Origin of the sequence: Halobellus inordinatus, from assembly GCF_024464655.1 — an archaeon.
Taxonomy (GTDB): Archaea; Halobacteriota; Halobacteria; order Halobacteriales; family Haloferacaceae; genus Haloquadratum; species Haloquadratum inordinatus.
Genome location: NZ_JANHAV010000009.1, coordinates 1 through 56,035, shown reverse-complemented (window position 1 = coordinate 56,035; position 56,035 = coordinate 1). Strand labels below are relative to the sequence as shown.

Annotated in this window: 52 protein-coding genes (1 of these 52 cut by a window edge); 23 read left to right on the top strand and 29 right to left on the bottom strand. The window is 65.0% G+C overall.

Annotation, left to right across the window (positions count from 1 at the left end):
* Both NO347_RS14655 and NO347_RS14650 read right to left on the bottom strand, forming a co-directional pair.
* Positions 1–82, bottom strand: partial view of an RtcB family protein gene (locus NO347_RS14655; RefSeq protein WP_256290388.1) — the beginning only. Its footprint begins 1,439 nt before the window's first position; only the first 82 of its 1,521 coding nucleotides appear in the window; its start codon is at positions 80–82; its stop codon lies beyond the left edge, outside the window.
* Positions 83–167: 85 nt separating this feature from the next.
* Entirely contained in the window at positions 168–614 is a 447-nt protein-coding gene (locus NO347_RS14650; RefSeq protein WP_256290387.1) for a DUF5799 family protein, read from the bottom strand.
* 137 nt (positions 615–751) lie between these two features.
* On the opposite strand from NO347_RS14650, the gene NO347_RS14645 reads away from it, so the two are divergent.
* From NO347_RS14645 to NO347_RS14635, 3 genes are all read left to right on the top strand, one after another.
* A complete protein-coding gene (locus NO347_RS14645) occupies positions 752–2,035 on the top strand; it encodes an HAD hydrolase family protein (RefSeq protein WP_256290386.1) in 1,284 nt (427 codons plus the stop codon).
* Entirely contained in the window at positions 2,035–2,418 is a 384-nt protein-coding gene (locus NO347_RS14640) for a DUF5658 family protein (RefSeq protein WP_256290385.1), read from the top strand. The genes NO347_RS14645 and NO347_RS14640 overlap by 1 nt, the downstream gene beginning before the upstream one ends.
* A gap of 202 nt (positions 2,419–2,620) precedes the next feature.
* Positions 2,621–3,151, top strand: a complete 531-nt coding sequence (locus NO347_RS14635) for a DUF7344 domain-containing protein (RefSeq protein ID WP_256290384.1) — start codon at positions 2,621–2,623, stop codon at positions 3,149–3,151.
* A 118-nt stretch (positions 3,152–3,269) separates the two neighbouring features.
* Here NO347_RS14635 and NO347_RS14630 read toward each other — a convergent pair whose 3' ends face one another.
* From NO347_RS14630 to NO347_RS14590, 9 genes are all read right to left on the bottom strand, one after another.
* Positions 3,270–4,094 (bottom strand): DUF8054 domain-containing protein, encoded by an 825-nt coding sequence (locus tag NO347_RS14630; RefSeq protein WP_484494534.1) that lies wholly within the window; start codon positions 4,092–4,094, stop codon positions 3,270–3,272.
* A gap of 63 nt (positions 4,095–4,157) precedes the next feature.
* Positions 4,158–5,360 carry a hypothetical protein gene (locus NO347_RS14625; RefSeq protein ID WP_256290381.1) on the bottom strand — a complete coding sequence of 401 codons (1,203 nt, stop codon included), beginning with the start codon at positions 5,358–5,360 and terminating at the stop codon, positions 4,158–4,160.
* Positions 5,360–6,682, bottom strand: coding sequence for a hypothetical protein (locus NO347_RS14620; RefSeq protein ID WP_256290379.1), 1,323 nt, complete (start codon positions 6,680–6,682; stop codon positions 5,360–5,362). The genes NO347_RS14625 and NO347_RS14620 overlap by 1 nt, the downstream gene beginning before the upstream one ends.
* Complete coding sequence (locus NO347_RS14615) at positions 6,672–7,754, bottom strand: twin-arginine translocation signal domain-containing protein (RefSeq protein ID WP_256290378.1); 1,083 nt, start codon at positions 7,752–7,754, stop codon at positions 6,672–6,674. Before NO347_RS14615 ends, NO347_RS14620 begins: the two co-directional genes overlap by 11 nt.
* 112 nt (positions 7,755–7,866) lie before the next feature.
* A complete protein-coding gene (locus NO347_RS14610; protein WP_256290377.1) occupies positions 7,867–8,991 on the bottom strand; it encodes a signal peptidase I in 1,125 nt (374 codons plus the stop codon).
* A 235-nt stretch (positions 8,992–9,226) separates the two neighbouring features.
* Positions 9,227–9,982 carry a hypothetical protein gene (locus tag NO347_RS14605; protein WP_256290375.1) on the bottom strand — a complete coding sequence of 252 codons (756 nt, stop codon included), beginning with the start codon at positions 9,980–9,982 and terminating at the stop codon, positions 9,227–9,229.
* A 105-nt stretch (positions 9,983–10,087) separates the two neighbouring features.
* Entirely contained in the window at positions 10,088–11,668 is a 1,581-nt protein-coding gene (locus NO347_RS14600) for a vWA domain-containing protein (protein ID WP_256290374.1), read from the bottom strand.
* A 118-nt stretch (positions 11,669–11,786) separates the two neighbouring features.
* Positions 11,787–13,241 carry a vWA domain-containing protein gene (locus NO347_RS14595; RefSeq protein WP_256290373.1) on the bottom strand — a complete coding sequence of 485 codons (1,455 nt, stop codon included), beginning with the start codon at positions 13,239–13,241 and terminating at the stop codon, positions 11,787–11,789.
* Between the two features lie 131 nt (positions 13,242–13,372).
* Complete coding sequence (locus NO347_RS14590; protein ID WP_256290372.1) at positions 13,373–14,620, bottom strand: SipW-dependent-type signal peptide-containing protein; 1,248 nt, start codon at positions 14,618–14,620, stop codon at positions 13,373–13,375.
* A 511-nt stretch (positions 14,621–15,131) separates the two neighbouring features.
* Here NO347_RS14590 and NO347_RS14585 point away from each other — a divergent pair.
* Positions 15,132–15,668 (top strand): DUF7344 domain-containing protein, encoded by a 537-nt coding sequence (locus NO347_RS14585; RefSeq protein WP_121570260.1) that lies wholly within the window; start codon positions 15,132–15,134, stop codon positions 15,666–15,668.
* Positions 15,669–15,890: 222 nt separating this feature from the next.
* Here NO347_RS14585 and NO347_RS14580 read toward each other — a convergent pair whose 3' ends face one another.
* Positions 15,891–16,022: a DUF8054 domain-containing protein gene (locus tag NO347_RS14580; RefSeq protein WP_256290371.1), complete on the bottom strand. Its 132-nt coding sequence runs from the start codon at positions 16,020–16,022 to the stop codon at positions 15,891–15,893.
* On the bottom strand, positions 16,019–16,714 hold the full coding sequence (locus NO347_RS14575; protein ID WP_256290369.1) for a DUF8054 domain-containing protein: 696 nt from the start codon (positions 16,712–16,714) through the stop codon (positions 16,019–16,021). The genes NO347_RS14580 and NO347_RS14575 overlap by 4 nt, the downstream gene beginning before the upstream one ends.
* Before the next feature lie 674 nt (positions 16,715–17,388).
* On the opposite strand from NO347_RS14575, the gene NO347_RS14570 reads away from it, so the two are divergent.
* Positions 17,389–17,958 carry a DUF7344 domain-containing protein gene (locus NO347_RS14570; RefSeq protein WP_256290367.1) on the top strand — a complete coding sequence of 190 codons (570 nt, stop codon included), beginning with the start codon at positions 17,389–17,391 and terminating at the stop codon, positions 17,956–17,958.
* A 56-nt stretch (positions 17,959–18,014) separates the two neighbouring features.
* Complete coding sequence (locus NO347_RS14565) at positions 18,015–19,253, top strand: mandelate racemase/muconate lactonizing enzyme family protein (RefSeq protein ID WP_256290366.1); 1,239 nt, start codon at positions 18,015–18,017, stop codon at positions 19,251–19,253.
* A 184-nt stretch (positions 19,254–19,437) separates the two neighbouring features.
* On the opposite strand, the gene NO347_RS14560 is transcribed toward NO347_RS14565, so the two are convergent.
* Positions 19,438–20,064 (bottom strand): rubrerythrin family protein, encoded by a 627-nt coding sequence (locus NO347_RS14560; RefSeq protein WP_256290365.1) that lies wholly within the window; start codon positions 20,062–20,064, stop codon positions 19,438–19,440.
* A 146-nt stretch (positions 20,065–20,210) separates the two neighbouring features.
* On the opposite strand from NO347_RS14560, the gene NO347_RS14555 reads away from it, so the two are divergent.
* Positions 20,211–22,097, top strand: a complete 1,887-nt coding sequence (locus NO347_RS14555; protein ID WP_256290364.1) for a globin-coupled sensor protein — start codon at positions 20,211–20,213, stop codon at positions 22,095–22,097.
* 36 nt (positions 22,098–22,133) lie between these two features.
* Here the strand turns inward: NO347_RS14555 and NO347_RS14550 are convergent, their stop codons facing one another.
* From NO347_RS14550 to NO347_RS14540, 3 genes are all read right to left on the bottom strand, one after another.
* Positions 22,134–22,460 carry a 2Fe-2S iron-sulfur cluster-binding protein gene (locus NO347_RS14550; RefSeq protein ID WP_256290362.1) on the bottom strand — a complete coding sequence of 109 codons (327 nt, stop codon included), beginning with the start codon at positions 22,458–22,460 and terminating at the stop codon, positions 22,134–22,136.
* A gap of 77 nt (positions 22,461–22,537) precedes the next feature.
* Positions 22,538–23,008: a universal stress protein gene (locus NO347_RS14545; RefSeq protein ID WP_256290361.1), complete on the bottom strand. Its 471-nt coding sequence runs from the start codon at positions 23,006–23,008 to the stop codon at positions 22,538–22,540.
* A 91-nt stretch (positions 23,009–23,099) separates the two neighbouring features.
* Complete coding sequence (locus NO347_RS14540; RefSeq protein WP_256290359.1) at positions 23,100–23,477, bottom strand: DUF7964 domain-containing protein; 378 nt, start codon at positions 23,475–23,477, stop codon at positions 23,100–23,102.
* A gap of 136 nt (positions 23,478–23,613) precedes the next feature.
* Here NO347_RS14540 and NO347_RS14535 point away from each other — a divergent pair, with 136 nt between their 5' ends.
* Together NO347_RS14535 and NO347_RS14530 are read left to right on the top strand one after the other, a co-directional pair.
* The gene (locus NO347_RS14535) at positions 23,614–25,338 is read left to right on the top strand and encodes a flippase activity-associated protein Agl23 (protein WP_256290358.1); all 1,725 of its coding nucleotides are present in this window, start codon (positions 23,614–23,616) and stop codon (positions 25,336–25,338) included.
* A 59-nt stretch (positions 25,339–25,397) separates the two neighbouring features.
* On the top strand, positions 25,398–28,076 hold the full coding sequence (locus NO347_RS14530) for a PAS domain S-box protein (RefSeq protein WP_256290357.1): 2,679 nt from the start codon (positions 25,398–25,400) through the stop codon (positions 28,074–28,076).
* A 33-nt stretch (positions 28,077–28,109) separates the two neighbouring features.
* Here NO347_RS14530 and NO347_RS14525 read toward each other — a convergent pair whose 3' ends face one another.
* Positions 28,110–29,063 carry a transcription initiation factor IIB gene (locus NO347_RS14525; RefSeq protein WP_121570251.1) on the bottom strand — a complete coding sequence of 318 codons (954 nt, stop codon included), beginning with the start codon at positions 29,061–29,063 and terminating at the stop codon, positions 28,110–28,112.
* A 100-nt stretch (positions 29,064–29,163) separates the two neighbouring features.
* Here NO347_RS14525 and NO347_RS14520 point away from each other — a divergent pair, with 100 nt between their 5' ends.
* Both NO347_RS14520 and NO347_RS14515 read left to right on the top strand, forming a co-directional pair.
* Positions 29,164–30,159 (top strand): lamin tail domain-containing protein, encoded by a 996-nt coding sequence (locus tag NO347_RS14520; RefSeq protein ID WP_425492396.1) that lies wholly within the window; start codon positions 29,164–29,166, stop codon positions 30,157–30,159.
* Positions 30,160–30,322: 163 nt separating this feature from the next.
* Complete coding sequence (locus NO347_RS14515; RefSeq protein WP_256290355.1) at positions 30,323–30,958, top strand: METTL5 family protein; 636 nt, start codon at positions 30,323–30,325, stop codon at positions 30,956–30,958.
* 10 nt (positions 30,959–30,968) lie between these two features.
* On the opposite strand, the gene NO347_RS14510 is transcribed toward NO347_RS14515, so the two are convergent.
* The 3 genes from NO347_RS14510 to NO347_RS14500 all read right to left on the bottom strand — a co-directional run bounded on the left by NO347_RS14510 (position 30,969) and on the right by NO347_RS14500 (position 33,503).
* The gene (locus NO347_RS14510) at positions 30,969–32,621 is read right to left on the bottom strand and encodes a rhomboid family intramembrane serine protease (protein ID WP_256290354.1); all 1,653 of its coding nucleotides are present in this window, start codon (positions 32,619–32,621) and stop codon (positions 30,969–30,971) included.
* 183 nt (positions 32,622–32,804) lie between these two features.
* A complete protein-coding gene (locus tag NO347_RS14505) occupies positions 32,805–33,083 on the bottom strand; it encodes a UPF0058 family protein (RefSeq protein ID WP_256290353.1) in 279 nt (92 codons plus the stop codon).
* Positions 33,084–33,293: 210 nt separating this feature from the next.
* Positions 33,294–33,503, bottom strand: coding sequence for a ribbon-helix-helix domain-containing protein (locus NO347_RS14500; RefSeq protein WP_121570246.1), 210 nt, complete (start codon positions 33,501–33,503; stop codon positions 33,294–33,296).
* Between the two features lie 201 nt (positions 33,504–33,704).
* Between NO347_RS14500 and NO347_RS14495 the strand changes: the two genes are divergently transcribed.
* The 6 genes from NO347_RS14495 to NO347_RS14470 all read left to right on the top strand — a co-directional run bounded on the left by NO347_RS14495 (position 33,705) and on the right by NO347_RS14470 (position 41,013).
* Positions 33,705–34,298: a sulfite oxidase-like oxidoreductase gene (locus NO347_RS14495; RefSeq protein WP_256290352.1), complete on the top strand. Its 594-nt coding sequence runs from the start codon at positions 33,705–33,707 to the stop codon at positions 34,296–34,298.
* A gap of 84 nt (positions 34,299–34,382) precedes the next feature.
* Positions 34,383–35,756 (top strand): isochorismate synthase, encoded by a 1,374-nt coding sequence (locus NO347_RS14490; RefSeq protein WP_256290351.1) that lies wholly within the window; start codon positions 34,383–34,385, stop codon positions 35,754–35,756.
* 22 nt (positions 35,757–35,778) lie between these two features.
* Complete coding sequence (gene menD / locus NO347_RS14485) at positions 35,779–37,563, top strand: 2-succinyl-5-enolpyruvyl-6-hydroxy-3-cyclohexene-1-carboxylic-acid synthase (RefSeq protein ID WP_256290350.1); 1,785 nt, start codon at positions 35,779–35,781, stop codon at positions 37,561–37,563.
* A 98-nt stretch (positions 37,564–37,661) separates the two neighbouring features.
* A complete protein-coding gene (locus tag NO347_RS14480; RefSeq protein ID WP_256290349.1) occupies positions 37,662–38,579 on the top strand; it encodes a 1,4-dihydroxy-2-naphthoyl-CoA synthase in 918 nt (305 codons plus the stop codon).
* Positions 38,580–39,019: 440 nt separating this feature from the next.
* A complete protein-coding gene (locus tag NO347_RS14475; protein ID WP_256290348.1) occupies positions 39,020–39,970 on the top strand; it encodes a 1,4-dihydroxy-2-naphthoate polyprenyltransferase in 951 nt (316 codons plus the stop codon).
* The gene (locus NO347_RS14470; protein WP_256290480.1) at positions 39,970–41,013 is read left to right on the top strand and encodes a mandelate racemase/muconate lactonizing enzyme family protein; all 1,044 of its coding nucleotides are present in this window, start codon (positions 39,970–39,972) and stop codon (positions 41,011–41,013) included. Before NO347_RS14475 ends, NO347_RS14470 begins: the two co-directional genes overlap by 1 nt.
* Before the next feature lie 255 nt (positions 41,014–41,268).
* Here NO347_RS14470 and NO347_RS14465 read toward each other — a convergent pair whose 3' ends face one another.
* The 4 genes from NO347_RS14465 to NO347_RS14450 all read right to left on the bottom strand — a co-directional run bounded on the left by NO347_RS14465 (position 41,269) and on the right by NO347_RS14450 (position 45,338).
* Positions 41,269–42,111 carry an alpha-amylase family protein gene (locus NO347_RS14465; RefSeq protein WP_256290347.1) on the bottom strand — a complete coding sequence of 281 codons (843 nt, stop codon included), beginning with the start codon at positions 42,109–42,111 and terminating at the stop codon, positions 41,269–41,271.
* Positions 42,112–42,513: 402 nt separating this feature from the next.
* Positions 42,514–42,984 (bottom strand): aspartate carbamoyltransferase regulatory subunit, encoded by a 471-nt coding sequence (pyrI, locus tag NO347_RS14460; protein WP_256290346.1) that lies wholly within the window; start codon positions 42,982–42,984, stop codon positions 42,514–42,516.
* A complete protein-coding gene (pyrB, locus tag NO347_RS14455; RefSeq protein ID WP_256290345.1) occupies positions 42,981–43,910 on the bottom strand; it encodes an aspartate carbamoyltransferase in 930 nt (309 codons plus the stop codon). Before pyrB ends, pyrI begins: the two co-directional genes overlap by 4 nt.
* A 177-nt stretch (positions 43,911–44,087) precedes the next feature.
* Positions 44,088–45,338: a Glu/Leu/Phe/Val family dehydrogenase gene (locus NO347_RS14450; protein ID WP_256290344.1), complete on the bottom strand. Its 1,251-nt coding sequence runs from the start codon at positions 45,336–45,338 to the stop codon at positions 44,088–44,090.
* Between the two features lie 362 nt (positions 45,339–45,700).
* Here NO347_RS14450 and NO347_RS14445 point away from each other — a divergent pair, with 362 nt between their 5' ends.
* Both NO347_RS14445 and NO347_RS14440 read left to right on the top strand, forming a co-directional pair.
* Positions 45,701–46,468, top strand: a complete 768-nt coding sequence (locus NO347_RS14445) for an IclR family transcriptional regulator (RefSeq protein ID WP_256290343.1) — start codon at positions 45,701–45,703, stop codon at positions 46,466–46,468.
* A 98-nt stretch (positions 46,469–46,566) separates the two neighbouring features.
* Positions 46,567–47,544, top strand: coding sequence for an amidohydrolase family protein (locus NO347_RS14440; protein WP_256290341.1), 978 nt, complete (start codon positions 46,567–46,569; stop codon positions 47,542–47,544).
* Between the two features lie 198 nt (positions 47,545–47,742).
* Here the strand turns inward: NO347_RS14440 and NO347_RS14435 are convergent, their stop codons facing one another.
* Positions 47,743–48,528 (bottom strand): 2-keto-4-pentenoate hydratase, encoded by a 786-nt coding sequence (locus tag NO347_RS14435; RefSeq protein WP_256290340.1) that lies wholly within the window; start codon positions 48,526–48,528, stop codon positions 47,743–47,745.
* A 242-nt stretch (positions 48,529–48,770) separates the two neighbouring features.
* Between NO347_RS14435 and NO347_RS14430 the strand changes: the two genes are divergently transcribed.
* Positions 48,771–50,255, top strand: a complete 1,485-nt coding sequence (locus tag NO347_RS14430; RefSeq protein ID WP_256290339.1) for an aldehyde dehydrogenase family protein — start codon at positions 48,771–48,773, stop codon at positions 50,253–50,255.
* Positions 50,256–50,341: 86 nt separating this feature from the next.
* On the opposite strand, the gene NO347_RS14425 is transcribed toward NO347_RS14430, so the two are convergent.
* Positions 50,342–51,130: an HpcH/HpaI aldolase family protein gene (locus NO347_RS14425; protein WP_256290338.1), complete on the bottom strand. Its 789-nt coding sequence runs from the start codon at positions 51,128–51,130 to the stop codon at positions 50,342–50,344.
* 190 nt (positions 51,131–51,320) lie between these two features.
* Between NO347_RS14425 and NO347_RS14420 the strand changes: the two genes are divergently transcribed.
* Positions 51,321–52,262, top strand: coding sequence for an acetaldehyde dehydrogenase (acetylating) (locus tag NO347_RS14420; protein WP_256290337.1), 942 nt, complete (start codon positions 51,321–51,323; stop codon positions 52,260–52,262).
* A complete protein-coding gene (gene dmpG / locus NO347_RS14415) occupies positions 52,255–53,298 on the top strand; it encodes a 4-hydroxy-2-oxovalerate aldolase (RefSeq protein ID WP_256290335.1) in 1,044 nt (347 codons plus the stop codon). Before NO347_RS14420 ends, dmpG begins: the two co-directional genes overlap by 8 nt.
* Positions 53,299–53,428: 130 nt before the next feature.
* Here the strand turns inward: dmpG and NO347_RS14410 are convergent, their stop codons facing one another.
* On the bottom strand, positions 53,429–53,815 hold the full coding sequence (locus NO347_RS14410) for a VOC family protein (RefSeq protein WP_256290334.1): 387 nt from the start codon (positions 53,813–53,815) through the stop codon (positions 53,429–53,431).
* A 108-nt stretch (positions 53,816–53,923) separates the two neighbouring features.
* On the opposite strand from NO347_RS14410, the gene NO347_RS14405 reads away from it, so the two are divergent.
* On the top strand, positions 53,924–54,706 hold the full coding sequence (locus NO347_RS14405) for a 2-keto-4-pentenoate hydratase (RefSeq protein WP_256290333.1): 783 nt from the start codon (positions 53,924–53,926) through the stop codon (positions 54,704–54,706).
* 29 nt (positions 54,707–54,735) lie between these two features.
* Here NO347_RS14405 and NO347_RS14400 read toward each other — a convergent pair whose 3' ends face one another.
* On the bottom strand, positions 54,736–55,677 hold the full coding sequence (locus NO347_RS14400; protein ID WP_256290332.1) for a VOC family protein: 942 nt from the start codon (positions 55,675–55,677) through the stop codon (positions 54,736–54,738).
* Positions 55,678–56,035 lie beyond the last annotated feature (358 nt).

The following is a 56,035-nucleotide window of genomic DNA, read 5'->3' as shown; positions in this document are numbered from 1 at the left end:
GCGGAATCTCCCATACGTGTTCGCGGACGCGTTCGAGACGAATCCCGTCGAACTCGCGAACGTCGTCGCTATCGTCGGTCATACTCCAACCAACGATAGCCTGTGAGGAAAGCGTTCTCCTCGATGCCCGCTTCGACTACCGACGACCGCACCGACCGCTTGACCGCCTACTCCAGGTACGCGTTTCGCACCTGCTCCCACTTGTTCTTCGACTCCAAGTGCTTCTGGAGCGCGTCGGCGTAGGCCTGCGTCAACCGCTCGGCGGCATCGACTCGTTCTTGGTCGGTCCCGCTACTGCCGTTGCCGAGACCGAGCGCGCCCTTGAGAGAGTCCATCAGGCCGCCGCTGCTCGACTTCTCCTCGCTCGGGGCGCCACCCATTTGCGCCATCTGGGAACGGACGTTCTCCAGTTCGGGCATAATCTGCGGAAGCTTCTCCGTGTCGGCGACGATCCGTGCCCGGTCGGGATCGTCGGCGTGCTCGATGTCGAACTCGGTCGCCGTCATAATGAGGCCCCACTCCTGGCTCGTAAACCGCGAACTCTCGACCCGATCGTTGAACTCCCTGTCGACAGTCATCCGATCGCCGACGATGCTGTCGGTCCAGTCTGCCATACCCCGGTGTACGGCGGTCGCTGGTTTGAGCGTTTCCCTCACCGGAACGACTGGTTGTGGACCCGCCTCGAACTCGGTTTGGCTCCGGTTACCGCCTCGGCAGGTGTGCTTTTACCATCGGAGGACGGGGACTACGTATGGACCGGTACGATCTCCTCTATCGACTCTACCAGGAGTACGAGACGGATACGCTCCGCGATCTCCAGAACTTCGTCGATCTCTTTCCACCCGTCGACTCCCGCGTCGCCCTCGAATACTGGCAGGATGCGAGCGACGACCTGGAGGCGCGCAAACGCGAGATTGCCGAGTCGTTCGCCGCCGGTGAGACGCTCGCCGACATCGCGGCGCGAGCCACGCGCGAACAGACGTTCACGGCGCTGGACCTCTACTCGAAGTACGGTCGCCCGGTCAACGCGCTCGTACTCGACGTCGACGAGACGCTCCGTTCGGCCGGCCGCACGGACAACGAGATCCCCCGCGAGACGCTGCATCTCCTCACCGAACTCCACGAGACGGGACTCCCGATAATCATCTGCACGGGGCAGACGCTCGAGAACGTCAAGGGATTTATGATTCAGGGGCTCGGAACCGAGTTGGTTCACTCGGGGTCGTTCAGCATCGTCTACGAGGCGGGCACCGGCGTGTTCACGCCCGGTCACGGCTCGGACACGAAGCGACTCCTCTACGAGACGCTCGAAGAAGAGGTGCGTGAGGTCTTCTCGCTCGTGCGCTCGCGCGTGTTGACGGCCGCCCCGGAAGAACTCCGCCGCTCGGTCCACCTCCAGGGCAACGAGTTCAACGTGACGCTGAAGCCGAACTTCGACGTCGGCAGCGACGCCGCCGAAGCCGTCATCGACGAAGGCCTCGTCTATCTTGTCGACCTGCTCGGACGGGCAGTCGTCGAGGCCGTCGAGGGCATCAGCGACGTCGGTATCGAGTCGCGGACGGGCGACAGCGAGGGGCCGGGGCGCTCTGCGGACTGGGCACGGGCGTACTACGCCGCCTCCGACCCCGAGATCGCCGACGTGCTCGACAGCGAGGACGCGACGTCGACACGCGAGGTCGACGACATCCCCGCGGACGTGCAGGCTCGCTTCGATCGGATCGACGTCGCCTACTACCACGCCGACGCGGCCGAGATCGGCTCGCTCGACCTCGACAAACCGACCGGCGTTCGCGGTGCGCTGGACGTCCTCGGCATCGACGACCCGTTCGTGTTGATGATGGGCGACAGCAAGTCCGACCTGCGGGTGATGGAGTGGGCCGCAGACGCCGACGCCGGGATCGCAGCGGCCCCGAAACACGCCTCCGAGTCGGTGCTCGATCACGTCCGCTCGACGGACGAACTGGTCTACGACCCGGGCGATGCCGGGTCCGTGTTGCGAATCGTCTCGGTACTGAACCGCCTGGACGAGTGGTGATGGCGTCCGACGCGATGAAGCGCTTACGCGGTGCGCAAAAGTACCTCGCGCCCGACGGCGGCCTGGCCGAGTCGTCCAACTTCGTTCGCCTGTGGGTGCTCGCGCTCGCGACCTACGGTGTCGGCGACATCGTCACCACGATCGCGATCATCGAACACAGCCCGGATCTTCGCGAGGCCAACGCGTTGGTCAGGCTCAGCGTCGACGCGTTCGGCATCTACGGACTCGCGCTGTTGAAGTACGCCGTGTTCGGCATCATACTCGCCATCTCGCTGGTCGCGGCGGCCGACGGCGACGAGTTCTTCGCGTACCTCCCACCGGTGGTTCTCTCGCTCGTCGGCACGTTCACGATGGTCTACAACGTCCGACTGTTGATCGGGTGAGTGGAGCACTCACTAACTCACGACAGCCGCGAAAAATAGCGTCTTATCGACGCGGAGTGGGGTCGCAATAGTGATTCAACTCTCTGCGGTGTCGTGTAACCCGTGAACCCCCCGATTAACGACTCATTGAGCATTCCTGCACGATGTTAATCGGGTTGATTACTATATGATTACCTCGTTGACACGTAGTTAGACCTGTCATATGAGTATCCGATCGATGCAGACGGGGCTTTCGGAGACGGACATCCACGACCTCCTCCGGAACGACCGACGGCGACACACGATCAAGTGCTTGCAGGAACACGGGCGCGAGGTGATGCTTCGTGATCTCGCCGAAGACATCGCCGAACTGGAGACTGAGGAGTCGCCGCCGCCGCGGAACATCCGCGACAGCGTCTACATCTCGCTGCACCAGAATCACCTCCCGAAGCTCGACGACGCCGGCGTCGTCGACTACGACCGGGACCGAAAGACGATCCGACTCAAAGACAGCGCCCGCGCAGTCGACGTGTATATGGAGGTCGTCACGAAGTACGGCGTGACGTGGGCGACGTACTATCGGGCGCTCGGCACGGTCTCGCTCTTTCTCGTCGTCCTGTCGCTCACCGAGGTACCGCTCGTCTCCGCGGTCGACCCGCTCATTTTCGCCAGCGTGTTTCTCGCGATCATCGCCGGCTCGACGCTCTATCAACTGTGGTCGCGTCGCTGGCTGTATCTGAATCAGCTCTCGTGAGCGCTCCTTGCGGATCGACGATCACGAGAAGATACGAGACGTTCCGATAGTCGCCTCCTCGGAATCGAAGTGCGCCGGAGAAGCGTCCCGTTCTCGTGTCGGTGCCGAGCCCGTCAGTTCAGAGAGCGTTCGGTGACAGTTGCGCCTCGAACAGGCGCGTCCCGCAGTCGTCACACGTCGCGGCGACGACCTCGAAGGAGCGACAACACGACTCGACCGTCTCCTCGTCCAGGGTGACTGCGCCATCGCAGTCGGGACACTGATCGAGCCACAGTCGGAGCGCGCCGAGCACTTCCAGTCGGGTTTCGTAGTCGAGTTCTTCCCACGCTGCCGACCGCGCGTGGAGCACGGCGTCGGCCGCGACGTCCGCGCAGTAGGCGGATTCGGACTCCCACCGCCCGATCGTCACCGAATCGGCGACCGCGACGAACGCGTTCGGCTGCCGCTTCGTCTCTATCGCGTCCCGGTCGACGCCGAGGCCCTCGAACAGCAACTGATCGCCGAGTGCGTTATCGTCAGCCAGCCGGCGTTCTATCTGCGTGTCCCACGACCTCCGGAACTCCGGCGTCAGGCACAGATCTTCGCCCCCCTGGCACCGTTCGAGGACGTCGAGGTCGACCAGAAACCGCTCGATGTCGGCCGGGTCCTGTTCCCCTGCGCCGAGCGGAACCGGAGCCTCGTGGGCGTCGAACAGCCCCAGCACCGAATCTGGGAGATAGCGCTTGGTCAGCGTCGGCGTTCCGGGGATCAGATACCCGCGGAAGTAGATCGCTGCGACCCCGACGACGAGCAGCGCGATCCCGAGCGAGAGGCGGACCGAGGCGAGTCCGGTCGCCAGAATACCCGTGATTGCTACATTGACCACTGTGCACGGGAGACACCGGTTCGCCCCGGTGTACTCCGGCTGCCGCCACCTGAACTGAGTCTCTCCGATCGCTTTCATCGGTCGTCTGGTGACCTCCTGTCACCATAGCTAATCGTCGCTTAACCGACGCAGTGCGTCTGTTCAAGACGGCTCCGACGTGAAGCGGTAGTGGACCGAGGCCGTCGTGCTGTCTGATTGAATCTCGTTCCCGACAGTGGCGTCGATCCGCCACTCGACGACCAGCGAGACGCGCTCGTTCGACTCGATCGCCAGCGACTCTGTCGCGCCGGCAGCCGTCGCCAGTGGGACGAATGCGTCTGCACTGCCGACGACGTACTGTCGATCACCGGACTCTCGAACGAGGACGATCCTGACGTCCACCTTCGACGAGAGTTCGCCATCTTCGGGCGTCTCGTCGACCACCGATTCGGGCTCTGTCACGCCGTTTTCGGCGTCGATCGCGGCCCCGACAGTGACCTCTAGCGTAGTCATCTCCGCCGACGTCGGCTCCAGGACCGCCGCCGACTTGCCGGCACTCCCCGGGACCACGTCCCCGGTCCCGAAGAACGCCGTCGTCGGCGTGGTGCTGTCTGTCGTCTCGTCCGCGTCGCTTGCGTCGGCTCCACTACTTGATTCGGGACCGGCGTCCGATCCCGACCCGATCTGAGTGATCGTGCGCCTGGTCGTGTCGGTCGGATCGCTGGCTCCGGTGGAACCGCTGTTTTCCTCCGTCGCCGACTCGTCCACCGGCGCGAACGACACCGTCGCCGGTGCTGGCCGATCGACGGTGAGCTCGTAGCCGTCGACGTCCGTGACTGTCGCAATTACTTCGTCGCCGACGAACAGTCGCGCCGTGACCGCGATCGCGCCGCGGCGGACCGCGACGGTCCCAGGTTCTTGGACGTCGAAGCCCGCAGACTGAGCGGCATCCAGGTAGATCGTGTCTGGCCCGCCGATGCCCGGTTCCAGGTTCAACTGACCGGCCGGAACCCCCGTCGCGGTCCCGGACGCTGCGACCGCCCACGTTCCGTTCGGCAGTCGCGTCTGGACGACGAACTCCACTCGATCGACTCCCTCGGCGAGCGTGAGCGTCCCGCCGAGCGTCCCGCTGACGACGCCTACATCACCGGCGTCGTTCCGGACGTCGGCGGGATCGGACGCTGTGACCTCGATCGTCGCGAGGGACGCCGCAGCGTCACCGGCCTCGGCCGGGGCGGGGCCTCGCGAAAGCGTGAAGCCGTCCGAGAGAACACCGACGCCCGCTCCCGTGAGTGCCATCGCGATCACCACGACCGCCAGGAGGTGTTTCCGCGAGAGCGTCGCCGGGACGCCCGATGGGGTCATCACTCCGCGCCCGTACCCGAGTCAGCCCCGCTCGCTGCGTCGCCCGTGTCAGAGCTGTTAGACGCCGACTCGCTGTCTTCGTTCTCGGCCTTCTCGTCGTCTCCGCTGCTGCTCTCGCCGGTAGCCGTATCGGACGTACTCTCTGGTTCGTCGCCGGGTTCACTCTCGCCCGGGTTCTCGGACGAGGAACCGTCGACTGGCGCCTCGGTGGACTCGTCGGCGCCCGGATCGCCGTCGCTCGATTGCTCGACGCTGGCGTCACCCTCTGTCTCGTCGTTTCCATCGCCACCCGCCGCGGCGTCACCGTCGCCGCTCTCTGTCTCATCGCCAGCGGCGTCGTCGCCGCTCGCTCCGTCAGTGTCGGCTATGTCGTCACCAGATCCGTCCGCGTCGGTTTCGGTGTCGTTCGGCTCCGACGGCGATTCGTCGGGCGAGTCGCTCGCCGCGGGCGTGTCGTCGCCTGACGGCTCGGACCCTTCGACAGTCTCACCCGACTCCGAAGTCGACGCGTCCGTGGTCGCGTTCGCTTCCGCCTCTGGCGCTGCGCCCGGCTCGCCGGACTCGTCGTTCGCGCCGTTCCCGGACTGCGTTGCGTTTCCGACGATCCCGCCTCCGGCCGTCGCGTTCCCGGTGGTCTCGTCTTTGACCGGGTCTGCGGCCACTTCACCGACGGTTTCGTTGCCTGGGTCGCTCCCCGTCACATTGTCCGAGACGTTCAGGTCACCGCGGTCACCGGGCACGCCGGGAGCGGCGGCTTCGTCCGGTCCGCTCGCTCCGTTGGCTGCCGCGCCTGCGGCGGTGTCCACGAACGTTTCGTTGGGCACGAACAGGCCGAAGGGGCTGAATCCGTCCGTGACTGCGGCCAGTTCGTACCAGCCGGCCTGCTCGCGCACGACCGTCGTCTCGAAGTACGCCCATCCGCTCGCGTTCTCGTGACCGATGACGACGTCGCCGACGTCCGTGCCGACGCGGTCGAGCCAGGACTCCGAGACCCAAACCGAGATCTGGGCGCAGCCGTCGCCCTCGACGTCGAACCGCTCTGTGAGTTGCAGCGTCGCGGCGTCGTGCTCGACCGTTTCGACCGGACAGGTCGCGATCGACTCGACGTGGAACTGGGCGACGCCGCCGTGATCGTCGACGGTCAAGCCGACGTCGATCGACTCGCGGTCCGACAGCAGTGCCGTCGTCGCACTTCCTGATACGGAGGCGACGACGACGAGCGCCAAGGCGACTGCGAGCAGCCGTCTGCCTCCGTCGCACCGCCAGCTATCGAACGTCATCGCGCCACCGCCAGTGTCGTCTGATTTCTCATTACTTGTCACCGCCGCTCGAATCGCCCTGTCCGTGATCGATTTGGTCGTCGCCGTTCGAGGCTCCGAACTCGTGTTTAAGCGAGTACGTGCCCGGGCACGGGTCGCTGTTGCTCCGCGGCGGCGTCCCGCTCCCGGGGTACTCGTTGCCGTCCTGCTCGTAGGTCGCCACCATCACGAGATCGGACTGGCCACCGCCGGTGGTGATGCGGAACGGCATCGCCTCGCCGTCGTAGGCGAAGACGTCCAAGTTCGTCCCGTGTTTGAGCAGGACGCGGTCGACGTGCGCCGGCAGCGCGGTGAGTTCGAGCGTCGCGTATCGATCGGTATCACCGCACGGATGGCGCGCGAAGGCGACGCCCGCGGGGTCGATCGGCTCGTCGCTACAGAACGCGACGTAGCTGATGTCCTTCCCGCAGTCGCCGGTGTCCTCGCACGGTGCACACGCCGGGAGGCCGAGATCGTACGCGCGCGGGTCGCCGAGGTGTCGCTGCTGGACGGCCCGGAACTCGAATCCGAACGCTACGTCCGTGTCTGCGACCGGCTCGGTCAGCGACCAGGTGAACGAGACGGTCCACGTCTCGCCGTCGCTTGCGAGCGCCTGCGTCGAGAGCAACGCCCCCGATCCGTACGCCGCACGGAACGCACCGAGCGTTCCGTCGAAGAGCGTCACCGTGCCCGCTCCCGGAATCGTCAGATCGAGCCGCACGTCGAGTTTCGATTCGATCGGCTCACACGACGGGCAGGGGGTGACGAGCCAGACGTACGCCGGGTTGCTGTCGACCGACAGCTCGAAAACGGCCGTTTCCGACTCGTTGATCCCGAGCGAGCCGGTGTAGGCGCCGTGCTGCCAACTCGACGGCGAGCGCACGTCGACGTCGAGGTCGAGCGTGCCGACCGTGAACTGTGAGCCGACGCGTTCCGTGTCGGTGAGCATCGCCGCGACGCCGCTGCCCGAGCCGGCCGCCGCGCCGGTCGCAGCGACCGCGTACAGGAGCTGTCGCCGCGACAACCCGAAGCCGATCCGGCCCTGCCCCCGATCACTTTCACCTCGCTGTTCGTCGGTTCCGCGCTCTCGTGTCACATCTATCGTCTCCGCTGTGTTCGAAGGTCGTTCCGGGAGGGATTGCCCCTCCGCGCCGCTGTGCGCAGCTGTTTCGGTGGACAGCTCGCTCCCGTTCTGTTCTGTCTCGAAGTCACGCATCGTCGTCTCGCCCCCTGACTTCGCTGCCGCCGTCGGCAGCGGTCGATCGGTCGGGATAGACGGCGTCGGCGCCGTCTTCACCGGCCGGCGGCATCGGAACTTCACTCGGCACGTCGCTGTCGTCCTCCTCGGTGGAACTCTCCACGCTGCCGTCCGCGTCGCTGTCGGCCTCCTCGGTGGAACTCTCCACGCTGCCGTCCGCGTCGCTGTTGGCCTCCCCGTTTGCGTTCTCGTCGCCGCGGGTACCGACGTACAGGCCGACGACGAACAGGAGCCCGATCGCGGTCGCGATCGCGACCGCGATCGTCCACGCTGCGATCGTGGTGTAGGCGACGTAGGCGCTGTACGGGAGGTAGAACGCGAACACCAGGCCCAGGAGTTGGAGGCTCGACCGCGTCAGGGTGAACGACGCAGTCGCCGACGTCGACCCCGATTCGGCTGGCGTCGAGTCGGTCGACGCTGGCTCGGCCGACGCCGGCGTGTCGTCTCTCTCCTCGGCTTCTGCTCCCTGCGGCGACGTACCGCCGCTCGCCGCCGCATCTGTCTCGCTGTCTACTGATTCGCTGTCTGCCGATTCGCTGTCGGTCGACTCGCTGTCGACCCCCTCGCCGTCGACCGATCGGACGAGCGTCCAGACCTCCGAGATGACGAAGGCGACCAACGGCCCGACGACGACCACGGCGAAGCCGACGGGGGTGTTGACGAATCGGACGACGTAGCCGAGCAGCGGGAGCGTCACCAGCACCTCGCCGAGCACCTGCTCGTGAGAGACGGTTCCGCTGTCTGGGTCCTCGTTGGCGTCGCCTTTCGTCACGTAGGCGACGGTCCCGTCCCGTTCGATGACGTCGATGACGCGGTGGGTCGTCGGCGTCTCGCTGTCGGTCCGGAAGGTGATGACGTCCCGTTCTGTGACCTCACCCGGCGCGGCCTCACGGACGACGATCGCGTCGCCGGGGCTCATCGCGGGTTCCATACTGCCGGAGAGGACGACGAAACTGTAGTCTGCGCCGGCCACCTGCGGGACGCCGTAGACGACGAACGGCGCGACGAGACCGACGAGCAAGAGCACGCCGAGTACGTTCGCTACCGTTCGCAGCGCGCTGCGCTCACTCGTCATCGTCGCGCCCCTCCAGTCTCGCCTGCACGTGAATCATCACTGGGAGAGAGATGGACGCTAGCGGGCATAGCTATCGCCGCGTTAGGCGAGCCCCCTGTTCCGGCATCGTCGTCTTGAACGCCTCGAACGGTCGTCGATCCGGTGGCGCAGAAAGGCATTTCAGCACGTAATGAGGCGTTAAACGCGATGAAACGCGACCGAATGGCGGTGGTGCGCGATACCGCTCGGACAGCGGTCATTCACGACACCTCCGAGCGGCGAACCCGACGGTGAACCGCGCACTGTCGCTCTGAACGACGTTGCCTACGTCGATGGGAATCGCCCAGCGGAACGAGACGTAGACCGCCTCGCCGACCGTGAGACACGACTCACCGTCTCGGGTGAGTCCGTATCCGCCATCGGCGAACGCAGGGTCGTCGGCGACCGCCGCGAGCGTACCCGACGCGATCACGTCGTCGCCGTCGGTCAGAAACGGGATGTCCTCGTTGCTGCCGTTCCCGGTCCCGATGCCCATATCGTTCCAGATCTCGATCGTCGCGGCGTCCTGTAGTTCGCCGATGGCGGGCGTCGTGTCGTTCGCCTCTCGCTCGGGCTCTGTGAGGCCATTCTCAGCAGTTTCCGTCAGCGAAAAGTGGAGCGATAGCTCGGCGGATTCGACCGCCTCGCCCTCCACGCCGTCGACGAGCGTCGCCCGGAGCGTCACAGCACCAGTATCGCCCGGCAGGACCGCTTCGTCGACGACGAGGCCGACGTCGCCCGTACGATCGGTCGCGACGGCTGCCAGACTCGTGTCCTCCGTGACGACGCTGTTGACGGTCTCACGCCAGTCGAGCGCGACAGCCGGTAACGAGTCGCCGGCCTGGATCTGCGCCGATTGATTCAGTTCGACCGGCGCGAGTCCGCTAGCCGCTCGCACCGGCCCCGCGCCGACCGCAACGAGGCCCGTGCCAGCGACCGCCGCGAGTATCTGCCGTCGTGTGGGTGTCTTCATTTTGAATCCGTTTCGAGGAATTACGCGCCAGACAGCGAGCGAGTCGACTGCCGCATCCGTGCGGCAGCGATCCGGCGTCCCAGCCGTACGGTCCGTCTCGTGGGCCTATGCCGTCTGCTCGACGCCGTCGTTGTGGCGGCACTGCTCGGTGTAGAACGACAGGTCGAACGCGACCGAGTCGCCCTGGAGTTCGTTCCCGGCTTCGAGGGGCAGGGACCACGCAAATCCGATGCAGTGGCCGACCTCGGGCTCGAAGCACTCGGTCGTCTCGGGCTTCGTGCGGTCGCCGTCGAGGTGGATGCCGTCGCCGTCGAGCGCACCCAGCGCTTCTGCGAGCGTCCCCTCGAAGAAGACGACTTCGCTGGTGAACAGGTCCGCCAGCGTCTGGAACGTCGACACGAGGTTCGTTGGGTCCGGGACGTCCCGGAAGTATGCGGGGTCATCGCCGGCGCTACCCGCTGCACCGGCCATCTCGGTGAGGATGGTGTCGTTCGTGTCGGCACCGACACCGATGGTGTAGACGTTCGTCGCGGGTGCGGGCGAGGACGCGCGAGCGTCGTCTGCGGCACTCGTCGGGGAGGCGTACGGCGTGCCGTCGCCACCCTGGAAGGAGTTGCCGTCCGAGAGAACGACGTTGATCGGCGTCGTGTCGACTCTGCCGTTGTTTGCGAGTTCCGCCTGGGCTTCGAGGACGCCCTCGCCGATGTACGTCCCCGTGCTGATGCCGGCGCCGCCCGAGGGGTCCGTCGTGCTCGCGCCGACGATGTCGGCGAGGACCTGACGGAGGCCGTTGAGCGCGCCGCTGGGCGCGATGAGACCCGCGATATCTGACGTCAGCGGCGACCCGAGTTCGATGTGGGGGTCGCCGCCGGAGGAGCCGTTGAAGTAGACGACGCCGACACGCGCGTCCGCGTCGGTGTCGATGAGCTCCTGCACGAGAGCCGCCGCACCGACCTCGACGAGGTCGATCTTGGTCGTCTCGTCGTAGCCGAGAATCGGGTCGTCGTTGACGACGCCGCCGTACTGGCTGTACAGCATCGACCCGGAGACGTCGATCGTGAGCATAATGTCCGCACTGTTGAGGCGGTTGTCGCAGTTCTGATCGTACCACATCCGCACGTCGACGTTCTCCGCGAGGTTCGCCTCGTTCGCGTCGCCGCCTTCAGCGACCCGTTCGGGCTCGGTGTTCACGCCGCCGCTCTCGACGATGTCCGCAGCACGCATCCAGATGTACCCCGGGTTGTCACAGAGGTGCAGGCTGAACGTGACCTCGCCTTTGTCGCCGGGCTTCACGTCGTCGAGTTCGATCAGGTGCTCCTGGCCGTTGTAGCTCGCCGCGTAGTTCTGATCGAAGTTCGAACAGGTGAGGTAATCGACGAGATTACGGCTCTCGTCGCCGTAGGCGTACGTTTCGCCGCCGATCTCGATCGACTGCTCGCCGTCGCCGTCGTGGTCCGGGTGCGCGTTGACGTACTCCCAGGACTCCGTCGGCCCGTAGTAGGACTGCTGCCAGTCGATCTTGAGATCAAGCGTCCCGGCAGTCAGCGTGTTGTTCTCGAACGATTCGGTGTCGTTGAAGTACGCGGTGGTGCCGAGGCCGGCGCCCGCCGAAGCGATGCCGACCGCACCGAGGGCTCCGAGCACTTTGCGTCGCGAGAGTGCGTACGTCTGATCGTTGTCTGTCATAGGTGAGTTCCCCTGCGGGGGACACCCCGTCGCGGAGTCGAACCGCGTCGCGGCCGTGGCCGCTCGCAACCGAGGTTGCGAAGCACCGGCACGAGGTTGAACGTCGCCAGCACCCGTGCTACGGCGACGTGTTGTTCGTCTCGTTTATCCCGCCAGCGACCCCGGGGCTGTCGCCCATCTCGTTGTGGCGCGACTGGACGGCGTTGAAGCCGACGTCGAAGGAGACGCTGTCCGTCTGGACGTCGTTGCCGACCTCGATGGGGAGCTCCCACTCGAAGCCGACGCACTGGGTGGTCTGGCCGGGGTACGGCTGTCGACCCTCGGCGGAGCGGTCGCCGTCGAGCTCGACGCCCTCTTCGAGGAGCGCCATCACGTCCGCGAGTGATCCTTCGGCGATCAGCAGTTCGCCCGCGAGGACGACCTGCGCGATCTCCGCGTAGACGGTGTCGAGATCGGCGGGGTTGGGCGCGATGAACGCGTCGTCGGGCGAGGTCGCGATGTCTTCGAGGAGGCTCGTGTCTGCGTTGCCGAGCGCGATCGTGAAGATGCGGATGCCCGCGACCTTGGCGTCGTCGGCCTCACTGAGTGCAGCCGATGCGTTGGACTGACCGTCGCTCAGCAGGATCATCACTTTCGACGCGCTAGCGGTGGCGTTCGTGCCGTTGAGCAGTTCGTCAGCTCCCTCGGCGATACCTGCGGCGATCGAGGTCCCGCCGCCCGCGGAGTAGCTGTTGATGGCGTTCTTGACCGCCTGGTAGTTCGTCGTCAGTTCCTGGTCGGTCGTCGCAGTGGTCGAAAACGAGATGGCGGCGGCCTCGTCCGGGCTGGAGAGGTTGTCGACGAACCCGTTCGCGGCGGTCTTCAGAGCCGAGAGCGGCGAGCCGCCCATCGACCCGGAGACGTCGCTGACGAGCGCGACCTCCAGTTCCTGCTGTTCACCGGTGCCGGTCGGCTCGTAGACGTTGTCGCAGTCTTCGTCGTACCAGACTCGCACCTGCATTCGGTCGGCGAGTTCGCCGATCTCGCCCGCGTTGAGGTCGTCGACGCCCATCTCGGGCTCGGTCATACCCATCTCTGCGTTCGAGCGGAGGCCGCCGACCATCTCTAGCCAGCCGGGGTTGTCACAGATGTGAATGCTGATCGTCACCTCGCCGTAGTCGCCCGGCTTGACGTCTTCGAGGGTGAACACTGGGATGCCGTCGCCGTTGACGAGGAACTCGTCGGCCTCCGGCGAACAGAACTGGAACTCCTCGCCCGTCACGAGGTCTTCCCACGCCTGCATATCCGCCGGCGAGGGGGCCTGATCGAGGAGGTAGACGCCGTCGCCGAGGTCCTCGGCGTCCGGGTAGCCCATCGCTTTGATCGCGTCGAGCCGACCGGGGCCGCCCCTGTACGTCGACTTGTAGTCGAGCTTGAGGTCGAGACTCCCCGCCGTCAGCTGATTATTTTCGAACGTTTCGTCGTCCGTGAACAGCGCGCTCGTGCCGAGGCCGGCGCCGGCCGAGGCCACGCCGACCGCACCGAGTGCACCGAGGACTTTCCGCCGCGAGATGTCGAATTCGTGTTCTGTCATTGGTCTGTGTTCGTCGTCCGGCCGCGGACGCTCCCCGTTCGGGGAAGACCCACCGACGGAGTCGAACCGTCACGACCCGCCGTCGGGCCGGTCCACCGGGGTGGGGGAAGCGCAGTGCAGGAATCGCCGGCTCAGATGACGTAGAGCGGGCCCTGCCACGGCCTGTCGTCGCCGGGTGTCGCGACCGCCTGCGTGGTGCTCGCGTTGCCGTCGACGATGTTCGCGATGACGCCGACGGAGCCGAATCCGGCCGTGTCCATCCGGATTATGTCGCCGTCGAGAACCGGGCTGAAGTCACCGACCGATGCCCCAGCGTTGTTGTTCGCGAGGACGAACGTGCCGTCGGACTGGAGCTTCACCTCGACCTGGTAGTTCCCGCCTGCATCGCCGAGGAACACGCCGACGTTGTCCATACCGGCGGTGTCAGCGGGGAAGGACTCCGCGAGGCCGGAGAGGTCGACTTCGACGACGTTCTCGTTCGCGCGGAGGGTGAAGGAGCCGGGGTAGCCGGCCTGTGCGTCAGCGGGCTGGGTGACGACCGTGCTCGACGCGTCGACGTCGACGAAGGGGCTCATCGGCGAGTCGTTGTGCCGCGACTGCTCGGCGACGAAGGTGAAGTCGAAGTCGAGGGCGTCGGTCTGGATCTCGTTGCCGACCTCGATCGGGAGCTCCCACTCGATGCAGAGACACGGGCCGGTCTGCGTCTCGACGTCGGGCGAGCCGGGGTACGGCTGCGGGCCTTCTTCGCCCCGCGCGACGTCCATCAGGAAGCCGAAGAGGAGTTCATCGCTGAGGTCCGCGAGGGTGTAGTCCTCGGGATTGTTCAGCGCCACCGGGTCGACGCACTCGAAGCCGACGAGGTCTCCGTCCTCTTCGATGGGGGTGATGCCTTCCGCGTACGAGATCGTGACCTGGATAGACTCGCTCAGTTCGCCGGACCCCGCGCCGTCGTTTGGTGAGCCGATCGAGCCGCCGCCACTCGCGTCGGCGTCCATCTCGGGTTCCGTCTGGCCGTTCTCGTAGTCGACGAGGCCGCCCGAACCCAGCCAGAGCCAGGCGGGGTTGTCGACGATCTTCGGGCAGAACGCCAGCGCACCGCTGTCGCCCGGCTTGACGTCGGAGAGTTCGTACGCGTACATCGCGTCTCCGTCGCCGTCCACCCGTCCACTGTCGACACTGCTTCCGTAGCTGCCCTGATCCGACGACGTCCAGTAGTCGACGAACAGGTCGAGGGAACCAGCCACGAGGTTGTTATTCTCGAACGACTCCTCGTCCGTGAACAGCGCGCTCGTACCGAGTCCTGCGCCCGCAGACGCGACGCCGATCGTTCCAAGAGCCGCCAGTGCCTTCCGTCGTGAGATTTCGAACCGTTCTGTCATGGTTTGTGTTCCCCCGTTGGGGGATGCCCACCGGCGGAGTCGAACCGCCGTCGCGAGGACCGATCGTCGCTGGTCCGCCGCGGCGCCCTGAGTGGGTGTTTCCACACTCTACCCCCACCCCTCATACCCCCATAGCTAATTGCGAGTTTTCCTGGCTAACGGGGCTCACGGGCGCTTAACGCCACGTTTCGGAGGCTCGTGGACTGCAGAAACAACGGAATCGACTTCGGAGATCGACGGATCCGAGGCGAGCGGGGAATGACGACATTGAACGGCAAATCAGAGTGGAAAGACGATCCTGCTGCCGCCGAGTGATACTGTCGGACAGAACGATGTGAAGCGTATCGGCACCCCGTGGGTGCCAACATAGTTCACGAACTGCTGTCCGACAGTATGAGATACCAAGAGGATCGATCCGCGGTTAACGACACGTTCAGCGCTTCTGCTTTGTTTTCTTGAAGATGATTACTATATACTTGTGTGAACAATGAATAATTACCCGAGGGCAGGTATGAGCTATAGATCACAATCCACGAGACAAAGAATCTCAGAAACGGATATTCACGACTTACTTCGCAACGATCGACGTCGGTACGCGATCAAGTACCTCCAGGATCGCGGGCGCGAGGTGATGCTCCGGGACCTCGCCGAGGAGATCGCCGAAATCGAGACGGGGGAATCACCGGCGCCGCGGAACATCCGCGATAGTGTCTACATCTCGCTGCACCAGAGTCATCTGCCTCGACTGGATTCGGCCGGCGTCGTCGACTACGATCGTAATCGAAAGACGATCAGACTCCGCAAGGAGGCACGCACGGTCGACGTGTATATGGAGGTCGTGACGAAGTACGGCGTCACCTGGGCGACGTACTACCGGACGCTAGGAACGCTCGCGCTGTTTCTCGTCGTGCTCTCGCTCACCGGCGTGCCGTTGTTCGCTGCGGTCGACCCGCTCGTCTTCGCGAGCGCGTTCCTCGCGATCATCGCAGGCTCGGCGCTCTATCAGATCTGGTCACATCGGTGGTTCTACCTCTCCCGATTGTCCTGATACTGTCGGACAGAACTATGTGAAAATCATCGGCATCCCGTGGGTGCCAACATCATTCACGAACTGCTGTCCGACAGTATGAACGCTCGCTCACTGCCCGCGCTATTGTCCCACTGCCCGAACCGCCGACCAAACGGTCTCTCCGTCGGTAGCCGGAACCGATTTGACAGAGAAATACGATCGATTGCTGCTTTGACCGAGTCACATTACTGTCTCGTAACGTCACTCTACCTGGACTTCACCCGGCGGGAGCCGCGCCTCGAACACCCGCGTCCCACACTCGTTACACGTCGCGGCGACGACCTCGAAGGACCGACAACACGACTCGACCGTCTCCCCGTCGAGCGAAATCACTCCACCGCAGGCGGGGCAGCGATCGAGCCACAGTCGAAGCGCGCCGAGCACCTCCAAACGTGCCTCTCGCTGAACCTCCGTCTGGCCGCAGTGCGGTCACGAAGCACTGCGTCCGCGGCGCAGTCAGCGAGGAACGCGGCTTCTGACTCCCACTTGCCGACCGTCACCGAATCGGCCATCGCGACGAACGCGTGCGATCGCCGCGCTGTCGAAACGGGCTGGTCGCCGACGGTGCCCTCGAAGAGCAATTCGACCGCGTCATCCGGATTTACCCGGTCGATCTGCTCGAACCACGCATCTCGAAATCTCGGCGAGAGACACAGGTCCCCGCCACCTCGGCACGGTTCGAGAGCGCCGACGTCGCCCAGAAACCGCTCGATATCGACGACCGCGGACGGTCCCGCGCCGAACGTGACCTCCGGAGTGTCGTGCCCGTCGAACAGTTGGAGCACCGAAACGGGGAGGTGCCGCTTGGTCAGCGTCGGCGTCCCCGGCACGAGGTACCCGCGGAAATAGATCGCCGCGAGTCCGACCACGCCGACAGCGACGCCGACCGGAACGCTGACGAAACTGATGCCGACAGCCAGAACTCCGGTTAGTGCGACGCTGACGGCAGTACACGCGAGGCATCTGTTCGGCCCGGTGTACTCCGGCCGCCGCCACTGTATCTTCCGCTCGCCGGCGATCCTCATCACGCGAATGCTTCGTAGAGTGGCGGCATAGCTAATCACTACTTGACATCCTCCTCCGCGTAAACGCGGAGGAATCCCGAGCGGTGGGAGTTTCAGGTTCGCAGCCCAATCACCGGACTACCAGCCCTTTCGGGCGCGGGTAGTCCCACAGTATCGGACTGGTAGACTGCTGGCGGTGCCAAGCCGCCGGTACCCCTATCCTCGACCGTGTTCGGCGTCCCGGTGTTGTTTTGGCCACGGGGACGCCAGCAGGCGTCAGCAGACTCGGGGGTATCGTCTGACTCGCTTTGGGCAGTCGGCACATGGGCACACCCTTCGAGGATGTGACGTTCACCGTCTGCTCTTTCGGATACTGTCTCATTAGATGGGTGGACAGGCCACCTCCGAAGGACGGTTCGGAATCCGCTCCGTTCCGACCGATTCCTATCCATTAACACGGTTGCCTGTCACTTAAACGCCAGTATTCCGAAACTCAGAGTGCTGTCGAACGTGGGTGCTCTCCCAAGTGACGGCGCGTATCCACGGCGTGAACGCCGTGGTATTGCGCCTGTTCAGCGTATAAGTGACGGATCCGGTATTCTCGTGCTACTTGACGTGATGCTTCCGTAACACGAAGGGAGATACTTATGCTGTCGAAAGATAATGTCCGTTACGTGAAACCTTCTGGCGTTAGTGTGCGGCCCGCGACACTCGACCCAGAACCCGACGGGTCGGTAGAGTCCCTCTCCGAGGAGGAACTCTTCGAGGTGCTCGCGAATCACCGGCGGCGGTACGTGTTGCGGGTTCTTTCGGGGTCGGACGCCCACGACATCGGGTCGCTGGCGGAGACAGTCGCCGCCTGGGAGAAGGGAACGACCGTCGAGCGAGTCGCTCGTGAGGATCGAAAGTCGGTCTATACGGCACTCCAACAGCTTCACCTGCCGAAACTTCACAACGCCGGGCTCGTCGTCTACGACAAAGACCGCGGAACGGTTCGGCCGACAGCCGCCAAAGAGGAGGTCAATATTTATCTGGATGTCGTGCGGGGCAACGACCTCCCCTGGCACGAGTACTATCTGGCGCTGTCAGCCGTCAGCGCCGCCCTCCTGCTCGTCGCGTGGCTCGATTTCTTCCCGTTCGGGCTGCTCCCCGACGCCGGCTGGGCGGGACTCGTCGTACTCAGTTTCTCCGTCTCCGCCGTGTTTCACTACCGGTCGCACGAGCAGGCGCGGATCGGCGTTCACAACCGTCCGCCGCCGGAGTGAGATCGACTGCCGGCCGACGACCAAAGACTTTCACTGTACCGAGTAAATCGACTGCTATGGGAACGGATTACTCCGAGCTGCACGACCCGAACGCGGAGTACACGATGCGAGAGCTCTCCGCGGAGACGATGGGCGTGACGGCGAAACGCGGTGGCGGCCGCGACGTCGAGATCACCGACGTGCAGACGACGATGGTCGACGGGAACTTCCCGTGGACGCTCGTGCGGGTCTACACCGACGCCGGCATCGTCGGGACTGGCGAGGCCTACTGGGGGGCCGGCGTGCCGGAACTCATCCAGCGGATGAAGCCGATGATCGTCGGCGAGAACCCCCTCGACATCGACCGATTGTACGAACACCTGATCCAGAAGATGTCCGGCGAGGGCTCAGTCGAGGGCGTCACTGTCACGGCCATCTCGGGCATCGAAGTCGCCCTGCACGACCTCGCAGGGAAGATTCTCGAACTCCCGGCGTACCAACTGCTCGGCGGCAAGTACCGCGACGAGATGCGTGTCTACTGTGACTGCCACACCGAAGACGAGGCCGACCCGGAGGCCTGCGCCGACGAGGCCGAGCGCGTCGTCGAGGAACTCGGCTACGACGCGCTGAAGTTCGACCTCGACGTGCCCTCGGGGCTGGAGAAAGACCGCGCGAACCGGCATCTCCGTCCCGGTGAGATCCGACACAAAGCCGAGATCGTCGAGCAGGTCACAGAGCGTGTGAAGGACCGCGCCGACGTCGCCTTCGATTGCCACTGGACGTTCTCGGGTGGGTCCGCAAAGCGCCTCGCGGCCGCGATCGAAGACTTCGACGTCTGGTGGCTCGAAGACCCCGTCCCGCCGGAGAACCTCGACGTCCAAGAGGAAGTCACGAAGTCGACGACGACGCCAATCACCGTCGGCGAGAATCGCTATCGCGTCACGGAGGTGCGCCGGCTGATCGAAAATCAGGCGGTCGACATCGTCGCCCCCGATCTGCCGAAAGTCGGCGGGATGCGCGAGACGCGGAAGATCGCCGACGTCGCGAACCAGTATTACGTTCCCGTCGCGATGCACAACGTCGCCTCGCCCGTCGCCACGATGGCGGCTGCCCACGTCGGCGCGGCGATTCCGAACGCGCTGGCCGTCGAGTATCACTCCTACGAACTCGGCTGGTGGGACGAACTCGTCGAGGAGACGGTTATCGAGAACGGCTCGATCGAGGTCCCCGAAACGCCCGGTCTCGGCGTGACGCTCGATATGGACGCCGTCGCGGAGCGAATGGTCGACGGCGAGGAACTATTCGACGAGGCGTAGGGGCGGCCGGTTCGCACTGCCCGCTCTCACCGGAATGTCGGCCGGCCGACCCCGACCACAGGACGACCGCTCTCACCCGCTGTTCGACACTGCCGGGTCGGTACCTATAGTAACGTTTGCAAGTCTTCACTCACTCGATCGCACGACTGCGTGCGATCGGATGAGCAATCAGTTGCAAACGCTACTATAGCCCTCGAAGCGTGTCGGCCGTGTCGTCGCCGGCCAACCGGACCGTGTACGTCGCGACGAGCCTGGCGGTCTCCCACGCCGAATCGCTCGCACACCGCGTTTCGAGCAGTGAGATGCCGTCGTCGAGGGCGGCCGCCGTCTCCGCGCGGAGGTCTCGAAAGAGACCCGCGCGCCGGTCGTCGCCGCGGGCGGTGAAGAAGGATACGAGCCGCTCGTGGGTCCGGAGCGTGACCAGTGGACGGCCGACCATCCCGCCGGCGATGCGCTCGACAGTCGCGTCACGGGCGCGGAGATACGCGTGCATCGGCCCTGGGGGCCCGCTCTCGGGGCTCCAGCCGTCCAGTTCGCTCACGACCCGGCTGCGGTGTCCCGTCTCCTGTTCGACGACCGACTCGAAAGCAGCGCGGGCGTCGTCGTCTCCCTCGTCTTCGGTCCACTGTCGGAACGTCTCCCGCGCCGCGTGTTCGCTCGCTGCGGCGGCAACGAGCAGCGCCTCGGGAATCGGATCGCCCCCGGCGGCCGCGTAGAGAAACTGTTCGGACCCGAGCAGCGCCAGCGACGAAGCTTCCGCCGATTCGACTTTCTCACGGAGCCAGTCTCCGTCGCGAGCTTCGCGGCTCATATCGAAAACGAGCGGTCGCAGCACCTAACCGTTTCCGCCGCCGTTGCGACAGTGCGTCGCACTCGCCGCACCGTCGTCGGCGGAGGAGTATCAGACCTGATACCGGGGAGCGAACAATCTTATGTCGAGATGTTGGTCCCCTACATATGAACGACCGAGGCGTCGTAGTAACCGACGACACGAGGGGCCTCGTCGACGGCGACGAGCTAATCGACGCATTGGGAATCGACGAATCAGAACGGGAGTGGCGCAAGTCCTTCGTTCGCCTCACGGAGGCGGACAAAGAGCGGATGCGTGCGCTCGAACCGACGTTCGACGAAATAGCCGATGAGATCGTCGACGATTTTTACGACCACCTGACGAGCGACCCTCGGGCCACTGAGGTCCTCGGTCGGTCGAGCAAGGGCGTCGATCAACTGAAAAAGACCCAATCGCAGTATCTGCGCTCGCTCGCCAGCGGCGAGTACGGTCGGGACTACTTCGCCCAGCGCGCTCGCATCGGCAAGATCCACAATATGTTGGATATGGGGCCGAAGTTCTATCTCGGCGCGTACAGCATCTACTACGACGGTCTGATGTCGGCTATCGGGGATGCGGTCAAAGAGGAGTTCGGTGGCTCCGCTCAGAGCGACACGGCTCAATCTGCTTCCACGACGCAGTCCGGCGGGGACGACCCCGACGACGCAAACGACGGTCTGTTCTCACGGATTGTCGGCGGCGCGAACGAACGCGACGACGATGACGGAGCGGGCGGTGCCGACGCTGCTGCCGACGCCGACACGAACGACGTCGACGCCGCAGTCGACGCCGTGGTCGACCGGGCCAGTTCTCTCCTCAAAGTGCTCGCGATCGACCAGCAGATCGCGATGGACACCTACATTCACGCCTACAGCGAGGAGGCGCGCCGCGAGGCGGAACACCGCGAGGAGTTGGCCCGCGAGGTCAAACAGGACCTCAAAGACCCGATCGAAGACGTCTCCTCGGCCTCGTCGGTCGTCGCCGAACGCTCTGCGACGATCCGCGACATCGCAAACGACCAGGCGGACGATATGGAGGAGGTCGCCGCGGAGGTCTCACAGATGAGTGCGACCGTCGAGGAGATCGCTGCGACCGCCGAGGACGTCGAAAACACGAGCGACGAGGCGGTCTCGCGTGCGCGATCCGGCGAGACCGCCGCCGACGAGGCGATCGACGTGATGGAGGAAGTCGCAGACGCCGCGAACCAGGCCTCAGCCGATCTCGAACGACTCCAGGCGCAGATCGACGAAGTCGACGAAGTCATCGAAGCGATCGACGAGATCGCAGAGCAGACGAATCTGCTCGCACTGAACGCCTCGATCGAGGCGGCGCGGGCGGGCGAGGCCGGCGACGGATTCGCCGTCGTCGCCGACGAGGTGAAACAACTCGCCGAGGAGTCCCGACAGCGCGCAAGCGACGTCGAGGAGACTGTCGGTCGCGTCCAGACCGACGCCGCCGAGACGATCGAGAGCCTCTCGGAGACGACCGACAAACTCCACGAGGGTATCGACCGCGGTGAGGACGCGATGGACAGCCTCGATGAGATCGTCGACGCAGTCGAGCGAACGACCGAAGGAATCGCCGAGGTCGCGACCGCGACCGACGAGCAGGCGGTCAGCGCCGAGGAGGTGACGGCGATGGTCGAGACGACGCGCGAGCGCTCCGAGGAGATCGCAGACCGCGTCGACGACGTCGCGGAAGCCAGCCGCGAACAGACCCAGCGGATGGACACGATCCAGGACGCCGCGGATCGCCTCGTTACGGCCGACGACGACGCCGAGTCGATGGGCTCCGGAGGGAGTGAGATGCCCTCCGACCTCGATTTCGACGCCGAACCGCCGGCTGGAATCGACACGACGAACGCGGACGGCCCACCGCGTGACGTGCTCTCGAACGGGAGTTCAATGGAGAACGGCGAGGACTCTGAATCCGACGAGTCGTTCGCGTTCGTGGGAACCGATGGCGGCGTCTCTGTTAGCGGGCCCGGAGACGACACGGACCGATCCGACAAATAGCGTTCTCTCGCTCTTCTACCCGCCAGGGAACCGACCTCAGTCGTCGTCCGCTGCAGCAGCGGCGTCGGCTGCGTCCTGCTCGATGCTCGGTGGGTAGACGCCGCGCTTCAGCTTCAGGTCGCTCTGCGGGCGGGCCATACACGTCAGCGCGTAGTCTTCGCGCTCCTCGTCGGTGAGCCCACGTGCGGCGGGTTGGGTGACCTCGCCCTCGACGATCTCCGCCGAACAGGCGAGACACATCCCGACGCGGCAGGAGTACTCCTGAGCGATGCCCGCTTCGAGACAGGCCTTGAGGATCGTCTGCTTGTCCGACACGTCGACGGTCTCGCCGGTGCCGACGAACTCGACGGTGTACTCGGTCATACCTCGCCGTTCGGTGGACCGTTTCAAAACTCTTTGCGAAGCGGTCGCGTCCCGGCCGTGTCGGCGTGTCGTCCGGATTATGCCTCGTCGACTGCGGGGCCGCCGTCGGCTTCCGCCTCTTTGTCCTCTGAGCGGACCGTCATCACCGGCGCGTCGGCGGTGCGGACGACCTTCTCGGCAACGCTCCCGAGGAGGAAGCGACCGACGCCGGTTCGGCCGTGCGTCCCCATCACGACGAGGTCGATTCCCTCCTCGGCCACGTAGTCGACGATGACGCGGTGTGCGATACCCGTCTCGACAGTCGTGACGACGTCCACGCCGGCCTCTTCGCCGCGCTCTTCGACCTCCTCGACCGCGCTGTTGCCTTCCTCTTGAAGGGCCTCGATGACGATATCCGAGCCCATCTCCAGTGAGGAGTACGCACCCGTGTCGACGACGTACAGCGCGTGTACCGTCGCGTCGTACTGTTTCGCGAGTTCGATGGCGTGTTCGACTGCGCCCTCGGTCGCGGCGCTTCCGTCAGTCGGAACGAGAATCTTGTCGTACATCGTCTCACCCGGCCCTACGTCGCGAAGGTTTTAGAAGGTACGCTCGATTGTCATTCGGTTTCGCCGGCCGTCGCCCCGTCCTCGTCGACAGCTACTCGTCCTCGGCTCCGGTAGCCTCGTCGGCCCCGGCCGACTGGTCGACCTCCGGCTCGTACGTTCCCGGTGCGTTCTCGGCGGTCATCGCCTCAGGGTCGTCGCCGCGGAATCGAAGGATGGCCGCCTCGCAGGCCTGCAAGCCGTCGACGCGCTCGACGCCTTCACCGAGGCTGACGGTCTCGACGACGGTCCACGACTCCGCGTCGACGTCGAAGGCGAGGCCTTTCACCCACTCTCCGGTGGCGACGAGCACGCCGGAGGCGCGGCCCTCGTCCTCGATCGGGACGGCCAGTTCGAGCGCCTCGGCGTCGTTCAGTTGGAGCAGTTCCTGAGGTTCTAGCGGCCGCGGCGGCAGCGCGTCGACGACGGTCATACCCGCGCTGGGTCGGGACGCCGTTTGTGCGTTGCGGATCGGGTCGGTGACCGCGGTCGTTGACGATGGGCACACGGTCGGTGTCGGCGGCCTCTGGATCACAAAGTTTCTACCCTCCGGGCCGCGAGGGACCGCTATGTCTCGCGAGGGCGACGCCGCGCCCGGGGGTTCCGAGCGAACGCCGGTGTCGGCGTCGCTCGCCGGCCTCTCGTTCCGACGTGACCGCGTTCTCGGCGTCGTCGTCGCCCTCGCGTTCGCTGGTCTCCTCGTCCGACTCGTCGGTCTCGGCGCGCGCCCGTTTCACTGGGACGAGGCGCGCGTCGGCTACTGGACGCTCCGCTATCTCGACACCGGCGCCTACCAGTACCGTCCGATCGCCGGCGGCCCGCTGCTCCCGCTCGTCGGCCGCACGCTGTTCGCCCTCGTCGGCGTCTCAGAGTGGGTCGCCCGACTCCCTATCGCCGTCCTCGGGGCGGCGCTCCCGCTCGTCGCACTGCTCTTTCGCGACCGTCTCGACGACGCCGAAACGGTCCTGTTCGCCGCTCTCCTCGCGTTTCAGCCACTCGTCCTCTACTACTCGCGTTTCCTCCGCGGCGACGTGCCGCTTGCGCTGTTCGGCTTCGCGTTCGTCGGCTTCGCCCTGCGGGCGTGGGATCGCGACAGCCGACGCGACGCGTACGCTGCTGCGGTCGCGCTGTCGCTCGCGGCGTCCGCTTCGGGGTTCGTCGCTGGCTATCTCTGCTGTTGGCTCGCAGTGTGGGTCCTCGTCGTCGAGCAGCACAGCGTCGCCGCCGACGGCGGAGCGAGCGCCCGGGCGGCGGCGGCAGCGCTCCGAGCGCGACTCGCTGGGACGACGACGGCGGCCGCCCGCGCCGCGCTGCTTTTCATCGGCACGACGGTCTTTCTGTTCGCGCCCCGCGCAGGTCCCGGCGTCGACGTCGGGCTCTACGATCCGACGGAGTTCCACCTCGCGATCTACGAGGGGACGGTCGGCGCGCTCTGGCGCTTCGTCGGCGTCCGCGTCGTCAACCGCTATCCCGACGGCACGCACTCGCTGCTCCCGTATCTCGGCGACGCGGCCGGGACCCTGACTGCGGTCGCGCTCCCGGTCGTCGCGGTCGGCGTCGGAACCACGCTCTGGGTGCGCTACGCGTCGGCCCGCCGGCCGCTGATCGAGGGCGTCGGCTACTGGGGGCTTCTGGCGGTCATCCTGTTCCCGACGATCGCGGAGGTCTCAGCCCCGTGGACGCTCGTGCACGTCGTCGTCCCGCTGTCGCTCCCCGCAGCGGTCGGCTTCGCCGCGTTCCTCCGCCGCGGGGCTGCTGCCGCATCCGGCCCCGACGTCGATGCCGGAACCGTCGTCGCGGTCGCCCTCGTCGTCCTCGCGGTCGTCGCGCAGGTGGGTGCCGTCACCGCCGGAAGCGTCTACGGGTCCTCCGACCGCGACAACCGACTCGCGCAGTTCGCCCAGCCGAGCGGCGACCTCGAACCGATCGAAGCGGCGGCACGCGCTGCTGCCGACGGCGACTCGTCGACGGCCGAGGTTCTCTACGTCGGTGCGGCGTACCACGTCCCGCCTGACCGGACGACCCGGTTCCCGCCGGTGGGCGACGCCTGGGGGAACCGACTGCCGCTGACGTGGTACGTCGAAGCGGCGGGCGCGGACGCGACGAGTACGGCGAACGCCTCGACGTTCGATTCGGCGTACGCGAACGCGTCGGCGCCCCCGGTCGTGATCGCTGCGCCCACACACCACACCGAGCTCGCGGAGCGACTCGGCTCTGACTACGAGGCGACGACATACCGCCTTGGTCTGTGGAACCGCGAGGTCGTCGTGTTCACGGCCCCAGAGAAACGATGACCCACCCGTCGGAATCAAACTGCCCCATTTATACCAACAGTAGCCAAAGTCCACTTGGTATGACTGGCGGGATACGGGTGTTGCACGTCGACGACGACCCCCACTTCTTAGACCTCACGTCGACGGTGCTCGCTCGGCAGGACGACCGCCTAGAAGTCGTCACTGAATCTGTCGCGGCCGGCGGTCTCGAACGGCTCACGGACGGCGCGGCGTCGTTCGACTGCGTCGTCTCGGACTATCAGATGCCCGAAATGAACGGGATCGAACTGCTGGAAGCGGTCCGCGAGCAGGATCCCGACCTCCCGTTCATCCTCTTCACCGGCGAGGGAAGCGAGTCGCTCGCGAGCGACGCTATCACACGCGGCGCGACAGACTACCTCCGGAAGGGAACACAAAGCGAGCAGTACGAACTCCTCGCCAACCGGATCACGAACGCCGTCGAACGGTACCGTAACGCCCAGCGTGCGGCCGAGCTCGAACGCATCCGTCGCGTGCGCAGCGAGACCAATCGGGCCGTCGTACACGCTGACACCCGAACGGAGATCGAACGCCAAACGTGCCGGCTCATCAGCGAGGCCGATCCCTATCGCTTCGCGTGGATCGGCAGGCACGACGCGGACGCGAACGCCGTCGAACCCGTCGCCGCCGCGGGCGTCGATCAGGGCTATCTAGATGCCATCGAGATCACGACCGACAGCGGTCTAGAAGAGCCCGGTCCCACCGCGAACGCCGTCCTGACGCGGGAACTCTCGGTCGTACAGAACATCCCGGAAGACGCGAGGTACGAACCGTGGCGCGCCCACGCGCTCGACCGCGGCTATCGGTCCAGCGCGGCCATTCCGCTGGTGTACGACGACGGCCTCTACGGCGTTCTCAACGTCTATGCGGACCGAACGAACGCCTTCGACGCGCAGGAACGCGACCTCCTCACGGAACTGGGCGAGGACGTCGCACACGCACTCCACCGCGTCGATGCCGACGCCCACCGCGAGCGCTACGAGCGATTACTCGACGCGTCCTCGGCCGGCATCTTCCGAGCGCCCCCCGATCCGAACGGCCAGATCGTCGAGGCGAATTCGACGCTCGCGACGTTACTCGGCGCTGACACTCCCGAAGGAGTCGCGGGGCACGCCGTCGAGGACTTCGTTCGGGAGGCAGCAGACCTGGCCGAACTACGTCGTCGACTCGGCCGCGACGGAGTCGTGCAGAACTACGACGTGCCGATTCGGACGCTGACGGGCGAACACCGCTGGGGATCCCTCACCCTTCTGAAGACCGGAGAATCCGACGGCACGTACGTCGATGGAATCGTCCGAGACGTCACAGAACGCAAAGAGCGCGACCGCTCGCTTCGGCTCTTTCGGGAGGCCATCGAAGCCTCGGGGCACTCGGTGTACTTCACGAAGCGAGACGGCACGATCGTCTACGTGAACCCGGCGTTCGAACAGACTACGGGATACGACGCCGACCAAGTACTCGGACAGAACCCGCGGATCCTGAAGTCCAACGAGCACGATCGGGAGTTCTACGAGGAGTTGTGGGGGACGATTCTGGACGGCGACGTCTGGCGAAGTGAGATCGTCAACAAGACGAAATCCGGCGATCGATACGTCGTCGATCAGACGATCGCCCCGGTCGAAAGCGAGGGCGGCGATATCGAGCGCTTCGTCGCGGTCAACGCCGATATCTCCGAACAGAAGGAGCGCCAACAGGAACTCGAACGGAGCAGAGAACGGCTCCGGGCGCTCTTTGAGGAGTCGCCGGACGCGATCACCGTCCACGATGCCGAGGGGAACGTCGTCGACGTCAACCGACAGAACGTCGAGAACCTCGGCTACTCACGGGAGGCGCTGCTCTCGATGAACGTCGCCGACATCGAGGCGGACCACTCCGCCGACGAACTCCGGACCGTCTGGGACGACACCGCCATCGGCGAGCGGATAAAGCTTCAGGGTCGGCACCGGCGACGCGACGGCACGACCTTCCCCGTCGAGGTCTGGATCACGAAGATCAGATTTCACGGCAACGAGCGGTTCATCGCGTTCAGCCGCGACGTCTCCGAGCGTCACGAGTACGAACAGGAACTCGAACGGCAGATCGACCGCCTCGAACAGTTCGCGACGGTCGTCAGCCACGACCTCCGCAATCCGCTGAACGTGGCGGAAGGGCGGATCGAGCTGGTCCGATCGGAACGTGCGAGTGACCACCCGAGTGCGGGGGTCGGAGCGGAGCATCTGGATGTCGCCGCAGAGGCGCTCGAACGGATGGAAGAACTGATCGAAGACCTGCTCGTCCTAGCGCGCGAAGGCGGCCGCGCGAACGCGACTGACGCCGTCGCGCTCGGCAACCTGATGGACGAGTGCTGGCGAACCGTCTCGACGGCGGAGGCGTCGCTCGTGATCGACACGGATCGCACGATAATCGCGGATCCGGCGCGGCTCCGGCAACTGTTCGAGAACCTCCTTCGCAACGCCATCGAACACGCGGGCGAAGACGTGACAGTCACGATCGGCGACGTCGACGGCGGCTTCTACGTCGCCGACGACGGCCCCGGAATCCCCGCCGAGGAGCGCGAGGACGTGTTCGCGACCGGCTACTCGACCGCGGACGACGGGACCGGGCTCGGGCTCAATATCGTCGATCAGATCGCCGAAGCACACGGCTGGACCGTCACCGTCACCGATAGCGAAACCGGCGGGGCGCGATTCGAGATCACGGGCGTCGAAATCCAGGAGTGAGAGCGGTTCGAGCCTGCGAGGAGAGGAGACCGTTCAGCGGAAGCCCATCGCTTCGATCTGCTCTTGATAGCGATTCCGGATGGTGACTTCCGTCACCTGCGCGACGTCGGCGACCTCGCGCTGGGTCTTCTTCTCGTTGCAGAGCAGCGACGCTGCATAGATCGCCGCGGCCGCGAACCCCGTCGGCGACTTCCCCGAGAGGAGGCCCTGTTCTGCGGAGACGTCGATGATCTCGGTCGCCTTCGATTGGACTTCCTCGCTCAGCCCGAGCGACGAGGCGAAGCGGGGGACGAACTGCTTTGGGTCGACCGGCTTCAGTTCGAGGCCGAGTTCCTGGGAGATGTAGCGATACGTCCGACCGATCTCCTTCTGGGGAACGCGCGAGACCTCCGCGACTTCGTCGAGCGAGCGCGGAATGCCTTCCTGCCGGCAGGCGGCGTAGAGCGCGGAGGTGGCGACGCCTTCGATGGACCGGCCGCGGATGAGGTCCTCGTTGAGCGCGCGGCGATAGATGACAGACGCGACCTCCCGTACCGATCGTGGGACGCCCAGCGCCGACGCCATCCGGTCGATCTCCGAGAGCGCGAACTGGAGGTTGCGCTCGCCTGCGTCCTTCGTCCGGATGCGCTCTTGCCACTTGCGCAATCGGTGCATCTGCGAGCGCTTCTCCGAGGAGAGCGAGCGCCCGTAGGCGTCTTTGTCCTTCCAGTCGATCGTCGTCGTCAGCCCCCGGTCGTGCATCGTCTCCGTGATCGGCGCGCCCACGCGGGACTTCGACTGCCGCTCGGAGTGGTTGAATGCCCGCCACTCGGGCCCGCGGTCGATCTGTTGTTCGTCCAAAACTAAGCCGCAGTCGTCACACACCAACTCCCCCTGATCGGCGTCCGTGACGATGTCCGACGACTCGCACTCCGGGCAGACGAGTCGCTCGTCGTCTGTCTGTTCGGTCTCCTGCTCTCGCTGGCGCTGACGACGCGAACGTTCCATTATAAGGTTTGTGGTGAAGGGCCTATTTAAGCCTTTGTGACAGACTCTCTAGATTACTCTGCGAACGCGACCCCCAAGCGGTATATGCCCCGGCCACTCGATGGCAGGTATGCGCGCTGTAACCCTCGTCGTCCTGCTTCTCGTGGTCGCCTCCGGCTGTCTCGGCGGGACGCCGGGAGCGGGTACCGGCCCGGCGGAATCGGCGGCCACCGCGACGCCGGCGACTGGCAGCACGAGCGAGGGAACCACCGCGGCACCTGTCGAGGGCGTCGACGTCACGGTCACGGAGGTCGTCGACGGCGACACGATAAAAGTCGCGTATCCGAACGGGACGCGCGAGACTGTCCGGTTGCTGGGCGTCGACACGCCCGAGGTGTACGGCGAGAACACACCCGACGAGTTCGAGGGTATCCCCGAGACGACCGCCGGAGCGGCGTGTCTCGGCCGGGCCGGCGAGGACGCCTCTGCGTACGCGAAAGACCGACTCGCGGGCGAATCCGTGACGCTCGTCTTCGACGAGCAGTCGGATCGACGGGGCTACTACGGGCGGTTGCTCGCGTACGTCTATGTCGACGGCGAGTCGTTCAACTACGCCCTGCTCAGAGAGGGCCACGCTCGCGTGTACGACAGTACCTTTACCGAACGTGAACGATACGAGGACATGGAAGTGACGGCGCGCGAGTCCCGTCGTGGGCTGTGGTCCTGTATCGAGAGTGACGTGACGGCGACTGCGAGCGAAACTACCGCGCTCGCCGACGGTGGTGAAGGGCCGCTCGCGATCGACACGATTCACGCCGACGCGGAGGGCAACGACAACGAGAATCTGAACGACGAGTACGTCGTCTTCCGTAACGCTGGCGAGGAACGTCTCGACCTCTCGGGGTGGACCGTCACCGACGACGCAGACCACACCTACACCGTCCCCGAGGGCACCACGCTCGATCCCGGCGCGACGCTGACACTCCGGACCGGCTCCGGAACGGACAGCGATTCGACGCTCTACTGGGGCGCCAGCGGTGCGATCTGGAACAACGCTGGGGACGTGGTCACCGTCCGCGATGCGAGCGGATCGACCGTCGTTCGGCGCTCGTACTGACGCGCGACGGCAACGCCGCGTGCTCCCCGCCAGCCGAATAACTCCCCGTTTTCGAGAAGCCTTTTTGTATTATCGGCGGGTATTTCATCGCGATGAGACCGAACTTCGCGCCGCACCGTCTCGCGAGCGGGAGCCTCCGCAGCGCCTCACGGAGGTGGATCTGATGGCGACGAAGTCGGCACTGGAGACGCAACTGGCGGTCGTCGCGGGCTTCGAGGACCCGCGTGCGGACCTCGAACAGTATCCGACGCCCCCGGAGTTAGCCGCCCACGTCGTCCACGTCGCCGACCTGAACGGCGACATCGAGGGCCGACTCGTCGTCGACCTCGGGACCGGAACGGGAATGTTAGCGCTCGGTGCCGCGCTCCGCGGCCCGTCCCGGGTGGTCGGCGTCGACGTCGATCGGACAGCGTTGACGACGGCCACGGCGAACCGACGACGCGTCGGGACGAAGACCTCGATCGACTGGGTGCTCGCCGACGCGACGCGCGCACCGCTGTGTCCCGCAGAACCGACGACCGTGTTGATGAATCCGCCCTTCGGCGCCCAGCGCGGCAACGAACACGCCGATCGGGCGTTCCTCGAAACCGCCGCTCGGCTCGCAGACGTGTCGTATTCGGTCCACAACGGCGGTTCACAGGAGTTCATCGAAGCGTTCGCCGCCGACCACGGCGGTACGGTGACGCACGCCTTCCGCGCGACGCTCTCGCTCGATCGGCAGTTCGAGTTCCACGACGCGGACTCCGAAGACATCGACGCCGAGGTGTACCGGATCGAGTGGTCCGGCGGCGACGAGTAAGGCGCCCCCGCTACTCGTAGGTCTCTTTCGAGAGGAGTTGCAGTCTCGTCTCGTCGTAGGAAACGAACACGCGCGAGCGGTTCCGTGTGAACGTCAGGCCGTCGACGGTCACCGACTCGTTCTTCGCGGGGAGACCCGCACTGAGTGAGTCGTTCCCCTCGGTGACCCGAAGATAGTACTGGCTCTCGTTCGGGACGACCGTCACGTTCCGCCCGGCGAGTACCGGCCCGGCAGTGACCGGATCGGACGTGTACACGACGCGCGCGGAGTCGGTGTTGCCGAGCGCGACGCGGTAGGCTGTCCGGTTGCCGAGGACGTTCCAGCCGTCGCGCTGTGCGTAGACGGTCTCGCGCCAGCCGACGCCGCCGAGACGGACGGCGACCTGGCCGTCGAACGCCAACCGGCCTTTCGGGACCGCCGTGCTCCAGATACCGCGCTGCTCGCTGCGGACGATGACGCCCGAGGTGTTGACGGCTGTCGTCTCGCCGAACGCCTCGATGTCGACCGCCGCAACGAGACCGTTCTCGACGTTCTCCGCGTAGGTCACCTCGTAGTCGCGGACGGTCAGCTCGTCGCCCGGGAGGTCGCCCGAGGTTGCCGTGTACAGATTCGCGGGCACGGCCGGCCCGGCGATGGCGGCCGTCGAGAGCAGGAGGACGCCGACGGCGACCTGCCAGTTCCGGACGACGCCGCTGTCGCCGGCGAGTTCCCAGCGAAAGATCTCGTCGTCGCGGGCGACGACGGCGGAGGCGACGACCAGCGCCAGCAGTGCGACCAAGACGACTCCCGCGGCCCGGTAGAGGACGTACGTCTCACCGCCACGGAACCAGTAGACGGCCCACAGCGACTGTTCGGTGGCGAAGAGGAGCGTCCCGAGCCAGAGTCGCCGGGCGCTGGGACGATCGGCCCGACGTCGGGCACGGACGACGACGAGACCTACGAGGACGCCGAGCAGGAGCCCGAGTGCGTGGCCCTGAATGGCGATGTCGGCCCACCACGGCGAGATGTAGGCCGGGCGCGCGCTCCGGGTGAGGATCGGCGTCTGGAGCGCGTTGTACACCAATCGGAGGGCTCCGCCGCCGGCGAGCGCGATCACGGTTCCGAGCGGATAGTTGACGAGCGCGGCCCCCGCGAACGCGAACACGACGCCGGAGAAGCCGATGATCGGGCCGATCGCGAAGAACGAGGTGAGCAGTCCGACCGCGAGGACGACAGCGGGAAAGATCACGAACGCGCGGACGTACGGGTTCGTGCGCCACGACGAGAACGACTGTGAGCCTCGCTCGCGGGTGAAGTGCCCCCACGCGTACTCCGCGAGCGGAGCGAGCGTGAGCGTCCCGACGAGGTTCCCGATGAGGTGGCCCGGACCGTTGTGTGAGAACGCCGCCGAGAGCATCCCGAGCGGGTACAGGTACGACCACGCCCGGAACGGGAGCGTCACCGGCGCGTTCCAGCGGGCCCACCCGCCCTGCAAAAAGAGGTAGACCACGAGCACGAAGCCGGCCGAGACGAGCGTTCCCCAGGGGAGACCCAGGACGAAACGCTGTCGCAACTGTGCACCGAAGGCGGAGGGTTGATCGAAGAGGAACGCCGCGGTGAGAGAGAACACGAGAGCGGCTACGACCGCGACGCGCAGGAAGAGATCGACCGGGAGAGCGTCCATCGTACACCCGGAGTAGACGAGCGGTTAAGAAACTACGGCGTTTCGGATCGGCGCGATGGGACGACCGCGGCGACTCCGACGGCGACTACCGGGAGTCGAGCGCCGACTGCAACCGATGAAAGCCGAGTGACGCTGCAGGTCGCGCGGTGAGTCGCGTCAGCCCGTGATCGGCCGCTGTCCGACTCAGAGCTTCCCTTCTGCGTCCTTGGCGAGTTCTTCCATCCGCTTGCCGACCCGTCCGGCGTTCGAGAACTCGTCTTCGCTCATCGCCGTCGCGAGCGCGTTTCCGAGGACGAAGACAGCGTGTTTGTGCTCGCTCTTGGACTTGTGGACGTGTGAGGGATCGATGTCGAGTTCCTCGTAGGGGTCGAAGATGCTTCCGTCGACGTCCTCGCGTGCGGCGAAGTTGTCTTTGATGATGACCATCTGTTCGTGCAGTTCCAAGAGCTCGTCCTTGTGCATAGACGTGGATACGTGAGAGGCCGTTTTAAGGATTATTGGTGGGAACTGACACGGTCGGACGCCGACCGAAGCCGTCGCTTCTCGTTCGGAGACGGGAGGGCGACCCGGCGACCTGCCGCAGCGTGTGCACCCGAGACACGTCCGACCGCGCGCTGCCGTGCGACCGAGTTGTGAGGAAGACGTGCAGACGCTCCTATCGCGTGAGGCGTGTTAGAAGACGTACTCGTCTTCGTGACCCATCATCCCGTCGTCTTCGAAGCGGTCTTCTTCGTCCATCGGGCCGCTCGTTTTGAACGCACGAATACCCGTCGAGAGGAGCTCTGCGATGGCTTCCTCGCGGTTTACGAACTCGCCCTGATCGACGAGTTGCGCGATCTGCATCTCGAGGTGCTCGGGGACGTTGATGTTCACCTTGGGCATTTGAACGTGAGGGGGTTTGAAGGCGGGTTATTTAAACCCTGCGGCGAATATTCAGGGTATGGGAAAACATCGTTTACCAGATTAAAATATATATTTTTGTCTCGAAGATAATTATTGATGTCGGAGCCACACACTGATTCGATGACGACAACTCTCGTCGAAAGCCGGCACCGTTAGGTCGCCTCGGGCATCAGTTACGGTATGGTCGAGGACGTCACGGACCTCTATCGGGAGTTCGGCGACCGGCGACTCCCGCCCGGACAGCACGAGACGGACGGCTTTCCAGTTCTCTCGAAGAGCGGCACCCCGTCGTGGACGCCCGAAACGTGGTCCTTCGACGTGTGGGGCGCCGTCGACGGGGATCTCTCCCTCTCGTACGCGGAGTTTCGAGAGCTGCCGTCGACGACGCAACGACAGGACTTCCACTGTGTCACCGGCTGGAGCACCTTCGACTGTGAGTTCACCGGCGTCACGTTCCCGACGATCGCGGACCTGGCTGGCGTTCGTGACGACGCCGTCCACGTGCTGTTTCACGCGATCGACGGCTACACGACGGATCTGGCGCTCTCGGAGTGCCTCCGCGACGAAGTCCTCTTCGTCTACGAACACGACGGCGACCGGCTGGCCGAGGACCACGGCGGTCCGTTGCGAGTCGTGACGCCACACAAATACGCCTACAAGGGCGCGAAGTGGGTCGAGGGCGTGGAGTTCCTGACCGAGCCCGAACGTGGCTACTGGGAACGGCGCGGCTACTCAGACACCGCAAATCCGTGGAACGAGGAGCGGTACGGTTAGATAAGTAGTACGCGAACGGGCGGCCGATTCTTCGATTTTGGTGGTATAGTCAAATAAAAGAGCGTGGCGTCCTGAAAGCCGGTAATGGAATCGTTGCGGACCGACGCGGCGGGGCATCACCTCGTCAGCCGATCGGTCCCTATCGCAGCGCCGTCGTTTCGGGCCGTGCTCCGCGAAGCCGACGGGCCGCGAACCGTCTGGAGTGCCCCCAAGGAGGCGACGGTGGTCGGGAGCGGTGCGGCGGCGACCCTGACGGCCGACGGACCGAACCGATTCGACGCGATCCGGGAAGCCGCCGAGACGCTGTTCGCCTCCGGCGACGTACACGCCGGAACGGAAGCCGCGCGACCGCGTCTGTTCGGTGGGTTCGCCTTCCACGGCGACAGTACGTCCGGCCCGCCGTGGGAGGACTTCCCCGGGGCGAGATTCGTGTTCCCGCACGTGCAGGTGACGTGGACGGACGGCGACGACCCCGACGCCGACGCGTGGCTGACGGTCAACGCCGTCGGCGACGACGTCGACTCGGCGGCGGTCGAAGCCCGACTCGCCGATGCACGCGAGCGGATCGAGTCGCTCCCGGACGCCGAACCGCTCGTCGACCCGCCCGGCGTCAGCGGTCGACGGCGGACCACGGCCCGCGCCGACTGGACGGCCGGCGTCGAGGCCGCGGTCGACCGAATCAACTCGGGCGACCTCAAGAAGGTCGTCCTCGCACAGGCGCTCGATGTCGACCTCGAAGACGACCTGTCGCTGCCCGACGTGTTGTCCCGCCTTGGGCAGAAGTACCCCGACTGCTATCGCTTCCTGGTCGAGCCCGAACCCGCAGACGGGCGGCCGCAGCCGTCGTTCTTCGGGGCGACGCCCGAGCGGCTCGTCTCCGTCCGCGGTCGGACGGTCGAAACCGACGCGCTCGCGGGGACGACGGGACGCGGTGAGACGCCCGCTGAAGACGAGTGGCTGGCGCAGGAGCTCGCACGCGACGAGAAGAACGCCCACGAGCACGATCTGGTCGCCGAAACAGTCGAAGAACAACTCTCGCCGTTCGCGGCGTCCGTCAGCCCGGGCCCCCGGCGGATCAAGCGCCTCGCCACCGTCCAGCACCTCTGGACGCCGATCACGGCGACGCTTGACCGCGACGAGCACGTCCTCTCACTCGTCGAGGCGCTGCATCCGACGCCCGCTGTCGGCGGCCTCCCGCCCGAGGCGGCCCTCGAAACCATCCGCGAGACGGAGCCGTTCGACCGCGGCTGGTACGCCGCTCCGGTCGGCTGGATCGACGCCGCCGGCTACGGCACCTTCGCCGTCGCGCTCCGCTCGGCTGTGGCTCACGGCGACGTTGCGACCCTGTTCGCCGGCGTCGGCATCGTCGCCGACTCAGACCCGGACCGCGAGTGGGACGAAGTGCAGTTGAAGTACCGCCCAATTCTCGACGAACTGGAGACTGACGACACGAAATGACGCTCTGTCGACCTGTATCTCGATGACTGATCCGAATCGATCTTCGACGACCGACCCGAATCGAAACACGCTCTGGGCACGCGCGCTCGTCGAGGAACTCGCTGCCGCCGGCATCGACGCGGTCTGTATCTCGCCCGGTAGCCGATCGACGCCGCTGACGGTCGCCTTCGACCGCCACGAGGACATCCACGTGTTCTCGCACCTCGACGAGCGGTCGTCGGCGTACTTCGCGCTCGGTCGCGCACGACGGACCGGCGACGTGACGCCGCTGGTCTGCACGTCGGGGACGGCGGCCGCGAACTACCACCCGGCGGTGATCGAAGCCTCTCAGTCCCGCGTCCCGATGCTGCTGCTGACGGCGGACCGTCCCCCCGAAATCCGCGATTCCGGCGCGAATCAGACGATCGACCAGGAGAAGCTCTACGGCGACGCCGTCCGCTGGTACCGCGACGTCGCCGAACCGGAAGCGACGCCGCGAAAACTCCGCTCGCTCCGGACGACGGCGGCGCGCGCGGTCACGAAAGCGACGGGCACTCCGGCGGGGCCAGTCCACCTGAACGTCCCCTTCCGCAAGCCGCTGGAGCCGACGCCGGTCGAAGGCGACGTGCCGACTGATCTCCCCGAGAGCGCCACGGCGGGGCGGGACGGCGCCTTCGTCGACACGACAGCCGGCGCACCTGAACTCGACGACGACGCGTTACGTACACTCGCCGAGAAGTTCTCTGAACCGCGCGGCCTGCTCGTCGTCGGGCCCTCGGACTCGCCCGGTGTCGACCCAGAAGCCGTCGCGGCGTTCGCTCACGCCAGCGGCTTCCCGGTGCTCGCGGACCCGCTTTCGGGCGTCCGCTACGGAGGTCTCGTCCGCACGACACCTGTCGTCGGCGGGTACGACGCCTTCCTCGGCGAGCGCGTCCGCGAGGCGTGGCCCGATCCCGACGTCGTCGTCCGCGTGGGTGCGTCGCCCACGTCGAAACCGCTACGCAAGTATCTCGCGGCTGTCGACGCCGATCAGTACGTCGTCGACCCTGCCGCTGGCTGGCGTGAGGCGGAGTTCACCGCGACCGACCTCGTCGTCGCCGACTCCTCGCGGTTGCTCGGTCGGCTCTCTCGGCTCCTCGCCGGCCCCGGAAGTCGCACGTGGCAGGAGCGCTGGACCGACGCGGAGGCGGCACACGAAACGGTGCTCGACGAGCGCGACGGATTTTGCGAAGGGCGCGTGCTCGAAGACGTCGTCGACCTCGCGCCCGACCCCTCGACGATTTTCGTCTCGAACTCGATGCCGGTTCGAGATCTCGACCGCTTCGGAACGCCCACGACGAAGACGTACACCCCGCTCGGCAACCGGGGGGCCTCGGGCATCGACGGCATCGTCTCGACGGCGCTCGGGGCTGGATCGGCGACGACCGACGATCTGACGCTCGTCACCGGCGATCTGGCGTACTACCACGATATGAACGGCCTCTTGGCGCTCGGGCGGTCCGACGTCGAGGCGACGATCGTCCTCGTCAACAACGACGGCGGCGGCATCTTCCATATGCTCCCGATCGAGGCGTACGATCCGCCGTTCACCTCGCAGTTCGTGACACCGCACGGGCTCGATTTCGAACCGACCGAAGACCTGTACGACCTCTCGTTCGCGCGCGTCGAGGGCGACGACCGCGACGCCTTCCGCGACGCGTACGCCGAGGCGACGACCAGCGAGGGTTCCCACGTCGTCGAAGTCGCGACCGACGCGGAAGCGAGTCACCGCGTCCGCGATGAGCTCCGCGAGCGGACGGTCGAGCGAGTGCTCGAAGACACGACGTAACTATCGGACTCGTCCCAGCGCACGCGGACTGAACGACCACGCGAACGTGACTGCGACGCGAAACGAATCTTTTTGCAGATTCCCACCGGTCTCCCGGTATGGTCTCAGAACTCTTCGACGCGACGCGCTGGGAGCAGGTCGACGGCGCTGACGCGTTCGACGACATCACCTATCACCGCGCGAGCGACGTCCCCGTCGTTCGCATCGCCTTCAATCGTCCGGAAAAACGCAACGCGTTCCGCCCGGGCACGGTCGACGAACTCTACGCCGCGCTGGATCACGCCCGCAAGCAGGCCGACGTCGGGTGCGTCCTCCTGACCGGTAACGGGCCGTCGCCAAAGGACGGCGGGTGGGCGTTCTGCGCCGGCGGTGATCAGTCCGTCCGCGGCGAGTCGGGCTACGAGTACCGCGACGACGACGAGGCCGACGAGGGCGACGACCCGCTCGTCAAGGAGGCGAAAGCGGGCCGACTCCACATCCTCGAAGTTCAGCGTCTCATCCGATTTATGCCCAAGCCCGTCGTCGCCGTCGTGCCCGGGTGGGCCGTCGGCGGCGGCCACTCGCTGCACGTCGTCTGCGACCTGACGCTCGCCTCCGAGGAGCACGCGAAGTTCCTCCAGACCGACCCCGACGTCGCCTCCTTCGACGGCGGGTTCGGCTCGGCGTACCTCGCCAAGCAGGTCGGCCAGAAGAAGGCCCGAGAGGTGTTCTTCCGCGGGAAAACGTACTCTGCGGAGGAGGCCGTTGAGATGGGAATGGCGAACGAAGCGATCCCGCACGAGGACCTCGAGGACGTCGCCCTCGAGTGGGCCGCGGAGATGACCAATAAATCACCGACTGCGATACGAATGCTCAAATACGCGTTCAATTTGACCGACGACGGCCTCGTCGGCCAGCAGGTGTTCGCCGGCGAAGCGACGCGACTCGCCTATATGACCGAGGAGGCGCAGGAAGGCCGCGACGCCTTCTTGGAGAAGCGCGATCCGGACTTCAGTCAGTATCCCTGGCACTACTAATCCACCTTTTTCCACGGTGGGTTTCCTCGCGGCGCGTTGCGCCGCTGCGGGAACCCACCGCGCAAAAACCTGGAGGGAAAAAGCCGCTCGCTCGGCCTACGGCCTCGCTCGCGGTACATTTAGTCGACAACGGATCAGGACCCAGCCGACAACAACACTAACTCTCGCTATTCGACGCAGCTATACGAGGTTTCCACGTGTTCGTCCATCTGATCGCCCGACATCGTACGATCGGCTGTGTCGGCAGATGCAAACGCTACTGAAGTGAAGTGTCGCCGCGCTTCGCGCGGCGTTCACCGCGAGGCGAGCGAAGCGAGCCGAGCGGCTTTTTCCCTCCAGGTTTTTTGGCCGGGGTCGAGCGCTGCCGCAGGCAGCGCGAGGCCCCGGTGAAAAAAGGTGGATGGGAAGTTTCACAGCACCTCCGTCCCGACAGTTCGACAATGAGCACGCAGGACATCACGCGACGGGAGGCGTGGGTGATCGCCGCCCGTCCGCAGACGCTTCCGGCGGCGGCCTCGCCGGTCGTCGTCGGTGTCGGCCTGGCGCTCCACGACGGCGTCTTCGCCGTCCTGCCCGCACTCGCGGCGCTCGTGGGGGCCGGCTTGATCCAGATCGGGACCAACTTCGCCAACGACTACTACGACGCGATCCAGGGCGCAGACACCGAAGAGCGCGAGGGGTTCACCCGCGTCACGGCTGGCGGCCTCATCGATCCCGCGAGCGTCAAGCGGGCGATGTACCTCACGTTCGCCGCGTCGATCTTGCTCGGCACGTACCTCGTCTACGTTGGCGGCGTACCGATCGTCGTAATCGGCCTACTCTCCGTCGCCTCGGGAATCGCCTACACCGGCGGCCCGTACCCGCTCGGCTACCACGGGCTCGGCGACCTCTTCGTCTTCATCTTCTTCGGCCTCGTCGCCGTCGCCGGGACGTACTACGTGCAGGCTGCAGCTGTACTTGCAGGGCCACTACCGGTCGGTATCCCGCCAGAGACGGTTCCCGTCGCTGTCGTCGTCGCGTCGCTCCCGGTCGCGGCGCTCTCGACGAACATTCTCGTGGTCAACAACGTCCGCGACAAAGAGGAGGACGCCACGACGGGTAAACGGACGCTCGCCGTCCGGTTCGGGTACGGCTTCGCTCGCGCGGAGTGGATCGCGATGCTCGTGCTCGCGTACGCGGCTCCGCTGTGGTTCCTTCGACAACCGGGATTCACGCTCGGCATCGCGCTCCCGTATCTCACGATTCCGTTAGCGCTCGACATCACGCGGACGATGCTCACCGAGACGGCTGGTGAGGTGCTGAATCCCACGCTCGAACGAACGGGTCGACTGCTCGCCGGATACGCCGTCCTGTTCGCTGTTGGGCTCTCGCTCACCGGGCTCCCGCTGTGATCCGTTACGAGCCGTTCTCACTCCGACTGGCGTCCCCACTCGACACCGCGGCCGGCCGGATCGAGCGCCGCGATGGATTTCTCGTCCGCGTCGAACGTGACGGCGTCGACGGAGTCGGCGAGGCGACGCCGCTCGCGGGCTGGACCGAATCGTACGAGGCGTGTGACGCCGCGCTCGCCGAGGTAGCATCTGGAACGCACGAAGCAGAGACGGCGATAGCGGTCACCGAACTGTCTGCGGAAGCGCGACCCGCCGCACGGCACGGCCTCGAACTCGCGACAGTCGACGCGGAGGCTCGCGCCGCCGGTGAGTCGCTCGCGACGTACCTCGCTGCCGATTCGCCCGCAACGTCCGTTCCGGTCAACGCCACCGTTGGTGACGGAACAGTGGAGAAGACAGCGGCGGCGACCCGGGAAGCCGTCGATGATGGCTACCCCGCGGTGAAAGTGAAGGTAGGCGCGAGACCTCCCGAGGAAGACGAGGCGCGACTTCGCGCGGCTCGGGACGTTGCCGGCGAACACGTCGAACTCCGCGCGGACGCGAACGGTGCGTGGACTGCGTCGACCGCGCGACGGATGCTCGACATCGCGGCCGATCTCGACTTCGCATACGTCGAACAACCGTTGCCGGCAAACGACATCTCGGGGCACGCCGAACTGCGCGGTCGGGGCGTCGACGTCGCACTCGACGAGTCGCTAGCAGCGGTCGGCCCTGACGAGATCCTCGACGCCGGCGCGGCAGACGTGCTCGTCAGCAAGCCGATGGCGCTCGGGGGGCCGCGCCGCACGCTGGAGGTCGCCCGCCGAGCCGCGAGGCGGGGTGTCGACACCGTCGTCACGACCACCATCGACGCGGTCGTCGCGCGCGTCGGCGCGCTACACGTCGCCGCTGCCCTTCCAGACGTCCGCGCCTGCGGCCTCGCAACCGGGTCGCTGCTCGCAGACGACGTCGGCCCCGACCCGGCGCCGGTCGAGGACGGCGCGATGTGGGTTCCGGCAGGCCCGGGCCTCGCCGGAGAGACGTTCGAGACGTTCCGGGGATGACCGAGACCCTCGTGGACGGCAGCCATCCGCCCGTGAGTATAAACGGCACCGGGCCGTACACCGGATATGGCAGAAGCGACATCGGGGCAGCGTCGACTCCTGGCCGGCCTGTTCGCGTTCGCAGCACTCATCTTCGTCGGCGGTATCGTCGTCGTCGCGTTCCTCGCCGGAGCCGTTTGAAACGGCGTGCAGGACGGGGTGGCCGAGACACCGAGTCGGTAGCGCGGAGTGGTCGGGAAAACTGACCGAAAGGGATCAGCCGTCGTCCGGGCGGTGCGTGACGCCCGATCTGCTATCGGCGTCCTTCCGCCGGATCGCGGCCGCGGCGTTCGACGCGTCGTAGCCGAAGTGGACGTTTTCCGCGTATGCCTCCGCGACCTCCGTCGCGTGGACGAGATCGTCGAGGTCGAGGTCGACCGCGTACAGTTCGATCGAGAACGGCGTTTCGAGCGGGTCGAGAAGACTCTCGAACCCCTTTGCGATCGTCTCCAGCCAGTACGTCGTCGCGTAGTGCATATCGTAGAGCGGCACGACGAACTCGTCGACGTAGTCGGCCAGGGTTTCGACGTCGATGCCGGCGCGCCGGTAGAGGTGGCCAGGATACGGATCGGGATACAGCGTGAGATAGGTCCGGCCGGGAATCCGCTCGGCGGCCGCAGCGACGAAGTCTGTGATCTCGGCGGCGCGCCACGCCTGTCGGTCCTCGTACTCACTCTCTGCGAAGCGGCTCTCACAGCGGTCACAGCGGCAGTAGCCTTCGCGCGGGAACCCGATGTCGTCGAGTCTGACATCGCCGTTCTCGGCGGCGCAGTCCTCGACGATTTCGAGGAGCCCGGCGCGGTACTCCTCGTTCGTGGGACAGACGTGAGACCAGTCGAAGTACGGCTGCTCGCGGGTCGCGCGGTTCCCCTCGGCGTCGGCCGCGGCGAGGTCCGGATCCGAGTTTACGGCCGCGTTGTCGCCGAAACACGAGATCATATTCACCGCATTCGAGAGCGGCTCTGCGGCCCGGCCGGTCACGTCTTTGACCTCGTAGAAGCCGGTGTCGAACTCGCTCCAGTCGACCTCCTCGGCGTTCCGCGTAACGATACCGTACATAGTCGGCGTTTCGCGCCGAGCGGTATCAGTCGTTCGTTCCGTCGGACCGGCCGCGGGCGGCCGTCACATAGGCTAGGGGTCAGCCAGCCGGCCCTCCAAGCGATAGCCTGTGCCACCTCTCGCTGTCGATAACTATCGCTGACGCGTCACGTCCGTCGAAAAGGCAGGATTCGAGTTATTCCTCGTCGATGTCGACTTCGACGGGTTCCTCGCCGCCGGAGACGACGAAGTAGACGAGTGCGATGAGCGCCAGTACCAGGATGAATTTCGCTTTTCCGGACATACTCAGAGATACATCGTCTCGGTACAAAGTCATTTCCCCTCGACGACAGGCGAAGCGTGATTTCTCCCGGACGTGATCGGGCGGGGCCGACCGCCAGACTCGCCTGAGCGAGAGTCGAGTCAGGACACGTTCAGGTGTGTGGCGACCTCGTCTTCGCGGACGATCTCGCCGCAGTAACCGCAGCGGAGGCCATCTTCGAGGACGATAAAGCGCGTCTGGACCGGTTCGTCGGCGTTCGTGATGCAGTTCCGGTTCGGGCACGCGAGCACGTCATCGACCGACTCCGGCCGCTCGATGCGCTTCTTCTCGACGACTTCGTAGTCGCGGATGATGTTGATCGTCGCCTCCGGCGAAATGACCGAAAGGACGTCGACCTCAGATTGACTCAGCTCTCGGTCTTCGACCTTCACGATGTCTTTCTTCGCGAGCTTGTCCGAGGGGACGTTCATCCCGACGGAGACGCCCTCGCCGCCGGAGCCGTCGATGCCGAGGAGTGCGAGGACGTTCAGCGCCTGTCCAGCCTCGAGGTGGTCGATGACGGTTCCGTTTCGGATCTTCGAGACGCGGAGTTCTCGGTCGGCGTCGCTCATTGGCCGTCCTCCGAGGTAGCGTTCTCAAGCAGCATATCGAGCAGCGCCATACGGACCGGGACGCCGTTGTGAGCCTGCTCGAAGTACTTCGCGTGGCTGGTCTCGTCGACTTCGGGCGCGATCTCGTCGACGCGCGGGAGCGGATGCATCACGGTCAGCGACTCTTTCGCCCGTTCGAGGTCGTCGGTGTCGATCTGGTACTCACCGGCGACTTTCAGGTACTCGTTCTCGTCGGGGAAGCGCTCGCGCTGGATGCGGGTGACGTAGAGGACGTCGAGATCCGGGAGGACCTCCTCGAGCGAGGTGTGCTCACGGACTTGTGCGCCCTCCTCGTGGAGGTCGTAACGGACGCTCCGCGGGAGACTGAGGCTCTCGGGGCTGATGAAGTGCTGGCGGACGTCGAAGTTCGTCAGCGCGGCCGCGAGCGAGTGGACTGTTCGCCCGTACTTCAGATCGCCCATAATGCCGATCGTGACGTCGTCGAGACCGGCGTTCTCCCGCATCGTGTAGAGGTCGAGCAGGGTCTGTGTGGGGTGCTGTCCAGCCCCGTCGCCCGCGTTGACGAGCGGGACGTCGACGAACTCGGTGGCCATCTTCGCCGAGCCCTCAAGGGGGTGCCTGAGCACGAGCGCGTCGGCGTAGCCCTCGACGACGCGCATCGTGTCGGCCAGCGTTTCGCCCTTCTTGACCGAGGAGGACTCGACCGACCCCATATCGATCGTTCGGCCGCCCAGTCGTTTCATCGCAGTGTCGAAGCTCATCCGCGTACGGGTGCTCGGCTCGAAGAAACAGAGGCCGAGGACCGATCCGGCGTGCCGCCCCTGCCAGGCGTCCATATCGCCGTCGATCTCCGCCGCGCGGTCGAGCACCGCCTCGATGTCTTCCCGCGACAGTTGTGTCGCGGAGATGAGGTGGTCCTGACGCATTGTATACTCCCGCGCCCGGCACGAACTTGAATCGCTCGGGTTGCTGGCGGTGTGCCGCGCGGGAGCACAGCACCGAGTGAACCGGCGTCGGAACGAACACGCGAGGCTGGACGCCCGAGTAATCGAATCCGACACAGACGAAAGAAGCGGAGTACCCGATCGGCGTGTGAACGCCGTCTACGGCCAGTTGCCGCTGTTAGTGTAGGCGTCGACGATCCGCTGGATGGCGACGACGTAGGCCGCGACGCGGAAGTTCGGCAGGTCGTGCGTCTCGTAGGCGTCGACGAGGTCGTCGAAGGCGCTCGTGATCACCGCTTCGAGTTCGTCGTTGACGCGCGCTTCGGTCCACGAGAAGCGCTGGCGGTTCTGGACCCACTCGAAGTACGAGACGGTGACGCCGCCCGCGTTCGCGAGGATGTCCGGGACGACGAGGACGTCGCGGTCGGCGAGAATGTCGTCGGCGTCGGGCGTCAGGGGGCCGTTCGCGGCCTCGACGATGATGTCGGCGTCGACGTCTTCGGCCAGGTCGGCGTCGATTGCGTTTTCGAGCGCCGCCGGGACGAGCAGGTCGACGTCGAGCGTCAGCAGATCGTCGTTCGTCATCTCCTCGACGTCGCCGTAGCCCGTCACCGAGCCAGTCTCGTTCTTGTGCTCTTTGACGGCGACGGCGTCCAGTCCGTCGGGGTCGTAGATAGCGCCCGAGGAGTCGGAGACGGCGACGATGGTTGCGCCGAGGTCCTCGATCAGTCTGGCAGCGATCGAGCCCGCGTTCCCGTAGCCCTGTACCGCGACGGTCGCGTCGCCGATGTCGCCACCCCGGTATTCGAAGGCGTCGCGAGCCGTGAGCATCGTCGAGCGACCGGTCGCCTCGACGCGGCCCTCACTGCCGCCAGAGGAGATCGCCTTTCCGGTGATGACGCCGGGAGCGGTCGTGTTTTCGAGGGTCTCGTAGGTGTCTTTGATCCAGTTCATCTCGCGCTGGCCCGTGTTCACGTCGGGTGCGGGGATGTCGCGGTCGGGACCGACGAGCGGACGGAGCTCTTTGGCGAACGAGCGGGTGAGCCGTTCCAGTTCCGACTCCGAGTGCTCGTCGGGGTCGACGATGATGCCGCCCTTGCCGCCGCCGTACGGGATGCCGACGATGGCGCACTTGTACGCCATCCATCCGGAGAGCGCCTTGACTTCGTCGCGCGAGACGTTCGGGTGATAGCGGATGCCGCCCTTGTAGGGACCGCGGTCGCCGTTGAACTGCGAGCGGTAGGCCTTGAAGCGCCGAATCTCGCCGTCGTCCATCTCCACCGACAGGTTGGTTTCGAGCACGCGCTCGGGATGCTTCAGGCGTTCGACGACGTCGTCGCCGACATCGAGATATGCCGCCGCGTCGTCTACTTGCTCTTGAAGGCTTTCGAACGGATTCGCTTCAGACATATTGATTCAGTCTGTCGGGGGGAGTTTAAACGCTGCTGTACAAAGCCGTGACTTGTGCCTCATAAATCGATAGAGTATTTCGATTGGTTAAATTCAGGTGTCGATTAGTGTATAAAAGCACTTCTAAAAGTAAACTACTATATAGTTTTATTTGAAAGACGAGTAATGAAATATTTTGTCTGGCCAAGAGAGAATTCAACACTTATGATTCGAAAATAGCGCATCAGAATTGGACTCCTGACTTATTCAAAACCCCCACACCTGTACAAATAAACTTATATAAGATTTTAATATATTTCAACCCGGAGTACAGTTGGTTTTCACACCGAAAATGTATGTACTTCCTTATCTATCGGGTACATATGACCAAGAAGGCGAACCACCCCGTACGGACCAGCGAGAAGACGTTGGAGTTGATCGAGACGCTCGATACCGACGACGGCTTTCGGCTCAGCGAACTCGAAGATCGCCTCGAGATGAGCAAGAGCGGCATTCACAACCACCTCAGTACGCTCAGAGAGCACGGATACGTGGAAAAGAACGGCGACGAGTACGCGCTCAGCCTGAAGTTTCTCTCCCTGGGTGGCCACGTTCGCAGTCGCTCACCGCTGTATCAGTACGGGCGGTCGAAGATCGACCAACTCGCGACCGACACCGGAATGTTGGCGAACCTGGCGACCGAGGAGAACGGCCGCGCGGTGTATCTCTATCAATCCCGCGGGAGTTACGCTGTCAACCTCGATACGCACGTCGGATACCGACTTCGCCTGCACAACATCGGCATCGGGAAGGCCATCCTCGCGTCACTCCCTCGCGAGCGCGTCGAGGCGATCGTCGACGAGTGGGGGCTGCCGGAGGCGACCGAGAACACCATCACCGACCGCGAGACACTCTTCACAGAGCTCGATCGGATCCGGGAACGTGGATACGCGACGGACAACGAGGAGCGCACGGAGGGGCTCACGTGTATCGGTGCGCCGGTCAAACTCGGCGGTGACGTTCTCGGCGCGATCAGCATCTCCGCGCCCACGAAGCGACTCGGGAACGCCGGCTTCGACGACGACATCACCGCGGAGGTCGAGAGCACCGCCCACGAACTCGCCTTGGACATCAAGTACGCCCGGCAATGAATCGCCGCCACCGAGCCGAGTCGACCCGCGGTTCACGCCCAGTCCGCCGCGCTCGTTAGTGAGAACAATTATCACTCCCCTCGGGAGTAGTAGCCACTATGCCAGAAATCGTCGACGGCTATACGCACATCCTGACCGAGCACTTCTTCGAGAAACTGACCGACGAGTTCGGCTTTCAGGGCCTCTCCGGTCGGCCGGAGTTCCTCTGGGACGTCGAACAGCGAAAGCAGGATATGGCCGACTACGGCGTCGACAAGCAGATCATCACGCTCGCGCTCCCGACGATGTTCCAGGGGATGGATCACGATCTCGCGCTGGAGATCACGCGCCTCGCCAACGACGAGATCCGTCGGCTCGCCGACGAGCACCCCGACTCGTTCATCCCGGTCGCGACGCTCCCGATGGTGAGCGAGGCGTTCCTCGCGGAGTTCGACCGCTGCGTCGGCGACCTGGATGTGGCCGGCGTTCAGATCTTCTCGAACGTCGACGGTCGCCCGATCGACGACGAGCAGTTCTGGCCGCTCTTCGAGGAGGCCGAGGCAACCGACACCCCGCTGTGGATCCATCCGCAACTCTGGGAGTGGTACGACTGGGCCTCCGAGTATATGGAACACCGTCTATTTGGCTGGCCGTTCGACACGACGCTCGCACTGTCGCGGCTGGTGTTCGGCGGCGTGATGGAAGCATATCCCGACCTGAAGATCGTCTCGCACCACGGCGGGGGAATGGTCCCCTTCTACGGGCGGCGCATCGAGATGTTCTATCAGCAGCGGCAGGCGTATCCCAAGAACTACCCCGGTTTCCACGAGAACGCCGCGTCGCTCTCGCAGCCGGCCGAGGAGTACTTCAAGAAGTTCTACGCCGACACGGCCGTCTCGGGGTCCACGCCGGCGCTTGAGTGCGCCGACTCGTTCTTCAACGACGGGAACGTCGTCTTCGGCACTGACTACCCGTTCAGCCCCGAGCGGGGCCGTCGTACCGTCGACGTGACGATCGACGCGGTCGAACGGATGGACGTCGACTCCGACACGCGCGCAGACATCTTCGCAGACAACCTCTACGACTTGATCGAGTAGTCGGGGGCGCGTTTTCGTATTCAGAATTTTCCCGGTGACGAACACTCTCAAAAACGTCGTTTAATTCCGTTCAAACAGGCGTACGCGTGTTATTTCCAAACCAGATATAGCTGTAAATAGTCCTGTAGCGGCAGCTACCGCGTTTCGCCCTCTCATCCCACACCGTTTTCAAAAAGAAAACCAGAGGGCGTGGATTCGCTACTCGGCGCGGACTTCGATCGAGCCCAGGTTCGAGAACTCGACGTTGTAGACGTCGCCGGGTTCGATGTCGATGGCTGCGGTGATGCCGCCGCTCATCACGAGTTCGCCCTCGCGGAGTCCGTCGTCGACGTCCGCCAGACGGTCGGCGAGCCACGCCACCGGTCGCGCGGGATTACCCATAATGTCCGCACCGAGGCCCGTCGCTTCGACCTCACCGTTCACCGAGACGGCGACGCCCTCCATCTTCAGATCGAGGTCAGTGACGTCGCGGTACTGCTCGCCGACGATGACCTTGCCGGCGGATGTGAGGTCGGCGATCACGTCCTGTGCCGAGGGGATCGACCAACCCTGGAAGCGGCTTTCGAGGATCTCGACGACTGGGACGACGGCCCGCGTCGACGTGAGGACGTCCATCGTCGAGACCGGTGCGGTGAGGTCTTCGTCGAGGATGAAACCGATCTCGGCCTCGATGCGGGGCGAGATCATCTCTGCGGTCGGCACGGGCTCGTTATCCAGTACCGTTTCGTGGGCGACATACCCGAAGATCGGTTCCGGGATCCCGAGCTGTTCCTGTTTCGCCTCGCTGACGAGTCCGAGTTTGTGGCCGACGATGTCCTCGCGGCCGCCTTCGCTGAGTCGGTCGAACACCTCGAACTGGATGCGGTAGGCGTCTTCGGTCGAAAATTCGGTCTCGTCCGATAGCGGCGCGATCGGCTCTTTCTCGTCGTAGGCCTCGTACAGTGTCGTCGCGAAGCGGTCGATCTCGTCCTGGCTGAGTGGCATACGTTCCTACGTTCGCTGGTGCATTCATTATACTTTCGACACTCACAGCGACGTTCGCTCCGCGAGTTGGCCCAGTCCCGTTTTCGGATCGAAACCAGTCCACGGGTGCACGGCGATCCTGCTTCGCCTGCACACTGGAGTTGAGTAACTGAATATGGTTACATTTATGACTTCGATCCACAATGAGCAACCAGTTCCGGGGTCGGTATTATTTTACTCGTGGGACGTGTTCGTAGACGTGTATGTCCGAGAGTGAGGTATCCCGGGAGATCTCGATCGACGCCTTCTGGAACGCCCTCTACATCGATGGTGAGTGGGAAACGCCCGACGACAGAGACCGAATCGACGTGACGAACCCCGCGACCGGCGAGTCCGTCACGGAGGTCCCGGCGGCCTCAGTCGACGATGTCGATCGCGCCTTCGAGGCCGCTACGCGGGCCCAGGCGGAGTGGGAGGAGACGACCCCCGACGAACGCGCCGCCGTCGTCCGCCGCGCGGCGACCCTCATCGAGGAGTACGAGGACGAAATCCGAGAGATTCTCGCCGTCGAGAGCGGCGGAACGAAGCCGCGCCAGGACATCGAAGTCGGCGGGACTATCACTTTCGTTCACGACGCGGCATCCTTCGCGTTTCGCTCCTCCGGCGGGCACAATCAGTCGAAGATCCCCGGCAAAGAGAACATCATCCAGCGCGAGCCAGTCGGCGTCGTCGGCGTGATCTCGCCGTGGAACGTCCCGTTGAAGCTCTCGATCCGCGCGGTCGCGCCCGCCATCGCGCTCGGAAACAGCGTCGTGCTCAAGCCCGCACAGGAGACGTCGATCTCCGGTGGGTTGCTGCTCGCGCGCCTCTTCGAGATGGCCGGCCTCCCCGAGGGCGTCCTGAACGTCGTCACCGGGACCGGCCCCGAGGCCGGCGACCGCGTCGCCTCGCACCCCGACTGTGAAGTCATCGCTTTCACCGGATCGACCCCAGTCGGGCAGATGGTCGGCCAGAACGCGGTCGATCACTTCGCGTTCCCCGCTTTAGAACTCGGCGGCAACAACCCCCACGTCGTGCTCGAAGACGCCGACCTCGACGCGGCGATCGATGCGGGCGTCTTCGGCTCGTTCTGGAATCAGGGACAGGTCTGCATCTCGATCAACCGCCACCTCGTCCACGAGTCGATCTACGACGAGTACGCCGAACGACTCGCCGAGCGCGCCGCCGAACTGAAGATCGGCGACCCGCTCGACGACGACGTCGTGATCGGCCCGATCATCAACGCGGACCAGCGCGAGGAGATGCTCGACTACATCGACCGCACCGTCGAGCAGGGGGCGACTCTCGAAACCGGCGGTGCTGGCGAGGGCCTGTTCGTCGAGCCGACCGTCCTCACGAACGTCACCAACGAGATGGCCGCCGCGTGCAACGAGCACTTTGGACCCGTCGCGCCGATCATCCCCTTCAGCGACGACGACGAAGCGGTCGAACTCGCAAACGACACCGAGTACGGCCTCGCAGCGTCGGTTCACTCAGCCGATCGTGGCCGCGCTCGCGACATCGCCGACCGGATCGAGGCCGGGATGGTCCACGTCAACGACCAGACTGTCAACGTCGAACCACACGTCCCCTTCGGCGGGGTGAAAGACTCGGGGATGGGCCGCTACAACGGCAAGTGGATCATCGACGAGTTCACCCAGACCAAGTGGACGTCCGTCCAGCGCGAACCACGCGAGTACCCCTTCTAAAAGGGACTGACGCCAGGACTCTGCTTCTCTCACGTCGTTCTACTCCTGACCTGACCTGATCTGATCTGACACCGACAGCATCGCTACTATTCGTGCCGCCCGCGGTACGTCGAGAGGTAATCCCGGGCGGTCTCACCGAGCATCGCCAGATCCGGCCCCATCGCCAGGAAGTCGACGCCCCAGTCGTCGCGGACGCCGACTTCCGCACGGCTCGTCGCGAGCGTGCCAACTGGCGTATTCGCCTCGTCCGCCGCGTCGACGATCCGCTCGACCGCGTCCTGCATCGCGTCGGCGTCGTAGTCGCCGAACACGTCCAGCGAGGCCGAGAGGTCGACCGGGCCGATGAACAGCGCGTCGACGCCGTTGACTGCGGCGATCTCCGCGACGTTCTCGACGCCCCGCTCGGACTCCACCTGCACGATCGTCAGCACCTCCTCGCTCGCCGATTCGACGTACTCCTGCAGGTTCGCGCCGTAGCCGGCCGCACGGTAGCCCGCGACGCCGCGGCGCCCGTGCGGTCGATAGGTGCAGGCGTCGACGGCGCGTTCGGCCTCCGCGGCCGTCTCGACGGACGGCACCATCACGCCCACCGGACCGAGGTCGAGGACGCGCTTCACCTCGGTCGGATCGTTCGAGGCGACGCGAACGATCGGGACCGTGTCCGTGCCCGCGGCAGCGACAGCCCGGACCACCGTCGCCAGCGCTTCCAGCGTCATCTCGGTGTGTTCGCCGTCCAGTACGGCGAAGTCGTAGCCGACGCCGGCGAGGAGTTCGGCGCTGGCGGGATGGCCGATCGAGATCCAACAGCCGGCGACCGGTTCGCACGCGCGGAGTCGCGACGTGAAGTCGTCTCCGATACTGAGGTCGTCTCCCATATCGTCGAGTACCGCTGCAAATCGCTTGAACTTTCGGGTACGCATCATATTCGGCGGTCGCATTCGGATCGCGTGATTGACAGTACGGAGTCCGTATCCGCGTTTCGCGCGGGATTTTCCCACCGACCTACCCGATCTGCTCGCGTACCGTGGGCGAAGTTATTTGTACGATAAATTCCTACCGAACGATATGTCGTTAGATGCGGCGATAGTCGGTCCGGGTAACATCGGAACCGACCTGATGTACAAGATTCTCGACCGGAGTGAGAATATCGACCTCCAGCGGATGGTAGGTATCTTCCCGGTCGAGGAGTCCGAAGGACTCCAGGCCGCCGTCGAGCAGGGGATCGACGTCGGCACCGAAGGCATCGACAGCATCGAAGAACACGCAGACGAGTTCGACATCGTCTTCGAGGCCACGAGCGCGGGCATTCACGAACAGCACGCGCCGGTCTACGAGGACCTCGGTCTGTTCGCGATCGATCTCACGCCGGCCGCGATCGGTCCCTACACCGTTCCCGTCGTCAACCTCGACGACGTGATCGGCGAGACGCAGAACATCAATATGGTCACCTGCGGCGGCCAGGCGACGATCCCGCTCGTCCACGCCGTCAACCGCGTCTCGAACGTCGAGTACGCCGAGATGATCTCGCACATCGCCTCGAAGAGCGCCGGCCCGGGCACGAGAGGTAACATCGACAAGTTCACCCAGACGACCGCGGCGGGACTCGAAGAGGTCGGCGGGGCCGACGACGGGAAGGCGATCATCACCCTGAACCCGGCGGAGCCGCCGATTATGATGCGGAACACCGTCTACACGATGGTCGACGAGAACACGGACGTCGACGAGGTCCGCGACTCTGTCTCCCGTATCGAAGCGGACGTCCAGACGTACGTCCCCGGCTACGAGGTCACGCTCGAACCGACAGTCAAAGACCAAGACGACGTCGCCTTCGACCTCGGCGACTCGATCATCCTCACCACGATGATCGAAGTCGAGGGCGAGGGCCAACATCTCCCGCCGTACGCGGGCAACCTCGACATTATGACAAGCGCAGCACTCGGTGCCGCCGAACGGATCGCACAGCAGCCAGTCGACGCCAGCCCCATCGGAGGTGTCAGCGATGACTGATTCGGTCCGGCTGGTCGATATGACGCTCCGCGACGGGATGCACGCCGTCGACCACCAGTTCACGCCCGAGGAGATGGCAGACGTCGCGGGCGCCCTGAACGCGGCCGAGATGGACGTCGTCGAGGTCTCTCACGGCGACGGAATGGGCGGCTCCTCGATCAACTACGGCTTCTCGGCGGCCAGCACCGAGGAGTACCTCGACGCCGTGACGCCGGAACTCACTGACACCGAGCTGTCGGTCCTGATGCTGCCCGGCATCGGTACGATCGAGGAGATCGATATGGCGATCGATCACGGGGCGGACATCTGCCGGATCGCGACCCACGTCACCGAGGCCGACGTCTCCGAGGAGCACTTCGAGTACGTCAAAGACCAGGGCCTCGAAGCGAACGGCCTCCTGATGCTCTCGCATATGGCAGAGCCCGAAACGGTTCTCGAACAGGCCCAACTGATGGAGAGCTACGGCGCCGACGCCGTCTACGTGATGGATTCCGCCGGCGCGTTGCTGCCGAGCGACGTCCGCGACCGCGTCAGTCTGCTCGCCGACGAACTCTCGATCGACGTGGGCTTTCACGCTCACAACAACCTCGGGCTCGCGATCGGCAACTCGCTCGCGGCGCTCGATTCCGGCGCGGTGACGATCGACGGTTGTCTACGTGGGCTCGGTGCGGGCTCGGGCAACGCCCAGATGGAGGTGCTCGTCGGTACACTGGAGAAAGCCGGCTACGACGTCAACCCGGACTTCTTCGGCACGATGGACGCCGCCGAGGACGTCCTCGTCCCGATGATCTCCGACGACGAGATGCCCGAACTCGACAACGACTCGCTGCTTTTGGGCTACGCCGGCGTCTACTCCTCGTTCCTCCGGCACACCCGTCGCGCGGGCGAAAAGTACGACATCGACCCCCGCGAGATCCTGATCGAACTCGGCGAGATGGAGGTCGTCGGCGGTCAGGAGGACCTGATCACCGACGTCGCCTCGCGACTCGCCAGCGAGAAAGACGCCGAAGCCGCCGAAGCGGCCTCGGACGACTGACGGCAAATCGACCGCGGTTTCGTTTTTCTGTCTCTCCGGTTCTCGGAACTTATAGGGATTATCGTACGTCTGCATAGATGTCTCGCCGGACGGTACGGCGAGAGTCTCTGAACAGTTACGATAATCCCTATTAGAGATCTTCTCGCGGCTCGACCAGTTCGATCACGTGGCCGTCCGGGTCCGTGATGAAGGCGACGCGCGCGCTCGCGCCCGTGGAGTCGAGCGGGCCGCGGAGCAGTTCTGTCTCGGTATCCTCTTGCAGGCGCTCGACCTCCGCGTCGGTGTCGTCGACTTCGAGCGCGAGGTGGTCGAAGCGGGCGCGGGTCTGCTCGCCGAGGTCGTGACCGGGCTTGTGTTTGAACTGGATCTCGGCGTCGCTCTCGCCGCGGACGTAGACGTTCCGGGCGTCGTCGCCGCCGACGAACTCGTTGGTCTTCTCTAGGCCGAGCGCGCCGACGTAGAAGTCGAGCGTCTCGTCGATGTCCGATACCCAAATCGCGCTGTGAATTACGTCCATACTCCAAGGCGGGGCAGGCGTCGACATAAATCACGGGGGTCAGCGTTCGCGGCCCGCGTTCGGATGCCGGACACCAACCTATTTGATGCCCGACTCAGTAGCGAGCATATGGCAGTTCCAGCAGAAACCCGCGAGGAGTTGGCCGAATCGCTCTACACGGCGCTTCGGACGCAGTCGCCGATCGATCGCCTCACTGCGGACCACGAACTGACGAAGTCGGACGCCTACGACATCCAGACGCGACTCGTCGAGCGCCGTCTCGACGACGGGGCGGAGATCGTCGGCCACAAGATCGGCCTGACGAGCGACGGTATTCAGGAACAACTCGGCGTCGAGGAGCCCGACTTCGGCCGCCTCCTCGATACGATGTTCGTCGCGGGGCGAGAGATCCCCGGCGACGAACTCCTCCAGCCGCGGGTCGAACCCGAGATCGGGTTCGTTATGGAGGAGTCGCTCTCGCCGCCGGTGACGTATCTGGACGTGCTCGATGCGACCAGTTCGGTGCTGCCTGTCGTCGAGGTCATCGACAGCCGCGTCCGCGACTGGGACATCCGGATCCAGGACACGATCGCAGACAACGCCTCCTCAGCGCTGTACGTCACGGGCGAGCAGACGACGGTTCCCGATCAGGATCTCTCGCTCGAAGGCGTCAAGCTCTACAAGAACGGTACGCTCGAATCGTCCGGCGTAGGTGCGGCCGTGCTCGATCACCCCGCCCGGTCGGTCGCGTGGCTTGCGAACACCCTCGCAGACTTAGACGAGCAGATCGAAGCCGGTCATCTCGTCTTGAGCGGGTCGCTGACGCCGGCCGTCGATCTCGCGCCGGGCGACGTGATCTCCGTCGAGTTCTCCTCGATCGGTACGGTCAACGCCCGACTCAGCGACGAATAAAAGACGGCGTGGTTCGCGGAGGCGCGACGCTATTCGGTGTACGGGATGCCGCCGAGGCTGTACTGCGTGCCGAACCACTGGTGGTCGGATTCCGATCCGATTTCCTCCTGCCAGACGACGGTCTCCCAGTCCGGCTCGAAGTTGAGATAGCCTGGCCCGGCGAACAGTTCGAGACGGATGCCACTGGCGGGGTCCTTGACGTAGAGGTAGTTCGCGTTCGTGATGGCGTGCTTGCCGGGGCCGCCGTCGATCTCGATGTTGTTCTCCGAGAGGATGTCGGCGGCGTCCCACAGATCCTGCAGGTGATCGAGGTGGTAGGCGATGTGGTGGAACTCGTGTTTCTCCTCTTCGAGTCGGTGGACCGCGATGTCGTGCGGCAGCGGCGTCGTAGCGTGCCACCAACCCCAGGTCGTGCCGTCCTCGGATTTGAAGACCTCGTTCAGTCCCATCCCGAACTCCTCCTCGAAGAGCTGTGAGGTCTTCTCGGGCTGTCCGTCCTGCACGTGGGTGTGGTCGATCCGCTGGGGGTACACGCGGTTCGCGTACTCGGGGCTGTAGCGCCGCATCGGGATCTTCGAGCGCTGTTCTCCGTCGATATCGGGTTTGTCCATCTCGTAGTAGATCTCGAAGCGGTGCCCCGCCGGGAGCTCGAACATAATCGAGTCGCCGATGCCCGCCTCGTGACCGTCTTCGGTCCACGTGACGTCCATCCCGAGTTCTTCCAGTCGCTCTGCGTACTCCTCGACGGATTCGGGGTTCTGCGCGCGGAACGCGATGTGATCGACGGCGCCTTTCTCGCCCTCGGTGAGGCTCATCGTGTGGTGCTCGTAATCCCGGAGCGCACAGAGATATGCGGTGTCGTCCTCCCGTTCGACAACCTTCATACCCATCAGGTCGCGGAAGAACCACAACGATTCCTCGAGATCGGGCGTCTCGAACGCTATGTGTCCAAGTTTGGCAAGTTCTGCCATACTGTGTATCAGTTTTGCAGTTCTGTTATATACATTTTTCTAAGACTGCGGCGAGTGCGTCGGTTCGGTGCGGCTGTCGACGACTGAGCCCACGGTTTGGAACGCGCCGGGAGGCCGTCGAACCTTTGTGCGAGTCCGCTGTTTGTGATTTACCGAGAATCACCGAATTATTTATTATGTATGATGCGCTCCCCGCGTGTATGGGTATTGCGACCCTTGCACACGCAGAGCTGTACTGTCCAGACCTCGAAGCGTCGCTCGAACACTTCCGCGACACGATGGGAATGTACGTCCGCCACGAGGAGGACGACGCCTACTACCTCGCCGCCTACGGCGACTGGCAGGACTACACGCTCAT

What these genes read in the sequence shown, in the direction of transcription:
- NO347_RS14650 (WP_256290387.1), bottom strand. Translation starts at nt 614, where the DNA reads ATGGCAGACTGGACCGACAGCATCGTCGGCGATCGGATGACTGTCGAC.
- NO347_RS14645 (WP_256290386.1), top strand. Translation starts at nt 752, where the DNA reads ATGGACCGGTACGATCTCCTCTATCGACTCTACCAGGAGTACGAGACG.
- NO347_RS14640 (WP_256290385.1), top strand. Translation starts at nt 2,035, where the DNA reads ATGGCGTCCGACGCGATGAAGCGCTTACGCGGTGCGCAAAAGTACCTC.
- NO347_RS14635 (WP_256290384.1), top strand. Translation starts at nt 2,621, where the DNA reads ATGAGTATCCGATCGATGCAGACGGGGCTTTCGGAGACGGACATCCAC.
- NO347_RS14630 (WP_484494534.1), bottom strand. Translation starts at nt 4,094, where the DNA reads ATGAAAGCGATCGGAGAGACTCAGTTCAGGTGGCGGCAGCCGGAGTAC.
- NO347_RS14625 (WP_256290381.1), bottom strand. Translation starts at nt 5,360, where the DNA reads ATGACCCCATCGGGCGTCCCGGCGACGCTCTCGCGGAAACACCTCCTG.
- NO347_RS14610 (WP_256290377.1), bottom strand. Translation starts at nt 8,991, where the DNA reads ATGACGAGTGAGCGCAGCGCGCTGCGAACGGTAGCGAACGTACTCGGC.
- NO347_RS14605 (WP_256290375.1), bottom strand. Translation starts at nt 9,982, where the DNA reads ATGAAGACACCCACACGACGGCAGATACTCGCGGCGGTCGCTGGCACG.
- NO347_RS14600 (WP_256290374.1), bottom strand. Translation starts at nt 11,668, where the DNA reads ATGACAGACAACGATCAGACGTACGCACTCTCGCGACGCAAAGTGCTC.
- NO347_RS14595 (WP_256290373.1), bottom strand. Translation starts at nt 13,241, where the DNA reads ATGACAGAACACGAATTCGACATCTCGCGGCGGAAAGTCCTCGGTGCA.
- NO347_RS14590 (WP_256290372.1), bottom strand. Translation starts at nt 14,620, where the DNA reads ATGACAGAACGGTTCGAAATCTCACGACGGAAGGCACTGGCGGCTCTT.
- NO347_RS14585 (WP_121570260.1), top strand. Translation starts at nt 15,132, where the DNA reads ATGAGCTATAGATCACAATCCACGAGACAAAGAATCTCAGAAACGGAT.
- NO347_RS14575 (WP_256290369.1), bottom strand. Translation starts at nt 16,714, where the DNA reads ATGAGGATCGCCGGCGAGCGGAAGATACAGTGGCGGCGGCCGGAGTAC.
- NO347_RS14565 (WP_256290366.1), top strand. Translation starts at nt 18,015, where the DNA reads ATGGGAACGGATTACTCCGAGCTGCACGACCCGAACGCGGAGTACACG.
- NO347_RS14560 (WP_256290365.1), bottom strand. Translation starts at nt 20,064, where the DNA reads ATGAGCCGCGAAGCTCGCGACGGAGACTGGCTCCGTGAGAAAGTCGAA.
- NO347_RS14555 (WP_256290364.1), top strand. Translation starts at nt 20,211, where the DNA reads ATGAACGACCGAGGCGTCGTAGTAACCGACGACACGAGGGGCCTCGTC.
- NO347_RS14550 (WP_256290362.1), bottom strand. Translation starts at nt 22,460, where the DNA reads ATGACCGAGTACACCGTCGAGTTCGTCGGCACCGGCGAGACCGTCGAC.
- NO347_RS14545 (WP_256290361.1), bottom strand. Translation starts at nt 23,008, where the DNA reads ATGTACGACAAGATTCTCGTTCCGACTGACGGAAGCGCCGCGACCGAG.
- NO347_RS14540 (WP_256290359.1), bottom strand. Translation starts at nt 23,477, where the DNA reads ATGACCGTCGTCGACGCGCTGCCGCCGCGGCCGCTAGAACCTCAGGAA.
- NO347_RS14535 (WP_256290358.1), top strand. Translation starts at nt 23,614, where the DNA reads ATGTCTCGCGAGGGCGACGCCGCGCCCGGGGGTTCCGAGCGAACGCCG.
- NO347_RS14530 (WP_256290357.1), top strand. Translation starts at nt 25,398, where the DNA reads ATGACTGGCGGGATACGGGTGTTGCACGTCGACGACGACCCCCACTTC.
- NO347_RS14525 (WP_121570251.1), bottom strand. Translation starts at nt 29,063, where the DNA reads ATGGAACGTTCGCGTCGTCAGCGCCAGCGAGAGCAGGAGACCGAACAG.
- NO347_RS14520 (WP_425492396.1), top strand. Translation starts at nt 29,164, where the DNA reads ATGGCAGGTATGCGCGCTGTAACCCTCGTCGTCCTGCTTCTCGTGGTC.
- NO347_RS14515 (WP_256290355.1), top strand. Translation starts at nt 30,323, where the DNA reads ATGGCGACGAAGTCGGCACTGGAGACGCAACTGGCGGTCGTCGCGGGC.
- NO347_RS14510 (WP_256290354.1), bottom strand. Translation starts at nt 32,621, where the DNA reads ATGGACGCTCTCCCGGTCGATCTCTTCCTGCGCGTCGCGGTCGTAGCC.
- NO347_RS14505 (WP_256290353.1), bottom strand. Translation starts at nt 33,083, where the DNA reads ATGCACAAGGACGAGCTCTTGGAACTGCACGAACAGATGGTCATCATC.
- NO347_RS14500 (WP_121570246.1), bottom strand. Translation starts at nt 33,503, where the DNA reads ATGCCCAAGGTGAACATCAACGTCCCCGAGCACCTCGAGATGCAGATC.
- NO347_RS14495 (WP_256290352.1), top strand. Translation starts at nt 33,705, where the DNA reads ATGGTCGAGGACGTCACGGACCTCTATCGGGAGTTCGGCGACCGGCGA.
- NO347_RS14490 (WP_256290351.1), top strand. Translation starts at nt 34,383, where the DNA reads ATGGAATCGTTGCGGACCGACGCGGCGGGGCATCACCTCGTCAGCCGA.
- menD (WP_256290350.1), top strand. Translation starts at nt 35,779, where the DNA reads ATGACTGATCCGAATCGATCTTCGACGACCGACCCGAATCGAAACACG.
- NO347_RS14480 (WP_256290349.1), top strand. Translation starts at nt 37,662, where the DNA reads ATGGTCTCAGAACTCTTCGACGCGACGCGCTGGGAGCAGGTCGACGGC.
- NO347_RS14475 (WP_256290348.1), top strand. Translation starts at nt 39,020, where the DNA reads ATGAGCACGCAGGACATCACGCGACGGGAGGCGTGGGTGATCGCCGCC.
- NO347_RS14465 (WP_256290347.1), bottom strand. Translation starts at nt 42,111, where the DNA reads ATGTACGGTATCGTTACGCGGAACGCCGAGGAGGTCGACTGGAGCGAG.
- pyrI (WP_256290346.1), bottom strand. Translation starts at nt 42,984, where the DNA reads ATGAGCGACGCCGACCGAGAACTCCGCGTCTCGAAGATCCGAAACGGA.
- pyrB (WP_256290345.1), bottom strand. Translation starts at nt 43,910, where the DNA reads ATGCGTCAGGACCACCTCATCTCCGCGACACAACTGTCGCGGGAAGAC.
- NO347_RS14450 (WP_256290344.1), bottom strand. Translation starts at nt 45,338, where the DNA reads ATGTCTGAAGCGAATCCGTTCGAAAGCCTTCAAGAGCAAGTAGACGAC.
- NO347_RS14445 (WP_256290343.1), top strand. Translation starts at nt 45,701, where the DNA reads ATGACCAAGAAGGCGAACCACCCCGTACGGACCAGCGAGAAGACGTTG.
- NO347_RS14440 (WP_256290341.1), top strand. Translation starts at nt 46,567, where the DNA reads ATGCCAGAAATCGTCGACGGCTATACGCACATCCTGACCGAGCACTTC.
- NO347_RS14435 (WP_256290340.1), bottom strand. Translation starts at nt 48,528, where the DNA reads ATGCCACTCAGCCAGGACGAGATCGACCGCTTCGCGACGACACTGTAC.
- NO347_RS14430 (WP_256290339.1), top strand. Translation starts at nt 48,771, where the DNA reads ATGTCCGAGAGTGAGGTATCCCGGGAGATCTCGATCGACGCCTTCTGG.
- NO347_RS14425 (WP_256290338.1), bottom strand. Translation starts at nt 51,130, where the DNA reads ATGGGAGACGACCTCAGTATCGGAGACGACTTCACGTCGCGACTCCGC.
- NO347_RS14420 (WP_256290337.1), top strand. Translation starts at nt 51,321, where the DNA reads ATGTCGTTAGATGCGGCGATAGTCGGTCCGGGTAACATCGGAACCGAC.
- dmpG (WP_256290335.1), top strand. Translation starts at nt 52,255, where the DNA reads ATGACTGATTCGGTCCGGCTGGTCGATATGACGCTCCGCGACGGGATG.
- NO347_RS14410 (WP_256290334.1), bottom strand. Translation starts at nt 53,815, where the DNA reads ATGGACGTAATTCACAGCGCGATTTGGGTATCGGACATCGACGAGACG.
- NO347_RS14405 (WP_256290333.1), top strand. Translation starts at nt 53,924, where the DNA reads ATGGCAGTTCCAGCAGAAACCCGCGAGGAGTTGGCCGAATCGCTCTAC.
- NO347_RS14400 (WP_256290332.1), bottom strand. Translation starts at nt 55,677, where the DNA reads ATGGCAGAACTTGCCAAACTTGGACACATAGCGTTCGAGACGCCCGAT.